Raw genomic sequence first — 57671 nt, 5'->3', positions numbered from 1 at the left:
AATAAGTTGGCATAAAGCAGGGATAATAAAAGCAAATAGCAAATTAATAATAGGTGCACTTTCAGAACGGGCAAGAAATGTTGTTTATCAAGTTGGGAAAGAACAAAATGCGCAAATCCTGGAATTTGAAAAAAACTTTTTTATACAAGAAAATACGTATACATTTGGAAAAGCTACATTCAAAGATTTGCATCCTCAAATGTTAGGAAAGCATCAATTATCCAATATGGCCCTAGCAATTACTGCACTAATAGAAAGTGGGGTTCCGTTAAAGGAAAGTATTGTTCAACATGCAGTAAGAAAAGCAAGTTTATTAGGTAGAATGGAAAAAGTGGATGATACTGTTTATTTTGATGGTGCTCATAATGAAGCAAGTATAGATGCGTTAGTAGAAACGATTAAAGATGTATTTCCGAACAAAAATATCCACTTTATCGTTGGCATATTAAAAGATAAAGATTATTTGTATATGTTAAGAAAATTAGAGGAAGTTGCATCCTCTTTTCGGTTTGTAAATTTTAATCATGAACGAGCCCTACCTGCTTCCATTTTATATAAACACTGTTTGCACAATGAAAAAAGCATTACTAAAGATATAAGTAAAATCCATTTTAAGAATAATGCTAATTCGGATATAACTATTGTCACAGGATCATTATATTTCATTACAGAATTAAGAACAAAAATAGTTAAATAGTAATTTAAATATTCTATAAATTCCGTGGTACAATTATATGTAATTAAAAGGTATGCTATTTGGATTAGTTAAAATATACTAACGAGGTGGAAAATAGTTCTATGAATATTTCGGATAAGGCGAAAAAGAATATTTATATATTATGGCTATTAGTGGTACCCCTTGGGACATATTTAGCTTACCAATACGCACCGATACGGCAAATCGATTGGGGTACTTTGTCTCTATTAATCGTTTTGGCGTTACTTACTACCATCTTTCCGTTTTATATTTCTGGAACTACGATGCTTCTTGTGCAGTGGGTTACATTAGTAATCTATTTGAATTATGGAATGTTTGCGGAATTACTAGTCATGCAATTATGTTTAATACCAATTGCTTATCATATGAAAACGAATCGTGAGAATGCGTACCGAATTGTTTATAGTTCCTTTATGTTTTTTTTAGTCTCTATTATATGTGGAACGGTTGTACATGTTCTTGGATTTGAATTAGGATCGTTAGTCGTGAAGGATGTATTAATTTACGGTTCTATTTATGCTCTTTTATACACTCTTTTTAATCATTTATTTTTATATTTTAGAGAAGTGCTCACGGGGCATATGCCAAAATTTTTTACGAAAGATTTTGGGTGGGATGTTTTAGGATTACTCATGACTTTACCTTTTGGTATAAGCTTATATTTTCTTCAAAGTTATGTTGGTACTATCGCTTTATGGCTGCTTGGGGTCCCCTTTATACTGATTACCTTACTAATAAGACTATATAGTGATTCTGAAAAAGTGAATAGTGATTTAAACAAAGCTAGTGAATTCGGACATGAATTGGCGGAGCGGATGACAAGCAAAGAGATTATCGATATGTTTATCGAAAGAATTGCCAACATGTTTCCGATGGATGCTGCTTATATAGTTGATGATTTATATGGAAGTTTCGAGATTTTACGTGCCATTGAAGACGGAGAAAACAAAGACCTACACTTTGCACATGAAGAGCTTGAACAGAGCCTAGCAGGAATTGTTTACGAAAAAGGAATTCCAACATTATACAATAAGCAAAGTGAATGGATTCATATAAGACCTCCTTTTCTAAGTTTAGAGATGCAAAGTGTCATGTGTGTACCAGTTTATCGTAACAAAAAAATAGAAGGTGTCTTAGTATTAGCATCTCGCAATAAATACTCTTTTGAAGCATATCAACTTAAAATCGTCCATTTACTATGTTCATATTTTGCGGTTTCCGTGGAAAAAGCAAAATATGTAAGAGATGCAGTCGCTAAAAGTGAACGATGTGAATTAACGAAATTGCATAATTATCGATACCTAGATCAGCAATTAGAATCGGATATGGAAAAATTATCACTTGGTCAATATAGTACCTTGTCATTAATTATGATGGATATCGATAAATTCAAGGAAGTCAATGATACGTTTGGACATCATAGCGGTAATCTTATCTTGCAAGAGTTTGCCCAAATTATTAAGAGGGAAATAGGAAGTAGCGGTACCGTTGCAAGATATGGTGGAGAAGAATTTGTCATCTTACTTCCAAATTATACGAAAACAGAAGCGCTCCATATCGCGGAACAACTTCGTCGAAAAATAGAGCAAACACCATTTATCGTCCAATCGGATTTGGAGCAATCTGCTAGCGAGAAGATCATTTTCATTACGGCAAGTATCGGTGTTTCCTCCGCACCTGAAGATAGTGATGAAGGGGTGGCGCTTCTTCGAAATGCGGATCGAGCGTTGTATACTGGAGCGAAGCAGGCAGGTAGGAATCGGGTTGCGGAGTATGTTAAATAACTTTAGATAGTGAATCAGTGCCAATTAGACTAAGTTCTAATTGGCATTTTTTTTATCTTTATTATTCGTTATTGAATGCTTTCCATGTATAATAAGACGTGTAGGGGGGATTTGTATGCTATTTACTATTTCAATCGTAGCCAGTCTAATCATTGTCATGTTACTCATTCTCCTAATACCAATCCCCTATGAAAAAAAACCTCTAATAATTGGGGTAGGTATTTCGGGATTAGCTCTTTTATTTTCATACATAACTACGCAAACATTATCTATTTGGCTAGGTATATTATTTTTCATCGGAATTCTTTTATCTACTGCTATTTTAGTAGGAAAAAAGCGAGAGTGGTTCATCAATGAAAAACAATTAGAACCAGTCCCAACTAGAAGTTTCCATAAAATCATTAAACAAATGGAAAATCCAAATGCACGAACGATATTTGAAGAAGAGAAGAGTCCATTGTACATAAAGCCTGCTCCTATATTACCGGAAACTATTATTCCTCAAATAGACGATACAAATGAAGAAATGCAATTATCACATCAATTAGAAGCTGAAGCAAAAGTTGATCCGAATACTAAATCGTTAAATGAAAAAGTAATAGAAGTGGTGGGATTAGATTTAGTTATCCCACCAATACAGAAAGTTGGAAACATGGAGCTGATCACTCCAGAATTTGAATATGATAATCTTTCAGGTGATGTAGCCGCTACGAATATGGATTATCCACACGAAACAATTGAAAAAATAGTAAAAGAAAAACCAAAACCAAAACCCATTCTATTAGATGATTCAGAGGAATTATCAGATGAATGGTTATCACGCAGGCTGGATGCATTGTTTGAAAATGAGAAATCGGAAGAACAAACAGCAATGCATATTGATGAAGAAGAACCAGAAAAATCAGACTTAGAAAATCTACCGATAACCTTTGATGAGCCAGGAAGAAAAGAGATAGATATGGAATTTGAAGATTTGTCTTCTATTTATTTCAATAAACAACGGAGTGATGTTAATGGAACAAAAGAATAGTCTTCAATTTATACTTCTTGTAACCATATCTAGTGTGTTGTTATTTATTTTGACATTTGGCGTCTACAAAGTGGCAAATGCAATCACAAATGGAGAAAATAATTCTAATTATTTTGATGCTAACACTTGGATTGGACCGATTGCAATTGATGGTTTATCGAAAGAACAAGCTGCGCAATTAGTTTCACAAAAAACTACAACTTGGGCACTCGAACAAAATACTTCTCTTCAGTTTATTTTCGAAGAAAGTACTTTCACTGGAGATATTATAGACTTTTTAATAGAGGAATCTATCCAACAAGCAATATCAGGTGAGCAAAATCCTTTGTTAGTAGAGTTAAATAAAGAAAAATGGGATGCAAGTTTTGCAAAGCTCGGATTACAAGGGTATACAGACTTAATAGATGAGATTCGTTTACAAGATGATATTTTAGGACAAGCATCTACATTACAGTCACTCGCGAATCCAATTCATATGACTCAATACTTCAAAGAACCCAATAATGATAGTAAATTGATTGCAAGTGAATCGTTTACTTTAGATGAAACATCCTTTGGTGCATTAAGTTGGATAAAGAAACATGACGATCTAGAAGTGGGTACAGATCTGCTCTTTTCACTGAACGAACTATTTCAAACAGATACAGAAGGCTTATATAATGCCCAATTTCAAAATGAAATAGCTTCTCTCTTATACAAGACCGCGTTGAATAGCCCATTTTCCATAGTGGAGCGACATGTTACTACGGGTAATCAGTATAAAAGAGAAGTTGGTTTTGAAGCATTTATAGACGGGAATCATGATCTCGTTTTGAAAAATGAATATGGACATTCCATTTCCATTCAATCCACAATGGAAGGAAATAAACTAACCATTTCTATTTATAGCCAAGCATCGCCTATAGAAGTTTTGGCGACTATCGATGAACAAAAGGAGCTTACTCCACGTGTAATTATTCGACCTATCGAGCTGGATCAGCAAGAAAGAAAGGTTCCAGGGAAAAATGGGACTCAAGCAAGAGTGAAGAGAGTTGTTTTATTGCACGACTCACCTTGGAAAACATATGACATTTCGTTAGATTCCTATTTACCTGTTCATGAAGTTTGGTATAAGTTTAATGAGAAACTACTAGACTCGAGCGAAGGTAATAATTCGGGTGGGAATAATTCCTCTGTGACTCTACCTACTACTGTGACGGAAGATAGGGGGTATGAGGAAGTGGATCCGGAGTATGGGGATGGATATGTAGGGAAATGAAAAAGAGGAAGTACAGGGATAAAACTTGTTACTTCCTCTTAAATATTTTAGTGGTATCTGATATCTTGTGTAAAGTCATCTACAGAAGGAGTAGGGGTAATAATATGCTCATAGACGGGTCCATTTGAACTAGAGCCTCCGGGAATTGTACAGACTTTTTCAAATTCATCTAAAGAAAGAAATATAGGTTCTTTCTTTGAATTCTGAAGTTTATAAGTTCCTATATTTCCTTTTAGTATATATAAATTACTAGATGAGTCAATTGCTACTTCTCCTAAAGAGTAAGTACTTCTTATACAAACTTTGGAAGAATCTTTCACTTCAAATGTCTGGTTTTGATTGATATGGCTATCAAAATAGGCTTGGGAATCTGAAAATTTTAATTGGCTTGCTGTAACTTCTCCTGTACTATGGATTTTACTGTTAATAAAAGAAGAAGCTTGTTTAAAATTTGTTATTCCAACTATTTCTAAAGTGCTGTTTTCAAGTTGATTTATACTCATGAAAGAAGCACCTTTTGCATATAAGATTAAGCCTTCTTTTTTATCTGGAATATTTTTATCTGAATCTATTGTACTGAATGTACCAAATCCATTTAAAAAGATACTGAGGTCTTTTTTTATTTTAATATTTGAGAAAGAACTATCAGCATTTGTTTGAATATAAACATCCCCGTTACTCTCTATAGTACCAAAACTCCCTGTTCCATTAATAAAGAAAGAAACGTCTTTCGATTTATTGAAGTTACCAATTTCAAAGTTACCTTTTGTATATATAAACGAGTTTTTAAAATTTTCATTATCAACTGGACTCGAGACTTTTGAGCCGGTGTAATAGACCGTTGTTTCCTGAAAACCATTAAAATCTGGTAAATAATTTGTATAACACTTCAATTTGTTTATTTTGTTCGATTGATCAGGACATAAAGAGACTCCTAATGGCGGGAAGGGGTTAGGAACTGTTTTAGTGAAGTCAGGTGGTTGTACTAAATGTCCATTTTTAGAACTGCCTGATCCATTATCATTTCCGTTACCTGTTCCATCACCTGTAATTGGTGAAGAGGTTACTAAATTCGTAGGAAAATTAAATTTAGCTGATATTGTTTTACTTTTATCTAAAAGATTACCTTTTACTTTAATGATTAATTCTGAAGAATCTGCCCCAGTAAATGCAGGTCCCTCTAATAGGTTAAAATATTTCGAGTTCTCTTTTTCCAATATTGTTTTATCCGTAGGTTCTGGAGTATGTAATCCAAGAACCATTGATCTTAGTTCTAAAATATTTTTTGCGTTAATTGCCAATATTTTATTGTGTTTTTCAGTATCAGTAAACTCATCATCTTCTTCAACTTGTTTTACTTCTTCTTCTGTTTTCTTTCTATAAAATTCAATTAAGTTCAATATCTCAGCCCGGTAATATTCTACACCCATTTCCGCTATTGCAACTACTTCATAGTTATCATCTGTTAATTCTACTTGTTTTTGCTGGGTTATAGCCGCAAATGCAAAAGTAGAAAAAAGTGAAACAATAATGAAAATAAGTATAAGTGTAAGCAAGAGAGTGTAGCCTTTTTCATTTCTTATTTTTCTCATATATTTTAATTCCACTCCTTATCGTAACTTACTAAATGTAGTCTCTGTTATAAAGTTTACAGAAGAATTTTGCGTTGAAGTAAGTGTTAAAAATAAATGATAATCTCCGTTTGGGAGAATTTCTGAACCATATAAATTATATTGAACGTTATTTTTATCGAAAGTAATCTCAGTTTGATTATTTGAAATTGTTAATGATGTCTCGGAAGTGTTGGTACTGATTGTGTACTTGCTAGACGTTGTGTGTACTTGTTGTATCGTATTCACAATCAAATTTGCCTCTTGCTGCAATTGATTCTTTGAAATTTCTACATCATTGAACTTTATTGATTGAAAGAAGAAACTCCATATTATTACTGCGAATATGGAAAATAGTACTAGGGTGGATAATAGTTCTAGAAGTGTAAATCCTCTTTCATTCGATTTTATTCTCATTAACTATCACCTCTAAGTTACTCTCTAATTTTTTATGTATCCATAAGTTGTTGTTAAAACAGTATTCTCTTGTAAGATTTCAATTTTAAATTTAAATAAAGTTTGTATAGGTCCTATAACATTGGGAGTTGTATATAAAGTTATTACTACATCATATGTGGTTTTTACATCAGCACTTTTATATTGTCCTATGTATATTTTGGTGTTCGGTTCTTGTCCTAATCCTTCAATAGTTGATAGTAAATGTTCAACTTGAGGTTTAAACTCATCATATTTATAATTCCTTAACTCTACAAGTAGTTCTTTTCCTACATTTGCAGCTTGGAGATTATCTTCTGTTTTAGTATTCATCAAGGTCATTTGCGGGAATATAGAAATAAACGAGATGATGACAATTGATAGAAGCACGATGGAAGCTAATACTTCAATTAATGTTAAACCTTCAGTATTTTTAATTTTTGTCAACATAAGCTAATCACCCTTTTATAATACATAAGATTCAACTACCTTTTTTTATCGTAATTCCATTATACTAAGTAGTATACTATATCTTAAATAGTAGAGGAGCGTGAAATCATGCCAACTCGTAAAAGACTCGGAGACTTATTAGTGGAAGCATCTATCATAACTCCCGAACAACTTCAAACAACATTGCAGAAAAAAGCTCCCGGGCAACGACTTGGGGATGCCTTAGTCGAGCGTGGATACCTCACAGATCGACAGCTTATTGAGGTACTAGAATTTCAACTAGGTATTGCCCATGTAGCTTTGAATCTATTTCCCATTGATACGAAACTTCTTCAATTAGTTGGTGCTGAATTTTCAAGACAGAACTTTGCACTGCCAATTGAAAAAGAAGACGATATTATTAAAGTAGCGATGGCAGATCCGTTAGATTATGTCGTGATTGATGATATTGAATTGATGACAGGTTTTACTGTTCAACCAGTCATTTCTGCAAGAAAAGACATTTTAGAAACAATAGATAAACTTACGAAAGAGGCTGCATCCATCGCTTTAAGTGAAAACTTATCGCAAGAAGGTGAAGATGAAGACGAGGCGCCTGCAATTCGGCTTGTGAACCAAATATTATCACGTGGTATTCAAATGCAGGCAAGTGATATACATATTGATGCACATGAAGATAAAGTGCTAGTACGTTATCGCGTTGACGGGCTTCTCTCTACGGATCGGGTGTTACAAATGAACCAATTCCCGTCCCTTGTTGCACGTATTAAAATTATGGCTAACTTGAACATTACAGAATCTCGTTTACCACAAGATGGGAGAGTTCGATTAACACAAGGGCAACAAACGATTGATATGCGTATTTCTATTTTGCCAACTGTGTATGGAGAAAAAGTTGTTATACGTTTGCTAGATTTAGCGAATGCAGTGAAGCCGATTTATCAGCTTGGTTTCAATAAACGCTATGTACAAACATTTATTGAATTAATTGAAAAGCCATCAGGCATCGTATTGCTAACGGGACCAACTGGTTCAGGGAAAACAACGACGCTTTACTCTGCACTTCAACACTTAAACGAAGAGTCGGTCAATATTATTACAGTTGAAGATCCAGTTGAGTACCAAATGGAAGGTGTCAATCAAGTTCAAGTAAATCCTCAAATCCATTTAACATTTGCGAGTGGGCTACGTGCTATATTAAGACAAGACCCTAACATTGTAATGGTCGGGGAAATTCGAGATGAAGAAACGGCTGAGATTGCTATACGTGCCGCTTTAACAGGTCATCTTGTGTTAAGTACATTACATACAAATGATGCGATTAGTACAATTCCTAGGTTATTAGATATGAATATTGAGCCTTACCTTGTTATTTCTGCGTTGAATGGAGCGGTTTCTCAACGACTAGTTCGTCGTATATGCGAATCTTGTAAAGAGGAATATATACCTTCCGCAATTGAGCAACAATTATTTGATAAACGTTTTATAAAACTGGATACATTGTATAAAGGGAAGGGCTGTAAAACTTGTAATGAGACAGGATTTAAAGGTCGTTTATCGATTCATGAAATATTCGTTGTAGATAATGAAATTAGGGAGTTATTATTTAATAATCGTAGTATGAGTGAAGTGAAACGTGCAGCGATGAAAAATGGTATGATTCCTTTATTAGATGATGGGTTGTTAAAAGTGAAAGCCGGGCTTACGACGGTAGAGGAAGTGTTACGTGTCGCAAAAGCCGATTAAGAAAGGAAGAGCATTGTATGAAAGAAAAATTGCATCAGTTATTACAAGCTGCGTTTGAGCTAGGAACATCTGATTTACATTTAACGGTAGGAATGCCGCCTATGATGCGATTACACGGGGAGTTAAAAAAATTTGGACAAGATATATTGAAGCCAGTCGAAACGGAAGGAATGGCGAAAGCGGTCATTGCACCGCAATTATGGGATTCTTTTATGGAACAGGGAGATTTAGATTTCTCATATAGTTTGCCTGGAATTTCTCGCTTTCGTGTAAATGCTTATCACCAACGAAATTGTGTAAGCCTTGCTTTTCGTGTTATCCCAACTAAAGTACCTAGTTTTGTTGATTTACATTTACCGCATATTTTACATGATATTTCTAAAAAACCACAAGGCCTTGTACTAGTCACTGGACCAACAGGATCTGGTAAATCGACTACACTCGCTTCGATGATTCAAGAAATGAACCGTACAGTAAAAAAACATATTATTACGCTGGAGGATCCAATCGAGTATTTACATTCACATGGCACTTGTATTATCAACCAGAGGGAAGTTGGATTTGATACAAAAACGTTTGCATCTGGTTTACGTGCATCCCTCAGGCAGGATCCGGATGTGATATTAGTAGGTGAGATGCGAGATTTGGAGACGATTTCTACTGCAATTACTGCCGCAGAAACAGGGCATCTAGTTTTGGCGACACTTCATACAACAGGTGCTTCTATGACGATTGATCGAATTATTGATGTATTTCCACCAAGTCAACAGCCGCAAGTTAGGATTCAACTAGCATCTGTTTTACAAGCGGTCATTTCACAAAGGCTTTTCCAGTCGATTGATGGAAAAGGCCGTATAGGAGCATTTGAAATATTATTAAATGTACCGGCAGTGAAAAACCTCATTCGAAACGAAAAGATTCATCAAATCCATTCGGTCATGCAGTCGAGTAGATCCATAGGCATGCAAACGATGGAAAGTGAATTGGAGCGACTAGTAAATGAAAAACTTGTATCACTTGAACAGCTGGAACCTTATTTAGCGGAGAAAATCGTCTAATGGCATATTTTCAATATAGAGGTCGAGATCGACAGGGCGAAATGACTTCCGGTGTCATGCGAGCGGCAACGGCAGAAGATGCTAAAACAAGGCTTCGAAAAAAAGGAATTGCAGCACGTGAAATAAATATGAAAACTGGTTTTTTATATCAAGATTTGAACTTAGGTAGTGGGAAAGTTCCTTTCAAAGATTTAGTTATTTTCATAAGACAGTTTTCAACTCTTATAAAAGCGGGTATAACGATATTAGATGCAACATCAATTCTAAAAGATCAGACATCTCAAAGACGATTGAAGCAAGTACTTGCAGAGATTGAAGAAGATTTACGAGAAGGTCATCCTTTTTCTGTTGCAGCGGAACAACATCCTCAAGTGTTTCCAGTTCTTTTTACAAATATGTTAAAAGCGGGGGAGGCTGGTGGACAATTTGATGAGATTTTAGATCAGTTGGCTATATATTATGAAAAGCAAAATGAAACAAAGCAGAAAGTGACTTCTGCAATGATGTATCCAGCAGTTCTTGGAGTAGTCGCAATTGCGGTTGTTATTTTTATGATTGGCTTTATCGTTCCAAGATTTGCAGGTATGTTTACTTCATTTGGAGCAGACTTACCTTTTATTACGCAGTTTCTATTGGATTTAAGCGAAGTGTTTCAATCTTGGTGGTTGATCATTTTACTCTTGCTCTTAGTAGTCATTGCAGGTGGAAGAATCTTAGTGAAACGAGATCCGTATCGTTTCTATTTTCATAGTTTTTTATTAAGACTTCCTGTTTTTGGACCAGTTATTCAAAAATCTATATTAGCAAGAATGACGAGAACCCTTAGTAGTTTATATGCAGCAAGTGTTCCAGTAACACATTCTTTAATGGTTGTAGGGAAAGTTGTGCAAAATGCAGTATTGGAAGAGATTATAGAGAAATCTAGCAAAAGTGTTCAGGAAGGTAATTCCTTAGCAGCTCCTATGGTTGGTCATTGGGCAATTCCATCATTCGTGTCACAAATGATTGTACTTGGAGAAAAATCGGGAACGCTCGATTTTATGCTAGCGAAAGTGGCCGATTTTTATGAACAAGAAGTGGATACAGCTGCGGAACGTTTGAAATCATTAATTGAACCTGCAATGATCTTATTCCTGGCAGTGGTCATAGGGGGAATTGTTGCGTCTATTATGATTCCTATGTTTTCAATTTTTACGGAAGTTCAATAAAAATTTATTAAAATTAACGAAAAATTATGCTTGATAATTTGGTAGATTTAACCGATATTATAAGAGAATAGAGTATTGGATGTGTTGATCAATTGTCGGAAATCTGGGCACTTAGACAATTAGGAGCAAGTAGTGCACCCACCCATGCAAAAATCAAATTTGTTAAGGGGAGAAGAAAATGAAAAAATGGTTAAAGACGGTTAAAAATGAAAAAGGTTTAACGCTAATCGAACTTTTAGCGGTAGTAGTTATTTTGGGGATTATTGCGGCGATTGCAGTGCCTGCTATCAGTAATATTATGGATAATACAAAAAAGGATGCACATGTTTCCAATGCATTAATGATTATTAGCACTGCAAAATTAGCTGTAGCCTCTAATGATTCAATCATGAGCGATAATACTGCAACTTTAACAGAGCTTGTAGAAGCTGGATTTTTAGAAGCAATTCCCAAAAATCCCGATGAAAATTCCGCTTACGCTGGAAATTCAAGTGTTACTAAAGTTGCTACTGGTGGATATCAAATTATATTAAGTAGCACTTCAAAAAATTATTTAAACAATGTTTCAGAACAAGAGTTAAACGAAAAAGGGAGAAAGTCAATTAATAAATAGGAACAAAAACTTTAATAAATAGCCCTATGCATCCGTGCACAGGGCTATTATACTTATATATAAGTCATCAAGAGAAAGGCAGGAAGATGAATGTTTAAATACTGGAAGTCACAACCTGCTGTTTTTATAACATATACACAGCGCTATATCCGCATTTTAGTTGGTGGACGCAAGCATAAGTATACGAAATATATTCAACAAGTGATCGAAGAAGGGACGATACAGTCGGGAGAAATCGTCAATGAGAAGCGACTGATTCAACAATTAACTAGTATTGTCAAAAAACATAAATTGCAAGGAATGCCTACATTTTTCTCTTTCTCTCATCATGATTTATTATTACGTTCTACGACCATTCCGCTTTCCGTTCCAGAAAATGAATGGAAAGGATATTTGTATTTGGAACTTGGGGAATCCTTTCATTTGCCGTTTGCTGATCCTATTATCGAAATTGTTGGGAATCATCGTGCGGGAGAAAAAGTAGATGTGATTGCACTTGCGGTTCCTGAAAAAAATGTAACATCAATTGAATCTATTTTAACGAAAAGTCGATTAAGACCAGTTATTATTGATGTGCCATTTCTTAGTTTATATCGTCTATTTGTGGAAATGAATGAGATTGAATCTAATTCACATGTGCTACTTATCCATTTGGAATACGATGTCATACAACTTAGTATGTTTCATAATCATCAGCCAGTATATGTACGTACAATGAGTTTACGACCTTTTGAAACGTTTTCTGCGTTTGAAACACGCACTGGATTTCAATACATGACGGTGGATGGAGACGAAATGATTTTACAAGACCACTTAGCAACTATTGAAAAAGAAATAGCTCGATTACAATCGTTCTATCAATACAATTTACAAAATGGAACACATTCGATTGATACGATTTGCATCGGAGGAAATCATCCACTTATTTCAGAAATTGCTTCTAATCTACGTAGAGATAATCAACTAGCAGTTTTCCATCTAACAGAGGACAAATGGGCAACAAAAGATAGTATCCATATTCCTGCATCCTTTGCAGAGCTTGTTGGACTGTCTTGGAAATAGGGGGATTCTACGATGTACGTTGATATAAATTTACTTCAGCATAAAAAGAAAAGATTAGAATGGATTGTCGTTGGTATTATTCTTTTTGTTCTTGCGATTATATGTTTTGTCATTCTTTTCTATTTACATAATCAAGAAAAAGTTATGGAACAACAGCTTGAGACTAACTTAGCAAATGAATTTTCATTACGCCAGGCAGAGCAACAAAACATCGATGTAAGTCTATCAGACAAAGAACAATTAGAAAGTTTGGTAGAATGGGCAGAAAAAAAGCCTGTACCTACTGTTTTTTTACTACTACATTTATCACAAAGCTTACCGGAAAAAGGATTTATCAAGTTGTTTACGTATTCTTCTAATGATTCAGTTGTAGCAATGACTACTCAGTTCGAGTCAAACGCAGAAGCTGCCTATTATTTAACGACATTAAAATCTTCTCCTTACATAGTGGAAGCTAAGTTACTAACTTTAGTTACGAATACAGAACTAGAAAATCCAGCAGTTAGCGAAACACAGCAATTTCAACCAAGAGTGGAAGCGAATTATGAAATTATTGTCGATATGGAAGGGTTGAGGAAAGCTGTAAAAGAGGAGGTGCCATCCTCATGATACATTTCCAAAAATCTCATTGGCTTACGATTCTTATCGGAATTATCCTTATACTTTTAGCTGGAGTTATTTATACATTTACTTCTTTATCTTCTATAAAGAATCACAATACTGTGCTTCAAAAACAAATAACGGAAGTTAAATCCGATCAAATGGCGGAAGTGGATACGACTAAATTACAAAATGATTTAGCTAATCTGGTTTTGAAAGTTCCGGTTGAAAAGTTAGTAGATGCAATCGTGTTAGATTTGGAAAATGCGGCAATTGGTGCAGATAGTATCATCTTAAATGCGTCATTTGCGGATGTTGAGAAAGAAGAACTAACCGAAGAAGAATTGAGTCCGGAAGAACAGCTTGTAGAGGAATTGCAATCAACTGAGGGAGACTTGCAACCTACTGAAGAAGACTTACAATCCTCCGAGGAGCAAGTCTTAGAAAAAATAAAAGTAACGGTGCCGGATGGGCTAGAAGCTATTACTATCTCTTTAACGGTACTATCAAAAGATTATGAGGCATTAACAACTTTTTTAGAAAATATAAGGATGAATACCCGTATATATGTTGTAGAGTCTTTTTCTTTTCAAGGTTTTGAAGAAGGAGAAGTACTGCCTGGACCACAGGAAGATCATTTAGAATACAATGTTGTTTTATTGACGTATTATGCTCCGATTATTACGGAAGTAGCAAATAAGTTCGGACTGGTCATTCCACCGGCATCCAACAAAGATAATCCAGTATATGACGTTTTGGAAGAAAAGGAAAAGTCGCAAGCGGACATGGAGCCTAAAGAAGAACATCAAGTGGACGGGGTAGAAGAAACGCAACCCGAGGAAGTCGAAAAGCATGCAAAGGAAAAAGTGGTTACACCGGCACAACCTAAATCTACCAAGTCTACAGTAAGAACTTATGTAGTACAGCCAAATGATACACTCTACTCGATTTCGATGAAATATTATCAATCTCGCAAAGGTGAATCTTTGATAAAAAAAGCAAATAAACGAAATACTGATATTGTCATTATTGGAGAAACATTAGTTATACCAGAATAAATGAATGTTGAGGTAACTATGGATATCGTTATAACAATTCTCTTTTTCATATATGGAATCGTATTCGGTTCCTTTTTCAATGTAGTTGGTCTCCGTGTGCCAAAAGGAGAATCGATTGTAAAACCTCCTTCGCATTGCACGGTTTGCGATCGAAACTTAACTGCAGTGGATTTAGTTCCTGTGTTTTCCTATCTATTTTTGAAAGGAAAATGTAGAGGGTGTGGTACGAAGATTCATTGGATGTATCCGGTAATGGAATTTGCGACAGGTTTATTATTTGCATTTTCTTATAGTCAACTAGGATTTTCTATAGAGCTAATTGCTGGGATATTATTTATTTCCATGCTTGTTATTATTACGGTTTCTGATATAGGGTATATGCTTATTCCAAATAAGATATTGCTTTTCTTTTTGGTTCCTATAATTATTGTAAGAGTTTTTTCGCCGTTAACTCCATGGTGGGATAGTTTACTGGGGGCTATTGTCGGTTTTGGACTATTGTTTTTAATAGCAGTACTGTCAAAAGGCGGTATGGGCGGCGGAGATATTAAATTATTTTTTGTTATTGGAATTGTGTTAGGGCTAGTTCCGACTTTATTGACATTATTTTTAGCTTCTATTATTGGAACTGTATTTGGTGTTATTGCTTTGAAAGAAGCAAAAAAAGGTAGGAAAACTCCGATTCCATTTGGACCATTTATTGCGATTGCAGCGATCATTTCTTATTTTTACGGAGAAGCGATTGTCGATTGGTATGTGAATTTGTTTTTTTAACTCGATAAATTTTTAGGACGAGCCGACATAGGTCTCGTCTTTTTTTACGTTGTTCATGATAAGGTTGTGAAAAAAGAGGTGATGTTATGCCGATTAGAAGGCGAAATCCAAGAAAGAAGATAATATTAGCAGGTATTCAAGGACTTGTCATTGGGGTAGTTGGCGTTTTACTATTTGGCTTTATTCTTAATTTAGCAAATGATAAAAAAGTAGAAGTTGCAAAGGAAGAAGATACGACACCAGCGGGGGAACAATCTACAGAAGAAAAAATAGAGGTTGCTGCAGATGGCGCATTATCATTCCATGTAAAACAATATGGGATGTTTTCTTCGAAAGATAGTGCAATCTCTTTTATGGCAACGCAGCCCTCTTTAGAAAGAGCTGGTATAGTGCAAGTAGAAAACCAGTTTTTTGTATGGAGTAATTTATTTTTAAATGATGTGCCTACTCCACAAACGGAGGCACTTCCTAGTTTTAATAAAACTGTGTTTGTTTCTACTAGTGGATGTGAGGATCCAAAAGTGAAGAAAATAATAAACCTTTTACATGAAGATAATATCTCCAAAAAATTTTTTGAGTCGATTGCCAAAAAAGAAGATTATCCAGATGATTTAATGACTATTGTACAAGCGGTATCAACGTTTTCAGATGTATCTTCTATTATGAGATTACATGTTTTTACACATTATTTAGAGAAGAACTCATGCGTAAAATTGAGTTTCTGAGCTAAATTCAATGCTAAAATGAAATAGTTCTGTTTTTAAAACAATTTTCCTTTTTTCGATTCTTTTGTATGCTATTGAAAAGGAGGAATTTACATTGAAATTAACTACTGATTATTCATTTATACTAGCGAGTGAGTCACCAAGAAGAAAGGAACTGTTTAGTAGATTAGCTATTCCATTCGAAGTTCAACCTGCAAAAATTGATGAAGCGGTGGAAGGTGAACTAACGCCAGAAGACATGGCAATTTCTATTGCATATAAAAAAACAGTGCCGATTGTTGAAAGAAATCCAAATGCTATTGTTATTGGAGCAGATACGATTGTCCATCTAGGGAAAGAAGTGTTAGGAAAACCGACTAGTAAGGAACAGGCAAAAGAATATTTAAAAAAACTATCTGGTCGCACACATCATGTAGTAACAGGAGTTTCCATTCACGGAGCAGGGACAAGTATCGGTTTTGCAGAATCCACGCTCGTGAAATTTTATGAACTAACAGATGAGCAAATAGATGCTTATGTAGCAACCGGAGATTCTTTGGACAAAGCAGGTGCGTATGGTATTCAAACAATGGGAGTTTTTTTAGTAGAGAAAATCGAAGGGGATTACAACAATGTCGTAGGTCTTCCGATTAGTCGTTTGTTTCAAACGTTACTGACGCTTGAAGTGATAGCGTTTGACAAGGAGTGGAGTAAATGACTATAGATTTACCACCTTCTTTAATGATTCGTGATGTCCATATAGCTGATCGACCTCGTGAAAGACTTGTAAGACAAGGTGCACAAAGTCTATCCAATCAAGAATTAATAGCAATCTTGCTTCGTACTGGTACGAAGCAAGAGTCTGTTCTCCACCTAGCCAATAGAGTCCTCAATTTTATCGAACAAATTCAAGAACTTAAAAACACCACATTAGAAGAAATAATGTCCGTAAAAGGAATCGGAGAAGCGAAAGCAGTACAGCTTCTCGCTGCAGTTGAATTAGGTAGAAGACTTGCTCAACAACAAACGGACGAAAAGTTTACGATACGCTCCCCGAAAGATGCCGCAAATTACTTAATGCCAGATATGACTTCCTTGAAACAAGAACATTTCGTTGTTCTTTTCCTAAATGTAAAAAACCAAATCCTTCACAAACAAACGATATTTATCGGTTCGCTTAATGCTTCTATCGTGCATCCGAGGGAAGTGTTCCGCGAAGCCGTAAAACGCTCTGCAGCCTCGATTATATGTGCGCATAACCACCCTAGTGGCAACGCTTCACCTTCTCCTGAAGACATCGATGTAACGAAACGATTAATAGAAGCAGGACTGATCATGGGCATAGAGTTGATCGATCATTTAATCATTGGTGATCATCAATTTATTAGTCTTAAAGAAAAGGGGTACATGTGACACTGTGCATTTTTCTTTCTATCCGTTATAATGAGAGTTATGACTTTAAGACAATTAAGTGAAACTTGCTTGTGATAGAAAGGGAGTAAATATTGTGTTTGGATTTGGAGCTAGAGATTTAGGAATTGATTTGGGAACAGCGAATACGCTTGTTTTTATTAAAGGAAAAGGAATTGTATTGAGAGAACCTTCTGTTGTTGCAAAAAATGTGCAAAATGGTTCTATTGTTGCGGTAGGGAATGACGCAAGAAATATGATTGGTCGTACACCTGGTTCTATCGTAGCGATTCGCCCTATGAAAGATGGGGTTATTGCTGACTTTGATACGACATCTGCTATGATTGAATATTATTTAAAAAATGCGATGAAAGCATCTGGTATGTCATGGAGTAAACCAAATGTCATGATTTGTGTACCTTTTGGCATTACTTCAGTAGAACAACGTGCCGTGATCGATGCAGCGAAACAAGCTGGAGCTCGTGATGCGGTAACGATTGAAGAACCTTTTGCTGCTGCAATCGGTGCTAATTTACCTGTTTGGGAACCTACAGGAAGTATGGTCGTTGATATAGGTGGAGGTACTACCGAAGTAGCTGTTATTTCACTTGGTGGTATCGTAACAAGCGAATCTGTCCGTGTAGGTGGAGACGCAATGGATCAAGCGATTACTAGTTATGTTCGTAAAACGTATAACTTAACAATCGGGGAACGTACTTCGGAAGCGATTAAAATGGAAATTGGTTCTGCTAGAGTAACGGGTGCGGAAGAAAAAATGGACATCCGTGGACGTGACTTAGTAACTGGATTACCAAAAACAATTGATATTACTTCAACTGAAATAGCAAGCGCATTGCGTGAATCTATTGCCTCTATTATTGATGGGGTAAAGAAAACGCTAGAGCAAACACCGCCAGAATTGTCTGCGGATGTAATGGAACGTGGAATTATGCTTACCGGTGGGGGAGCATTACTGAAAAACTTAGATAAAGTAATTAGTGATCAAACAAATATGCCAGTATTTATCGCAGAAGATCCATTAGATTGTGTTGCGATTGGTACAGGAAAAGCACTTGATCATATGGGCTTATTAAAGCGTCAACAAACTAGAAGTTAAGGAGAAGTGAGTTATGCCACAATTTTTTTCAAATAAGCGATTAGTTTTGCTGCTTGTAGGGATGATATTTCTTGTGGCACTCATCAGCTTTTCTTTGCGAGATCGAAATCATGCATCCTTGCCTGAGCAATTAATCAAAGATGTGGTCGGTTTTGGACAAACTATGTTTTCCAAGCCGACCCAGTATGTTACGGGGATTTTTAATAATGTTGAATCTTTACTTAATACATATGATGAAAATACACGGTTGAAAGCAAGATTAGAAGATTACGCCACCTTACAAGCTAGTGTAAATGATTTACAGTTAGAAAATGACGAATTACGAAAAATTATCGATAAAGAAGAAAATCTTCGCGCATTTAATCCAATCCAATCTACTGTAATTGCACGGAATCCGGATCAATGGGAAGAAAAGATTATTATTGATAAAGGGGAAATACACGGTGTAGCTGTCAATATGGCAGTGATGACATCCCAAGGGTTAATAGGAAAAGTCATTTTAACTACTCCATATACATCCACAGTGGAGCTTTTATCTACCCAAAACCCGAATTATCGTGTATCGGCAGTTATTGCAGGTGAACAAGAAGTATTTGGACTAATTGAAGGATATGATGTAGAGCGTAAAGAACTAGTACTAAAAAGAATAGATTCCGAGTTTGAAGTGAAAAAAGGGCAAAAAGTTACTACTTCTGGCTTAGGCGGAATTTTTCCCAAAGGTATCTTAATCGGTGAAGTTACTGAAGTAACAACAGATGATTATGGTTTAACCCAACTTGCGTATGTAAAACCTGCTGCAAGCTTTTCTATTTTAGATCATGTCATAATTTCCAAACGAACTATTAATCCTGTAGATGGGACAGATGGTGGAAATACGGAAGCTGATTTGACAGAAGGTGCAGGGGAAGAATCATGATTCGTTATGTAGTAATAATTATTTCGGTTCTATTGTTTTATATGGAACCGATTTTTGGACTTTTTTCGCCTATTGAATTGAACGAGGATTTTTATGTGTTAGTTCCTCGCTTTTTAATCATATATTTAATATTTATTGCTATTTATTATGACAGAAAACGGGCTATGCTTTATGGGTTGATTTTTGGGCTCTTGTATGATGTCTTTTTCATTGATATTATTGGATTATATTCTTTTATTTTTCCATTAATGTGTCTAGTAGCTAGCTTTATCGTAAAGTTTGTACATCATCATTTATTAGTTGCCACTATTTTGACGCTTCTATTAGTAGCTGCAGTGGAAATTATTTTATTTTTGTTTTATACATCCATTGGTATTAAATCGCTGACGTTTGCGAATTTTTATCAATATAATCTTATCCCAACGATGATTGCTAATGGTGTATTTATCTTAATGTTTGGATGGTTGTTTAAATATATTCTTCTAAATCGGTTTAATCAAAAATTATTGCTGCTTCAAAAATAATCGTTTTTGGTTAGACAGGTAGATCTGAGGTGACTTGATTGACGAAAAAGCAGTTAATATCGATTAAAGGTACAAAAGAAGGGCTTGTATTACGTCTAGATGATCAGTGTTCATATACAGAGCTTTTAGAAGAGTTGGCGAAAAAGGTATCTGATGAAGGATTTGAAGGTCAAGCAGAAGTGCTTTTACAACTAGGATATCGATATTGCAATGATGAACAAGCCAAAGAAATTATTAATTGTGTACAACAGACGGAGCATCTTCGCGTGACGAAAATACAGAGTGATGTAATGACCGTCGAAGAATGTAATAGAAGATTACTAGAAAATCAGTCCGAGACTTATGTTGGGATTGTGCGGTCAGGCCAAATAATTACTGCTGTCGGAGACTTAGTCGTCATAGGAGATGTAAATCCAAATGGACGCGTAATTGCTGGTGGTAATGTATTTGTACTAGGGCGGTTGAAAGGTATTGCGCATGCAGGAGCAAATGGAAACCGACATGCGGTTATTGCTGCCTCGTGGTTAGAAGCAACACATCTAATTATTGATAATGTCATTGAAACGATGACAGACGAGTTAACGGTTTTATCCGAGCAACCGGAGATGGAATGTGCTTATTTACATACAAATGGTACGATCGCAATTGATCGCCTACAAGAACTACGTTTATTAAGACCAAATCTATCAACATTTAAAGGAGGAAGCTAATGTGGGTGAAGCAATCGTAATAACTTCTGGGAAAGGTGGGGTCGGTAAAACGACAACAACTGCAAATCTTGGAACTGCATTGGCTCTACAAGGGAAAAAAGTTTGCTTAATGGATACAGATATCGGGTTACGAAACTTAGATGTTGTTCTTGGGCTTGAAAATAGAATTATTTATGATTTAGTAGATGTTGTGGAAGGTCGCTGTAAAATACATCAAGCACTTGTAAAAGACAAACGTTTTGAAGATAAATTATACTTATTACCAGCAGCCCAAACAACGGATAAAAATGCCGTAAATCCAGAGCAAATGAAAGAACTTGTAAATGAGCTAAAGCGAGATTATGATTACGTATTAATCGATTGTCCAGCAGGTATAGAGCAAGGCTATAAAAATGCAATTGCGGGTGCAGATAAAGCAATTGTCGTGACGACACCAGAAATTTCTGCTGTTCGTGATGCGGATCGTATTATTGGCTTATTAGAACAAGAAGAATCTATTGATCCACCCAAGTTAATCATCAATCGTATCCGCCAGCATTTAATGACAAAAGGCGAAGCGCTTGATATTAATGAGATTACGACGCATTTATCTATCGATCTATTAGGTATCGTAGCAGATGATGAAAATGTAATAACTTCCTCTAATAAAGGAGAGCCTGTTGTAATGGATCCATCCAATAGAGCGGCGCTCGGCTACCGAAATATCGCCCGCCGTATTTTAGGCGAATCTGTGCCATTAATGTCCATGGACACGCCTAAAAAAGGTGTAATGTCTAAACTGAAATCAATCTTTGCTAAATAACATCGCAAATGAAATTTAGTTAATATAGTAATATCTTTATTGAGAGATTTTTTATTACCAGGGTGTCGCTAGCTATGCTTATGCTAGTAACACCCTGGTATTTTATTTTAACAATATTTTTATATGCTACTTAATGTGCATATACGTTCTGTAAATGCTCGTATAAGGCAAATATATGCTCGGATACAACTCTTGAATGCTCGGATGTTTTATTTATGTGCCTATACGCTCTTTAAATGCTCGTATAATGAAGTCATATGCTCGGATACGGCGCTAGAATGCTCGGATGTTTTTTATGTGCGTATAAGCACTTTAAATGCTCGTATAATGAAGACATATGCTCGGATATAGCTCTGGTATGATCGCGTGCTTTTTAATGTGTGTATATGCTCTGTAAATGCTCTTATAGTGAAGATATATGTTCGGATACAGCCATTGAATGCTCGTACGCTTCTTTTTTAAAGGTAATGGTGTATCTATTTCCGTCCAGAGCATACGGAAGCATTCAAGTAAAAGCAAATGCCAAATTAATTTAGAGTTCACTTTTTTTGTTCATGAATTTGTACTTGCCATCATACATTCCTACTAGGGGGAATGATATGCTTTCAAAACGAAAATGGGTGCTTGCGTTACTATTTGTATTTGTCTTTTTTATAGTTGCATACCTAGAGGAAAATAATACGTTATCGACCAACTATACAACAACGCTATTAGAACCTCAGAAGCCAACTGAGGTGTATAAAAAAGTGATGGCATGGGTGGACCAATCAGATAAAAAAATAAAAGTTAGTGCACCCGTGACGAACCCTCCATTAATCGAATATAAATCGATACAACCTTTTGGTGAAGGGGTCATTTTAGCTGTTGAACAATCGCAGGATTTGTATGCATCCGAAAATGGATTGATTATCTTTACTGGATATAAAAAAAACACAAGTAAAACGATGTCAGTTTTATATGATACAGGGGAAACCGCAACTTTTGGGTTTGTAGCAGAGTTTCACCAACTACCATATACATCGGTAAGTCCTGGAGATATATTTGCGACGGTTGAGAACGAATTACTATATATTCAAGTAGAAAAAGATGGGAAAAACTTAGAAATGAGCGAACTTGTTGATTGGCTAGCAGCAACTTATGAATAAGCAAGTCTTTAAAGTGCATCCTATTATGATTCCGTTTTTCCTTTTTTTTTATTTGTCAGGGGAAATCGCTGTCTATTCGATTGTATTTGGTTCCTTGCTTATTCATGAATTTGGGCACTTAATCGCAGCAAAGTTAGTAGGGATAAAAGTGCAATCTTGCACGATTTTACCTTACGGCGGAGAGATTAAGATGGAGCAATTTTCGAAAGTGCAAAAAAGTGGTCAGCTTTTTGTTATTTTTGGAGGTCCATTTTGTACGCTTTTGTTAATGGCTTTTAGTTATTTCATTGATTTTCCGCAAGATCGACTTATATTTTTAACGCAATTAATTATTTTTTGTATAAATTTATTACCAATCTACCCTTTAGATGGTGGACGGGCTTTAGATGCGCTTTTTCCGGATAAGTATGAGATGCTAATCGGCTTTTCTCTTTGGAGTAGTAGCCTTGTTTTTTTCATTAGCTTAGCTTATTTTCCTAAGGCTGTATCGGTTTCGTTCATTTTTTTGTTTATCGTTTTGCAAAATTTTGCTTATTGGAGATTTCGAAAGTACAAGCTAGCATTTGATCGAATAACGAAAACCGCTTGACGCGAGATTCTATATGTGATAATATTCAAATGTTATTGTTTGTAGCAGCACCCGTTGCTACAACCGCTCTGAAAAGGTTTAAGCATTCAGTTAACTGAATCACCTTTTGGAAGGCGAGTCTTAGTCTAAGAGGAGGTGCAAGTATGTACGCAATTATTGAAACTGGTGGTAAACAAATCAAAGTTGAACAAGGGCAAGAAATCTACATTGAAAAATTAGATGCAAATGCTGATGAAGTTGTAACTTTCGACAAAGTTTTATTCGTAGGTGGAGATGATGTTAAAGTTGGTGCTCCATTCGTGGAAGGTGCTAAAGTTACAGCGAAAGTTGTAAAAAACGGCAAAGCTAAAAAAATCATCGTTTTCAAATACAAAGCGAAAAAGAATTACCGTAAAAAACAAGGTCACCGTCAACCATACACTAAATTAGTAGTAGAATCTATTAGTTTATAAGATGATTAAAGTGATAATAACGAGAGATCAATCAGGTCTGATTCATTCATTTGAAATGAAAGGACATGCTGATTTTGCAGAACATGGGAAAGATTTAGTATGTGCAGGAGCTTCTGCTGTATCATTTGGTGCGGTGAATGCGATCATTGCGCTTACAGAAATTACACCTATCATAAAGCAAAAAGGTGACGGCGGCTATTTATATGTCGAAGTACCTAGCATTTCAAATTCTGAAAAGAGCGCAAATATGCAACTCATTTTGGAATCGATGATTGTTTCTTTACAAACGATTGAGCAAGATTATAGTAAGTATATAAAAATAACCTTCAAAAAGTAGGAGGTGGAACATATGTTAAGATTAGATCTTCAGTTTTTCGCATCCAAAAAGGGAGTAGGTTCGACTCGTAACGGTCGTGACTCTCAATCGAAACGTCTAGGCGCTAAACGTGCTGACGGACAATTCGTATCAGGCGGATCAATTTTATACCGTCAACGCGGTACTAAAATTCACCCTGGTGAAAACGTTGGACGTGGTGGAGATGACACACTTTTTGCGAAAGTTGACGGTGTAGTGCGCTTTGAGCGTTTCGGCCGCGACAAGAAAAAAGTAAGTGTATATCCTGTAGCTCAAGAAGCTTGATGATAAGAAAAGGACTGCATTTATGCGGTCCTTTTTTTTAGTAGATAAGAAAGTATATATTTTTTTGTGCAGTATCCATCCAGAGCCTTGCTCCTGCGCAAAGCTCGTCGCAGAAAAGACGTTGCTCCTGCGCAAAGCTCGTCGCAGAAAAGACGTTGCTCCTGCGCAAAGCTCGTCGCAGAAAAAACGTTGCTCCTGCGCAAAGCTCGTCGCAGAAAAGACGTTGCTCCTGCGCAAAGCTCGTCGCAGAAAAGACGTTGCTCCTGCGCAAAGCTCGTCGCAGAAAAGACGTTGCTCCTGCGCAAAGCTCGTCGCAGAAAAGACGTTGCTCCTGCGCAAAGCTCGTCGCAGAAAAGACGTTGCTCCTGCGCAAAGCTCGTCGCAGAAAAGACGTTGCTCCTGCGCAAAGCTCGTCGCAGAAAAAACGTTGCTCCTGCGCAAAGCTCGTCGCAGAAAAAACGTTGCTCCTTGCGCAAAGCTCGTCGTAAACAAAATCGCTTATGGTGGTTGGGGAGCTATCTCCTGAGCCAGTATGATATCACGAACTTAGACTGCATCACTCTAACATTGGACCTTGCGCTTCTCATAGGTTAGAGCAATATCAAGTTATTCCTGTTATACTTGTAAGAACAAAAGCATAATAGGGAGCGTGGTAACTAATATGAACGATAAAGAGATAACGATAAACAATGTACTGCGCCATTCTATGCATGATTTTCTAAATAGTTTACATTTAATACAAATGAATTTAGATATGGGCAGGATTGAAGAGGCAAAAAAATTAATAAGTAATTATTCGTCAAAATGTAATCAGTTTTTTGATATCAATAATATTGGTTTATCTAAAACAAACGAATGGTTACAAACGTTTAATATGAGATATAATAAAATGACTTTAGTTGTTCAAACATCTCTTTTAAGTAGCGGAGCAGATAAATATGATGCTGCACTTCGGGAATACTTAGAATGTTTTCTTCAATCCATTTACCCGAATCTTAGAGGATATCAAGAGCAATTACTTAAAGTTCATATTAAGACGGATGAACAACTAGAAATCCAAATAAAAGTTCAAGGTGACTGGTCTTACCATTCTTGGATGGAAGAATCATTTACAAGTCTTTTTCATATAGAAAAACAGGTAAATACAGAAAACGAACTTAAAGTTAAGCTAATTGCAAGTGAAAGATTGGAGTGAAATAAATGTTTGTAGATCACGTGAAGGTTTATGTTAAAGGTGGAGACGGCGGAGATGGAATGGTTGGATTCCGTCGTGAAAAGTATGTTCCTATGGGCGGTCCTGCTGGTGGGGACGGAGGTAATGGTGGCGACGTGGTTTTTGTTGTGGATGAGGGTTTACGTACATTAATGGATTTTCGTTATAAGCGTATTTTCAAAGCAACTCGTGGAGACCATGGTGGAAGTAAAAATATGCATGGTGCAAATGCAGATAATTTATTCGTAAAAGTTCCACCTGGTACTGTTGTAACAGATGAAGAAACTGGAATTGTCATCGCAGATTTGGTCGAGCATGGTCAAAAAGCAATAATTGTTAGAGGTGGACGTGGCGGTCGAGGGAATTCCCGATTTGCAACTCCAGCTAACCCGGCACCGGAACTTTCTGAAAAAGGGGAGCCAGGTTTCGAGTTAAATGTTATATTAGAACTTAAAGTATTAGCAGATGTTGGATTAGTAGGTTTTCCAAGTGTTGGGAAATCAACTTTATTATCCGTTGTATCTGCAGCTAAACCTAAAATTGCTGAATATCACTTTACAACAATTGTGCCGAATTTAGGAATGGTAGAAACAGAAGATCATCGTAGTTTTGCGATGGCCGATTTACCAGGACTAATCGAAGGAGCGTCTGAAGGAGTAGGATTAGGACATCAATTCCTACGTCATATTGAACGTACGCGTGTAATCGTACACGTAATTGATATGTCGGGAATGGAAGGTCGAGATCCATACGAAGACTATTTAACGATCAATGAAGAGTTGAAGCAGTATAATCTACGCTTAACGGAAAGACCTCAAATAATTGTTGCTAATAAAATGGACATGCCTGATGCGGAAGAAAATTTAAAAGCTTTTAAAGAAAAAGTGGGAGCCGATATGAAAGTATTCCCAATTTCAGCAATTTCTCGTCAAGGATTGCAAGAGCTATTATTTGCTGTGGCAGACTTATTAGAAGTGGCACCGGAGTTCCCATTAGAACAATTAACAGAGGAAGAATCAGAAACATCTGTTATGTACAAGCATGAATCGAAAAAAGATGATTTCGAAATTTCAAGAGATGATGATGGGGCATTTGTATTATCTGGTGGATCAGTAGAACGATTATTTAAAATGACTGATTTCAGTCGGGAAGATTCAATCCGCAGGTTCGCTAGACAACTTCGTGGAATGGGGATTGATGATGCACTTCGCGAGCGCGGTGCAAAAGATGGCGATACAGTACGACTATTACAATTTGAATTTGAATTTATCGAGTAAGGAAAGAAGGGGAACCGCATGAAAGATGTAACTGGCCAGCGCTTTTATTTAGTACGGGAGGATGTCCTAACCGAAGCAATGCAAAAAACTTTGGAAGCAAAGCATCTTCTCCAATCTGGGAAAGTATCTTCTATATGGGATGCAGTAAAAGAAGTGGACTTATCCCGAAGTGCTTTTTACAAATATCGTGATGCGGTTTTTCCGTTCCATTCGATTGTTCAAGAACGAATATTAACGGTATTTTTACAATTAGAAGATCGGGAGGGGACCCTTGCAAGGTTGCTTCAACTTGTAGCAGGGGCATCCATTAATATACTAACGATTCATCAAACGATTCCGATACAAGGTAGAGCAAGTGTCACATTATCACTAGATGTAACGGCAATGACAAAAGAATTAGATGATTTTTTAAATGAAATGAAGCGACTAGATTTTGTAGAATCAGCAGAAGTGATTAGCTCTGGCGCTTTATAAGAAAAGCGCAAGCGCGCTTATGTCTGTGTTAAAAGGCAAATGTTCTTTCCCCAAAGAAGTCGTTCTTTAACTATATTGGGGGAGGTTATTTGACTCCGAGAGGTAAGGCGCTAGAGCTATACTAGTAAGGGGGATTTCGAATGGCAACTCAACAAGTGGCTTTCCTTGGACCGGAAGCTTCTTTTACACATTTAGCATCACAGGTTTTATTTCAACATGATAAATTAGTTCCGCTGCGGACGATACCAGAATGTATCGATGCCGTTTCAAGTGGAAAAGTCGATATTGCAGTCGTGCCAATCGAAAATGCTTTAGAAGGCACCGTACCACTTACGATCGATTATTTATATCATGAAGCAGATGTATCTGTAATTGCAGAAATACTAGCACCGATTCAACAACATTTAATGGTGCACCCATCTAATGCAAAGAACTGGGAAGACATTCAGACCATCTATTCCCATCCACATGCATTAGCGCAATGTCATAAATATTTGTCTTATCGATTTGGAAGAGTCCCACTTGAACAATCGACTTCAACTGCAGCTGCTGCAAAATATGTTTCTGAAAATGAACAGCATTGTATTGCAGCGATTGGAAATGCCTCCGCTGCAACTGAATATGGACTTCAAATTATGGAACATAATATTCATGATTTTCATTTTAATCATACTAGATTTTTTGTACTCTCTAAAAAGAATGATAGTATTGGGCAAGCAGGTCATACAGAACAAGTAAAAACGACGATAATGCTTACATTGCCAATAGATGATCGATCTGGATCATTACATCAAGTACTTTCCGTTTTTGCTTGGCGAAAGCTCAATTTAAGTAAAATTGAATCGAGACCTTTAAAAACAGGGCTAGGGCAATACTTTTTTATTATAGATATATTAGAAGATGATCAGGTACCAATGATGCGAGGTGCAATGGAAGAGTTAGCGGCTTTGGGATGTGAAGTGAAGTCACTTGGATCTTATTATACATATGAAACGAAAGAATCTGCAGATTAATATAAAATATATAAAACGCAAGGTAGAAAATAATCCGTTTTCTGCCTTGCGTTTTTTTTTGGTTGTTTTCGAAAGGTGATTTGTTGCTTCAAATGGTGATTCTGTTTCCCCTTAAGCCATTAATAAATATAAAAAACCTTTATTCTTCTATTAAATAACCTTTTTTTCTCAGTGCTTCGATACCGCGATTTAATATTTCATCCGTTGGGGCAGAAAGCAAGTGTAGGTGAATACCCGAAGTAAGTTCTAATAAGAAAGAGGCTTCTGTTTCACTTACTTTTTTTAAGAACATCTCTACATCATGACGATTGGATACCATAATAGAAGAGGTTATTTCCCCGTATACTGGATGTTCTATTGTTACATTTTCAACTGTAACTCCAACATCTACTAATGCCTGAAGCTCATCTTTTGAATCTTTTGATTGGTGATTACACGCAACTTTTTTTTGTATATATGCACCACCTTCTTTCTTTTGCATTAGAATATATCCTTGGCTTGTCGAAACAATTGGGATATTCGTTGCTTTCAATAGCGTAATATCATTTACGATTACTTGTCGACTAACATTTGCTAGTTTGGCAAGATCTGAACCGGTAACCGGTTGGTTCTGCTCTTCTAAATAGGAAAGTATCCAATTTCTTCGTTCTGCACCTTTTAATTTTTTCAATAATAACTCCTCCCAACTTGCATAACGACCTAGCTTCTATTCATAAGTTTATCATGAAGGGAAGTGCTTTTCTAAAAAATCTGTGTCCAATTTAGGTAGTTGCACATAGTTTAAAGAGAAGGGAAGGAGGAAGACTGTGCAAATTCATATTGTCGAAAAAGGTGACACTCTTTGGAAGATTTCAAGAAGCTACGGTGTTTCTTTTGAAGAATTAAAGAAATTAAATGCACATCTCGCAAATCCAGAATATATCGTTCCTGGTATGAAGATTTTTATTCCAGATACAAAAAAAATGGAATCCATCAATCATCCATATAGCGAGAATCGCCCAGTTAAACAAGAAATGATGAAGAAGGAGGAAATGAAAACACATCATGCTCCACAGCATCATGTTCACCTAGAGCATCATGTTCATCCGCATCCAAAAGCGCAACCAGCTCATCCAGCTCATCCGCATCCAAAAGCGCAACCAGCTCATCCAGTTCATCCGCATCCAAAAGCGCAACCGGCTCATCCAGTTCATCCGCATCCAAAAGCGCACCCAGTACCACCAAAAGCGCACCCAGTACCACCAAAAGCTCTGCCTGTTCCACCAGTACCACCGGTCAGTCCACAACCGATTTATAACATAATGCCTGCTCCACCAGTACCACCGGTCAGTCCGCAACCGATTTTTAATATAATGCCAGCTCCACACATAGATATGACACCATCTCCACAGGGCTGGAGACTAGTGGAGTCAACATCTATCCATATTCAAGCACATTTTAATGAGCGGGAAAAAGAAGTACCAGCACCACCACCGCCACCACCAGCACCAGCACCAGTTCAGCCTGTTCCACCAGTACAATATATACAACCTGTAGTGGAAGAACCATCCCCTATATTCGAAGAAATGTATCCATGCCCACCAGAACAAGAATTTCCATACATGCACCCATATATGCATCCGCAAATGCACCCACAAATGCACCCACACTATGGAGAGTGTCCATGTGTACAGATTTGTTATGTACCGGTATATCCATGCCCACCATATCCATACCACCACTTTTAAATAGTGAGTTACTATATTCGGCAAATAAAAAAGAACGTATGGAAATGGAAAAATGAAAACGGGGTATTTTCTGTAAAGAAATATCCTTCTGAAGAACAGGCGGAAAAAATTCGGTTTATACATGATAAGTTACAATATATTGAAAATCCATTTGTTTTGCCGGTAATGGAATCTCCTCAACTGGATTTCATTATTCAACCATGGTTTAAAGGTACTCATACCGTTAATTACAGTATTGAGGAAGATCGGAAAGCGGTATACTCACTTCTTACTCGTTTGCATCAAACGAAAGAAATAATTGCCTGGGAAGAAAGCAAAGTCCTATATGCATTTAATTTGATTTCCAAATGGAAAACTCGTTTATTAAAAATGAAAGAAATTTCTTTTTTTGTTGAATCATTGATAGGTGTTAACAACACGAAGATGCTATTGATGTATGGTGATATGGCATTAAAAGATATGAAACCATTTGATATGAGTGACCGGACATTATTGCATGGAGATGTTGTACATCATAACTTCTTATCAGACGGTTCCTCTTATAAAATTATTGATTTTGATCTTGCGGTAATTGGACCAAAAGAGATGGAAAGTATTTTGTGGATGCATCGTGTCTTATCGGAAATAGATTATGATATTCACTTTTTAATGAATGAATTTCCCATGCTTGAAAAAATTGTGCGCAAGCATAAAGAAGCGATGATGTATCCAAACGAATTATATAGAGAGTGGTTATATGCATTTGCGTTACCTGTAGAACGAAAACAAAAGTTTATCGAACAGTTAGTTCCATATACGAACAAAGCCTTAACGGAATGGCCTAATTTATGCTATAATTTAAGTCAGCTAAAGTAGTTCTAACCTTATTCAGCAAACCCTTGTTTGAACAACGTCATAGCCTCTGGCGGAAGCCACAGATTTATCGAGCAAGATCTGGGCTCAAATGCGCCAAGGCAAATTTAATATAGGAGTTGGTCGCTCGTTGACAGAGCGGCCTTCTTTGTTTTTACATCCAGACTCCAGCGCTTTTGATCGTTATGATATACTAGGTTTATTGATTGTGAGGGATTTTAGATATGTATGATTACATAAAAGGACAGGTTACACGAGTGACACCTGAGTATGTTGTGTTGGAGTTGCAGGGAATAGGATATCAGCTGTTTACGCCAAATCCATTTGCGTTTAGAAAGAGTGAAGAAATAATCCAAGTATTTACACATTTTCATGTTCGAGAAGATATGCAACAGTTAATGGGTTTTTCGACTTTAGCACAGCGAGAGTTGTTTCGAAAGCTTATTCTCGTTTCTGGAATTGGACCTAAAGGAGCACTTGCCATATTAGCAAGTGGTGAACCGACACATGTAATCCAAGCGATTGAACGAGAAGATGAAACATTTTTGGTGAAGTTTCCTGGGGTTGGAAAGAAAACAGCTCGTCAAATGATTTTAGACTTAAAAGGGAAATTACATGATCTAATGGATCTGGAACAGATAGAGATAGTGGATGACGAACCGAATTTATTTGTGGATAGCTCCGCCGACCATGAGCTTGAAGAAGCATTGCTTGCACTTACGGCACTCGGCTATTCAGAAAGAGAACTATCAAAAGTCCGACCAAAGTTAAAAGACAATAAGGAACTCCAAACAACGGATGAATTTATGAAAAAAGCATTACAATTATTATTTTCCGGGAAATAAGAAAAGCGCAGGCGCCTATATCAGAGGGTTACAGTCTAAGTTCGCGACATAGTGTCGCAACAACAGTAAGACCCATTTGGTGCGAGCCAAGGGGAAGCATCCTAGGTCACACAAACGGTTTTGATTGTTACGAGCTTGCGCTGGAGCTGGATCAATAATGAAAGGAGAATTTTGGCATGACGGAACGTGTGATTTCGAGCGAGATTTCTAATTATGATGAACCGTATGAACAATCACTTCGTCCACAGTTGTTAAAACAATATATTGGACAAGATAAGATTAAACATAACTTAGAGATTTTCATTGAAGCAGCAAAAATGAGAAGTGAAAGTTTGGATCATTGTCTTTTATACGGACCGCCAGGACTTGGTAAAACGACACTTGCCTCAGTAATTGCGAACGAAATGGACGTTCAAATTCGGATGACAAGTGGGCCAGCTATTGAGCGACCAGGTGATTTAGCAGCTATCGTTAGTTCGCTTGAACCAGGTGATGTATTATTTATCGATGAAATACATCGACTGAATCGTTCCATTGAAGAAGTGCTATACCCTGCAATGGAAGATTTTTGTTTAGATATAGTAGTAGGAAAAGGCCCCTCTGCAAGAAGTGTTCGGTTAGATTTACCACCATTTACGCTAATCGGTGCAACGACACGAGCTGGCGCACTATCAGCCCCACTTAGGGACCGTTTCGGTGTATTACTTCGATTGGATTATTATGATGAAAATGCACTTACATCAATTGTTGAAAGAAGTGCAGAATTATTTAATGCTTCAATTGATTATGAATCTGCTGGTGAAATTGCAAGACGTTCAAGAGGGACACCTCGTATTGCAAATCGCCTATTAAAACGTGTCCGTGATTATGCACAAGTGCGTGGGAATGGTCATATTTCATTAAATCTAGCAAGAGAAGCACTAGAGCTTCTTCAAGTGGATCCAAGAGGATTAGATCATATCGATCACAAGTTATTAATGGCCATGATTGAGAGGTTCAGAGGTGGTCCTGTGGGTCTTGATACGATTGCAGCAAGTATTGGAGAAGAATCGACAACGATAGAAGATGTGTACGAACCATATTTATTACAAATCGGGTTTATACAACGATCTCCTAGGGGTAGAATAGTAACGCCATCTGCTTATGAGCATTTAGGAATGCCGCTACCAATCGAAAGAAACGACTAATAAAGGATGTACGCCATATGAGAGTAGAAGATTTTGATTTTGAATTACCGGAAGAACTGATTGCGCAAACGCCATTACTGGATCGGACAAGCAGCAAGTTATTAGTAGCTGATTTTCCGAAGAAGACGTATACACACACTCATTTTTCTGCCATTCTAGATGACTTAAAAGCGGGGGATTGCCTCGTATTAAACGATACAAAAGTAATGCCTGCTCGTTTAATGGGAGTGAAAGAAGAGACTGGTGCAAACGTAGAAGTGCTATTATTGACACAAATTGAAGGGGATCATTGGGAGACACTTGTTAAACCGGCAAAGCGTGTCAAAATAGGAACAACGATTGTATTCGGTGACGGGCTACTGCGTGCTGTTTGTACCGAGATAAAAGAGCATGGCGGACGTATATTCCGCTTTGAATACGCTGGTGTGTTTTTTGAAGTGTTGGACCAACTTGGGGAGATGCCTTTACCACCATATATTCATGAAAAATTAGAAAACAAAGATCGTTATCAAACAGTTTATGCGAAAGAACAAGGTTCGGCCGCGGCCCCAACTGCTGGACTTCACTTTACAGAAAACTTATTAGATGAAATTAAAGCAAAAGGTGTTAAAATAGCGTTTGTGACACTTCATGTAGGACTTGGAACTTTCCGTCCAGTAAGCGTGGATTCTATCGATGATCACGAAATGCATTCGGAGTTTTATCGTCTATCGAAAGAAACAGCAAATACAATAAATGAAGTGAAGGCAACAGGCGGGAAAATAGTTGCGGTAGGTACTACTTCTACAAGAACACTTGAAACGGTTGCAACTAAGTTTGACGGGGTATTGCAAGAAGATAGTGGTTGGACATCTATTTTCATCTATCCGGGATACGAATTTAAATGTATTGACGGAATGATTACAAATTTCCATTTGCCGAAATCGACGCTCGTAATGCTTGTGAGTGCACTTACATCAAGGGACTTTATCTTGTCTGCGTATAAAGAAGCAATCGATTTGCGCTACCGTTTTTTTAGTTTTGGAGATGCAATGTTTATAAAAGGAAGGAATTTTTAAATGTCAGCAATAACGTATGAGTTAATAAAAAAAGATAAACAAACAGGAGCTCGACTAGGTATCGTGCACACACCGCATGGTTCGTTTGAAACACCAACTTTCATGCCAGTTGGAACACAAGCAACGGTAAAGACGATGGCACCTGAAGAAATAAAAGAAATGGATGCAGGTATTATTTTAAGTAATACGTATCATTTATGGCTTCGTCCAGGACATGATATTATTCGCGAAGCTGGTGGACTGCATAAATTTATGAACTGGGACCGTGCTATTTTAACCGATTCTGGCGGATTCCAAGTATTTAGTTTAAGCGATATGCGTAAAATTGAAGAAGAAGGAGTTCACTTCCGCAATCATTTAAATGGTGATAAATTATTTTTAAGCCCTGAAAAATCCATGGAAATTCAAAATGCACTGGGTTCCGATATTATGATGGCATTTGACGAATGTCCACCATATCCTGCTAGCTTTGAATATATGAAAGCATCTGTAGAGCGTACATCTCGCTGGGCAGAGCGTTGTTTGACTGCACATACAAACACGGATAAACAAGGCTTATTTGGGATAATTCAAGGTGGGGAATATGAGGAATTACGCCGCCAATCTGCAAAAGATTTAATTTCGATGGACTTTCCAGGTTATGCAATTGGAGGGCTGTCGGTTGGTGAACCAAAAGACGTGATGAATCGTGTACTTGACTATACAACGCCTCTAATGCCGGATAATAAGCCTCGTTACTTGATGGGGGTTGGATCTCCGGACTCATTAATCGATGGGGCTATTCGCGGTGTAGACATGTTTGACTGTGTGTTACCAACTCGAATAGCTCGTAATGGTACATTCATGACATCGAAAGGTCGTTTAGTTATTAAAGGAGCAGCATTTGCGCGTGATTTCGGACCGATTGATGAAAAATGTGATTGCTACACATGTAAAAATTACTCTAGAGCGTATATTCGTCATTTATTTAAGGCGGATGAAACATTTGGCCTTCGCTTGGCTTCGTATCATAATCTTCATTTCTTGATGAAGTTAATGGAAAATGTGCGTCAAGCAATTCGAGAAGATCGATTACTAGATTTTAAAGAAGAATTTTTTGAAGAATATGGATATAATAAACCGAATGCAAAAAACTTTTGATTCTTGTATACTATAAAGAGATAAAAGGGAGGGGAACAAAATATGGATACTTTGGTAGGATTATTACCGATAATTGCGATGTTTGCAGTGATGTGGTTTTTCATCATTCGCCCAGCGCAAAAACGTCAAAAAAATACATCACAAATGCAAAATAGTCTAAAACGTGGAGATCAAATCATTACTGTTGGTGGTTTACACGGGAAGATAGATGCAGTGGATGATCAAACAATTTTCGTAGTAGTTGCAGACGGCACTCGTTTACAATTCGAGCGCGTTGCAGTAGGACGAGTTGTTTCAGAGTCATAAGAAAAGCAAAAGAACTTACTCAAAATTTACGAGTAAGTTCTTTTTTTCTGGGCACAGTAAGGATGAGGTGATCATGTGCAAGATATACTTATCATTATGCTACGCACGATTATTTTATATTGGGTTATACTAGGTATCTTACGTATAATGGGAAAGCGAGAAGTCGGAGAGTTAAGTATTTTCGATTTGGTTGTATTTTTATTAATAGCAGAGGTCGCTGCCTTTGCTTTAGATGATCCACATAGTAACTTTATTCATGCGTTAGTACCAATGTTGATGTTATTGATTATCCAAATTGGTGTTTCTTATTTTTCGTTAAAAAGTAAAAATTTTCGAGATGCAATGGAAGGAAAGCCTTCGATTATTATGAAGGAAGGTATCATTATTGAGAAAGAAATGCGAAAACAGCGATATAACCTTGATGATTTATTGCAACAGTTACGTGAACAGCAAATTGGATCTATCCAATCCGTTTCTTATGCGTTTTTGGAGCCTTCTGGTAATTTGTCCGTTTTTAAAAAAGAATCAGAACAATACGTATTTCCAATCATTATCGATGGGGAAATTCAACAAGACCATCTGGAACGAATAGGAAAAAATGAAAAATGGTTACGGGAAGAACTAGAAAAGCAATCGATTACGAATGTAGAAAAGATATTCTATTGCAGTTATGAGGAAGATGCGCTTTATATACAACTTAAAACTTCCTTTTAGTTGTCCGAGCAATTTTAAGGATCACTGCTATTTCTTTTCGCTTTATTTGCCTAAATAAGACTAATCCGATAGTTAAAAACAGTAATGTATACAAGCAATCTACCATTAAAGATCGTTCACCTATAGTAATCAGTAGTGGTCTTGCAATAATAGTGATTAAAAAAACTGCATAAGGTAGCACAAAAAATGAGAATCCAATTTGTGCTTCTTTTTTTTCTTTTAAAGAAGCGATATGTAAAAACGACGTGATTAATACCCCAAAACCAATCGCAACAATGGCTCCTTTTTCCTGAATAGAAACTTGTGATGCAAGAAAAAACAATAACAATAATTTCCCAACACCACCATATAATGAATTTAAAAAGGCGGCTTTTGAATTGTTTAGTGCTTGTAAAATGGAAAATAAAGGACTCTGAATATAATAAAAGAAAAAAATAGGTGCAAGTATTTTCATGTAAACGGTAGAATCTTCTACATGAAAAAGAGCAGAAACTAATTCGCCACCATGTAAATAAAATAAAGTTGCAGCATAACAGCCGGTTAATGTAGAAAATTTTAGCGATAAGTGAATTCGTTCTTTTAAAAGCGAATGATCCTTTCTAGCAAACGCATCGCTTACTGCTGGGATTAATACAATTGAAAGTGCATAGGGAATAAAAGAAGGGAACAGTAATAATGGTATTAATACCCCAGAAATGACTCCATATAATGTAGTTGCAGCAATGCTTGTAACACCTGTTACAGCGAGAGCTTTGATGAAAATAATCGGTTCTAAAAACCAAGTGAAAGATCCGAATAATCGACTTCCTGAAGATGGTAGAGCAATCGAAAATATAGGAGATAATGGATAATGTTTTTTCTCCTTTTCGTAATGTTGTTTTGATTTCCATTTATTATACTTCCATTTCAAATAGAGTAAGGATGCAACTTCCGCAAGCAGTGTCATGCACATTGCATAGGCTGCTGCTTCTTGAGTTGTAGAGGAAGTGAGTAATAATGGTAACAAAAAGGTTATGAGTAAGATACGAATTATTTGTTCCAACAATTGCGCTACTGCTGTTTCTTCTAAACGAGCAATTCCTTGGAAAAATCCTTTAATGACGCCACTTGCTGCCGCAAAAGGGACAATTGCTATCGATACATACAAAGTCATCGTTATTGCATCGTTTTTCAATAAATTACCAGAAATATAAGGTGCGACAAATAAAAATAGTGGGGTAAAAATCAGAATAGAAATGACGGTAATAATTACAGAAGTCCGCATTACGGTGAAATACTTTGAAATTGCATTTCTCGTACGTAATTCAGCAATTATTTTAGCAATGGCAATTGGAATTCCTAGTTGAATGAGCGACAAGAAAAAGATAAAAGCTGGATAGGCAGTCATATAAATACCAACTGCCTCTTCGCCGGTTAACCGGACAAACTGCATTCGATAAATAAACCCTAAAAACTTAGACAAAAAAATGGAAAGCATTAACACAAGAGAACCTTTTAAAAATGTCGACAAATAAACACTTCCTTCTCAAATACAGGAACATAGTTTACAATAACAATATGCTTTCTAGTTAGTATATTATTCGTTAAAAGGAGTGCGGTATTTTGGAAAACGCATATGAAGACATTTTTAAGCACGTACTACCTGCTTTAGAAAGTAAAAAAACTGAATTTCAAGTGTATCAATACGCCACAGTAACGGAAAGTGATATTTGGAAATATTGTGTATCCAAAAAATGGCGCAAAAAAGACATTGCCACTCTGCCTTTATACCAAATTGTCAATGATGTACTTTCCGTTTCACCAGCAGAATATATGACGTATGAACAAATTGATCAATTTAAAACGGAAAATTGGTTTTCAGAGATCAATAAAGATGAACTACAACTTTTATTAAATCCCAAAAATATAGAAGTATAAGGTAACCGTTATTTGACAGTGAGCGCATCGTGTTTCATAATAAACATGTTGCTTTTTTTTGAGGAGGAAACATACATATGAAAACTAGAGGGCGCATAGTTGCGTTTTTATTGCTTATCGTTATTTTTGCAGGGACAATTAGCCCCACTGTTAGTGGAGTTCTAAACAATATTAAACTTGGTTTAGATTTACAAGGTGGATTTGAAGTACTTTACCAAGTAGAAGAGTTGAAAGAAGGGCAAGAGATTACGGATGAAGTGGTTTCGGCTACTGCATCAGCACTTTCGAACCGTATAGATGTATTAGGTGTAAGTGAGCCTAGTATACAAATCGAAGACGGTCATCGTATTCGCGTTCAGCTTGCTGGAGTGGATGATCAGAACTCGGCAAGGGAAATTCTTTCGACACAAGCGAATCTAACTTTCCGTGATTCAGATGATAACATTATGCTAGATGGGGCAGATCTAAAAGAAGGTGGAGCGAAGGATGCTTTTAATCAACAAGGGCAACCGATCGTAACATTAGAACTTAAAGATGCTAGTAAATTTGCAGATGTAACAGCTGAAATTGCGGCTAAACCAGCACCAGATAATGTATTAGTTATTTGGATGGATTTTGAAGAAGGTGTGGATTCATACGCAGCGGAAGTGATGAAGCCAGAACCGAAATTTACATCAAACCCACGAGTTTCTCAGCGTATTAATTCGGATAGCGTTGAAATCTCAGGTGCTTTCACTGTAGAAGAAACAAAGAATTTAGCAGGTGTTTTAAATGCAGGGGCATTACCTGTTAAGCTAACGGAAATTTATTCTACATCTGTAGGTGCTCAGTTCGGTGAAGAAGCATTAAATAGTACGATTTTTGCTAGTATTATCGGGGTTGCGGCTATTTTCATATTCATGATTTTCTATTACCGTTTACCTGGTGTAGTAGCTGTAATATCTTTAGTAGTTTATATTTTCTTAATTTTAGTCATTTTTGATTGGATAAATGGTGTATTAACACTTCCTGGTATAGCAGCGATTGTACTCGGCGTGGGTATGGCCGTGGATGCAAATATTTTGACATATGAACGAGTGAGGGAAGAATTACGAGTTGGTAAGTCTGTTAAAAAGGCATTTGATGCCGGAGCAAAAGAGTCTTTCTCTGCAATATTTGATGCGAATATTACAACTCTTTTAGCAGCAGCCGTATTGTTCTACTTTGGTACAAGTTCTGTTAAAGGATTCGCAACCCTATTAATCATCAGTATATTAGTTATTTTCATTACTGCGGTTTGGGCGTCACGTGTATTATTAGGATTGCTCGTTAACAGTGGTTATTTCGATAATAAACCAGGTTGGTTTGGTATTCCGAAGAAACGTATGCACGCTCCGGAAGATGAAGTGGATACGCTTGACTTAACGACGAAATTTGACCGTTTTGATTTTGTACACAGTCGTAAAATTTTCTATATTGCTTCGATTACTTTAACGATTGCCGGGATTATCATCTTAAGTGTCTTCAAGTTGAATCTTGGAATTGATTTCTCAAGTGGTACTCGCGTGGAGATTAAGTCAACTGAATCATTAACAAAAGAATTTGTCTCAGACAAACTAGATAATATTGGTTTATCTTCTGATGATATTGTACTTTCTGGAGAGAATAATGAAATTGCAGTAGTAAGCTATAATGAGGATTTTACTCAAGAAGAAGTTAAAACTTTAAAAACGTCAATGACCGAAGAGTTTGGTATCGATCCAGGTGTAAGTAGTGTATCTCCAGAGGTTGGAAAAGAACTTGCGGAAAATGCGGTAAAAGCACTGTCGTTAGCAGCACTTGGTATTGTTATTTACGTGGCATTCCGTTTCGAATGGAGAATGGGAGTTGCTTCAATTGTCTCCCTAATACATGATGCTTTTATAATCATTGCGATATTTAGTTTTTTACGATTAGAAGTGGATATAACCTTTATTGCAGCAGTCTTAACGATTATCGGTTACTCGATTAATGATACGATTGTAACGTTTGACCGTATTCGAGAAAATTTACTTCGTAGCAAGAAGATTACTTCCGAAGAAGAACTTGCTACAATTGTAAACAAATCATTACGCCAAACGCTTGGACGTTCCGTAAATACCGTGTTAACTGTTATTTTCGTAGTTGTTGCGCTTTTATTATTTGGAGCAGGTGGAATCCAAAACTTCTCCATTGCATTATTAATAGGTTTAATCGCAGGTACGTATTCTTCTATTTTTATCGCAGCTCAGTTGTGGTTTGATTTGAAAGTGAAAGAATTACGTAAAACAGGCGGAATTGATGTGAAGAAAGAAGAAAAGACATGGGGTTCTGATGAGCCAGTAGTATAAGGTTTAACTATTTTAGGGAACAGGGTATATATTACATATATTCTGTTCCCTTTTTCTGTAGTCCAGCTTCTGCGCCTTTTCCTGCGCACAGCTCGTCGCAAACAAAATCTCTTGTGGTGGCTGGGGAGCTGCCTCCTGGGCCCGCACGATCCGGGTTATGCATCTGTTGATGAACGGATGCCTTCTCCTTATTTAACTGTCGGAAGCCTGCACGAAGCAGGTCATACAGTCGTTGCGACATGACGTCGCGCACTTAGACTGTATTCCTATTAGATAGGCGCTAACGCTTTTATATGCTAAAATACAAAATAAATGGGGTGTCAAGTTGAGGTTTCAGTGGTCGTTATTATTTGGATTATTATTTGCAGTAATTATTGCATTATTTGCGGTATACAATGTTGACTCTGTACCAGTAAATTATGTTCTTGGTACAGCTGACTGGCCCCTTATTTTAGTAATACTTGGTTCTGCATTACTAGGAGCACTTTTAAGTGGTGCGGTTGCAATCTATCGTTCTTTTATTCTATCAAGAAAAGTGAAACATCTTGAAAAAGAACTAGGGAAGAAAGAGGCATCCATTAGTGCTTTGCAAAATGAAATTGTTGTTCAACAAGAAAAATCATTACAAGAAGTGGAAAAGCTAACAGAAGTAAAGGATGAAAATACACCGAATTAACTTCATTCAGCAGATGTTTTGTTGCGACGAGCCTGCGCAGGAGCAGATGTTTTGTTGCGACGAGCTTGCGCAGGAGTAATAACTTCTGTGGAGATGAATGAAGAGTAGTGGAAGCAAATACGCCTAGGCACATTTGATCTTGAATTTAGCGGAGGAGTTGTACCAAAATGTTCTTTTGGATACAACTCTTTTTTACGTTATAATAGAATATAAGGAAGTGAAGAAATGATTCAATCTCAAAAAAAGTGGAGTATTTCTAGACCAGACGAACAGCTAGTTTCTAAACTAGAAAAGGAACTTTCCATTCCTAGTGTGTGTGCGAAAGTATTAGTATCCAGAGGTTTTGAAAGCGTGGAAGATGCAAGAGCTTTTTTACATGTAACGGAAGCCCAAATACATAATCCTTTTTTACTAAATGGGATGGATGCATTAGTAGCCCGTGTCCAAAGGGCGATAGATGCTGGAGAACGAATTATGGTTTATGGTGATTATGACGCAGATGGTATAACTAGTACGACCATCATGATGAAAACCTTAGAGTCGATTGGTGGAGATGCTCTATTTAAAATACCCAATCGATTTATCGATGGATATGGTCCAAGTGAGCGGTTATTTCAAGAAGCATTCGATGAAGGGGTCTCCTTAATCATTACGGTTGATAATGGTATTTCCGGGCATGCAGCGATTCAATTTGCAAAGAATTTAGGAATGGATGTAATCGTAACGGATCATCATGAACCAGGAGAAACATTACCAGCGGCAGATATTATTATCCACCCAGGCTTACAAGAGTCAACGTATCCGTTTCCTCATTTGGCTGGTGTTGGGGTAGCTTTTAAAGTTGCACATGCGCTAATTGGAGAGATACCGAAAGAATTCTACTACTTAGTAGCAATTGGAACGATCGCGGATTTAGTTTCATTGACTGGAGAAAATCGTTATTTTGTCCAACAAGGTATAAAACAAATGCAACGAACTAATTCTATAGCAATAGAAGCGCTCGCAAATATAAGTGGCGTGGAGTTGTCCACGATCAATGAAGAAACAGTCGGATTTATGTTTGGCCCACGTATTAATGCGATTGGTCGATTAGGTGAGGCAGCACCTGGGGTTGAATTATTTTTAACAGAAGAGCCGAACTATGCATTATCGATTGCCAATATGTTAAACGATAAAAATAAAGAACGACAGGCAATAGTTAAGCAAATTACGGATGAAGCAGTTGAAATAATTGAGCAAACAAATATTGTAGATGGGCCAAGTGTTATCGTCGTTGGTAAAAAAGATTGGAATCCAGGCGTACTGGGAATTGTAGCTTCTAAACTGGTGGAAAAATATTACCGACCTGCAATTGTTCTTGGCTTTGATGAAGAAAAGCAAGTAGCAAAAGGGTCTGCTCGAAGTATAGAAGGGTTCCATATGTATAATGAGATTGCAAAAAATAGCGACATCGTATTACATTTCGGTGGTCATCCAATGGCTGCTGGTATGACCTTGCCTCTAGAGCATGTGGAATTGTTTAGAAACCGTTTAAATGAACAAGCTAAAACAGCTTTGACAGAAGAGCACCTAGTTCCAATTGTATCGATAGATGTTCCGCTTAAAATGGATGAAATTTCAACTGAGTCTATTGAATCGCTAAAACAGCTCGCTCCATTTGGAATGGATTTTACAAAACCGGTTTATTGTATAGAAAATGTAGAAGTTTCATCTATACGTAAAATTGGATCTGCACAAAACCATGTGAAAATGGAGTTGAAACAAGGAGTTACATCGTTAGATGCAATTGGATTTGGTAAAGGAGAGCTAGCAGATGAAATTGCTCCTTCCACCAAACTCTCATTTATCGGCGACTTACAAATTAATGAGTGGAACGGACGAAAAAAGCCGCAACTAATGATTCAAGACGCAAAAACCAATGATTGGCAGCTTTTTGATATTAGAGGAATACGCCAAGTGAACCGCTGGTTACCGATGATTCCGCCTGAACAAACTGTTTTTGTAGCGTTCCATGAACAAACTATTGCTCACTTTAGATCTGTGATACCAAAAGATATATGGCAAGTTGCTGAATTGATGGAGCAGCAAGTGCACGCTGACTTTCTGACTATTTTAGATTTGCCTTCTAATGAAAATGAGCTCACTCAATTGTTAGATTATCAACAGTGGCAAAGGATATATGCACATTTCTATGCAGATGAATCTACGTATTTTGAAGGATTACCGACGCGCGATCAATTTAAGTGGTACTTCTCCTTTTTAGCAAAACGTAAAACATTTGCATTAAAACAGCATATACATGAATTATCCAAGCATACTGGTTGGAGTCAAAAAACAATTAATTTTATGTCAAAGGTGTTTTTTGAGCTGAATTTTGTTAGAATAGAGGGTGGGTCGTTGGTTATGAATGATCATCTTGCCAAACAAGATTTATCAGAAGCACCAACGTATCAACAGCGTGCAAATGAAATCGAGCTTGAACAGAAGCTATTATATGCGCCATACATTGAACTGAAACAATGGTTTGAAGAGCGAAGAGCAGTGCAAACCGTTCCTGAGGAGGAGCAAAAATGGATTTAAAGCAATACGTAACAACTGTTGAAGACTGGCCAAAACCAGGTATTAGTTTTAAGGATATTACAACAATTATGGACAATGGGGAAGCATACAAGTATGCAACTGACCAAATTGTAGAATATGCGAAAAAAGTAAATGTTGATATTATAGTTGGACCAGAAGCACGTGGATTTATCATCGGATGCCCGGTAGCATATTCACTAGGAATAGGATTTGCTCCAGTCCGTAAAGAAGGTAAGCTTCCACGAGAAGTAATTCGTGCTGAGTACGGATTAGAATATGGCAAAGATATTTTAACAATGCACAAAGATGCTGTTAAACCTGGACAGCGTGTTCTAATTGTCGATGATTTACTAGCAACTGGCGGTACAATTGATGCGACAATTCGGTTAGTAGAAGAATTGGGCGGAGTCGTAGTGGGATGTGCTTTCTTAATCGAACTTACCTATCTTGAAGGGCGAAAGAAGCTAAAAGATTACGATATATGCACACTAATGCAGTACTAAATAAGGGCGGACTTTACAAGTCCCTCTTTTTTTTTATAGAATATAACCTATATACTATTTTATCTTCATTCAGCAAGCGACAGATTTTCAAGAGAGATTATTGAGCGAGCTCATACCTGCGAGATGTAGGTCAGTTAGCAGTTGTCGCAAGGATGCGACGTTTTTAGGATAACTTCCTTTCTTGGTCTTGGCGAACTAATTTCTGCGGAGCTGAACAAAGTGAAGCGGAAGCAATATTTTTTCTGCGGAGCTGAACAAAGTGAAGCGGAAGCAAATACGCCGAGGCTATTTAAATATAAACGAAATCAGGTGAGCTCAGCATGGCAAAAGATCAAGTGAAGACAGCAGAAGATGTTTTCGAAACACTTTCCACTTATATGAACGAAGAACATGTGAATTTTGTGAAAAAAGCATATGAACTTGCAGAGCATGCACATCGAGAACAGTTTCGTAATTCTGGTGAACCGTATATTTTACATCCCATCCAAGTAGCCGGAATTCTTGCTGATCTTCAGATGGATCCAGAGACCGTTGCAGCTGGTTTTCTACATGATGTGGTAGAAGATACTGAATATACACGAGAAGATATTGTTCGAGAGTTCAATGAAGAAGTTGCGCTTCTAGTAGACGGTGTCACAAAACTCGGCAAGATTAAATATATGTCCAAGGAAGAACAACAAGCAGAGAATCATCGTAAAATGTTTATCGCCATGGCTCAAGATATTCGAATAATTCTTATAAAGCTTGCGGACCGTTTACATAATATGCGTACTTTAAAACATTTACCAGAGGCGAAACAGCGTCGAATTTCCAATGAAACACTAGAAATTTTTGCACCACTAGCACATCGTCTAGGGATTTCTGCAGTGAAGTGGGAATTAGAAGATACGGCTTTACGTTACTTAAATCCTCAACAATATTATCGTATCGTTAACTTTATGAAGAAAAAACGTACGGAGCGTGAATCTTACTTAAAAGATGTGATGAATGATATTCGTGATCAACTGAATGAGATGGAAGTAGTCGCAGATGTATCAGGTCGACCAAAACATATCTACAGTATTTATCGTAAAATGGTTGTCCAAAACAAACAATTTAATGAAATTTACGATTTACTCGCAATGCGAATTATTGTCAAAAGCATTAAAGATTGCTACGCGGTTTTAGGTGTAATCCATACATTATGGAAACCTATGCCAGGACGATTCAAAGATTATATCGCAATGCCAAAGCAAAATCTGTATCAGTCTCTCCATACTACCGTAATAGGGCCTAATGGAGATCCGCTAGAAGTGCAAATTCGAACGGAAGAGATGCATAATATTGCTGAATACGGGGTTGCAGCACACTGGGCATATAAAGAAGGAAGAAAAGTAGAAGCAAGTAATCAAACGATAGATTCCAAATTATCTTGGTTTAGGGAAATACTTGAATTTCAGCAAGAATCGTCGAACGCAGAAGAATTTATGGAGTCTTTAAAATTCGATCTATTTTCAGATATGGTGTATGTTTTTACACCAAAAGGGGATGTTGTCGAGCTTCCCGCTGGTTCAGTACCTATTGACTTCGCATATCGAGTACATTCCGAAGTTGGCAATAAAACGATTGGTACGAAAGTAAATGGAAAGATGGTTCCTCTGGATACAAAGTTAAAAACAGGCGATATTATCGAAGTATTAACTTCTAAGCAATCATTTGGTCCTAGTAAAGATTGGTTGAAAATTGCACAATCCTCCCAAGCAAAAAATAAAATCAAACAGTTCTTTAAAAAACAACTGAGAGATGAAAATATTTTGAAAGGGAAAGAACAAGTAGAAAAAGAAATTAAATCGCAAGAATTTGAGATAAAAGAAGTACTGACCTCTGAAAATATTAAGCGTGTTTGTGAAAAATATGCTTTTGCAGGGGAAGAAGATTTGTATGCAGCAGTTGGTTTTAATGGTATAACAGCACAGCAAGTAGTGAACCGTTTGGCTGAAAAAATGCGTAAAATTCGAGATCAAGAAGAAGCACTCGAAAAAATTACAACGGAAATGAAAGCACCCGCTATTAAGAAAACGACCGAATCAGGTGTTATTGTAAAAGGGATCGAGAATCTACTAATTCGTCTTTCCCGTTGTTGTAGTCCTGTCCCAGGAGATGAAATTGTAGGGTTTATCACGAAAGGTAGAGGTGTGTCTGTTCATCGTGCAGATTGCCCGAACGTACAAAATGATGATGCGCACTCCAGAATTATTGAAGTCGAGTGGGAACAATCGGATATACCGATGAAAAAAGATTATCAAGTAGATATTGAAGTTTCTGGATTTGATCGACCGGGCTTACTAAATGAGGTTTTACAAGTTGTAAATGAATCAAAAACAATTATTGCAGCTGTAAATGGTAAAACAGACAATGACATTGCAAATATCCATTTAACAATACTTATCTCAAATATCACCCATTTAAACAAAGTAGCAGAGCGGATCAAACAGTTGCCAGATGTTTATTCAGTTCAACGGATTATTAACTAAAGGGAGTCACCGTATCATGAAAGTGTTGCTTCAACGTTGTCAAAATGCCAGTGTCACAGTAGATGGACAAGTGACAGGGAAAATTGATTATGGATATGTATTATTAGTAGGCATTACATCAACAGATAGTGAAAAAGAAATAAATTATTTAGTAGAGAAAATCGCTGGTTTGCGATTATACGAAGATGATGAAGGTAAGATGAATCATTCAATCGTAGAAGTAGGAGGCTCCATTCTTTCTGTTTCCCAGTTTACATTATATGCGGATACACGAAAAGGTAGAAGACCGAGTTTTATAGAAGCAGCTCGACCAGAAATAGCGAAACCATTATGGGAGTTGTTTAATACAAAGCTTCGTGATAAGGGTTTCACCGTGGAAACTGGGGTTTTTGGAGCAATGATGGATGTAACACTCACAAACGATGGTCCAGTGACCATTATGTTAGAAGCTTAAATAAAAAATAGGGCACTTCTTGTTTTTATTCTAAACAGGAAGTGCCTTTTTTTATAACCTAGTGTTCCAGATACAATAAAAAATATGGCTCTGATAACCGATACCGCTGATTTCCGTTACAGGCGGACGCTTTGCGCGGGGTGAGCGATGAGCCATCACCGCCGCTTGCTCGTACGTTGTGATGTCTCATCTGATAAGATCTCTGAAATTGCATCTTCAGTCCCGCACGATGTGGGTCAGGCAGTCGTTGCGAAATGTTCTTTATTTTGCGACGAGCTTTGCTCAGGAGCACCACGAATTCACGAACTTAGACTGTCCTCATTTGAAGCTTTATGAGTTGGAAAGCATCTTTTCACTCATTATCCAAAAAGATCTTAACTTTATTCGTACTGTTGAAGGAGGGCGACGGTAAGGCAAGTGCAATAAAATTACCGAAAAAAAGAGAGGTTGATCGTGACTAATGTCACGAACAACCTTTTTAAAAAAACAAACGGTAATGATATAGTAATAAGCCTGTCCAAATACCTCCGAAAACGATACAAAACAGGTTTAGTACTAAGAGGGTACTTGCACTGTTCTTAATCTAACTGATTATCAAAATAGTTAATAATTCCGTTGTATATACCATGTGTTGCTTGATCTCTAAATTGTCTAGTTGTGACATTTCGTTCTTCGGAAGGATTGCTCAAATACCCCAACTCTATTAAAATTGCATTTTGTTTATTTTCCCGTAAAACTAAATAGTTTCCTGGCTGTGTTCCTCGATCTCTAAGCGAAATCATACTACCTAGTCCAGCGTGTACATATTCCGCTAGTTTCTTTTGATAGCTGTGCATATAATATGTCGTATATCCTCGCACAGTACTATTTTCTACCGCATCATAATGTAAACTAATAAATGCATCCGCTGCTGCTTGGTGACCGATTGAAACACGTTTACGAAGATCAACATAAACATCCGATTGCCTCGTCATAATGACGTTAGCACCAGCAGCTTGTAACTTGGAAGAAAGCAGCTCTGCAGTTAATAATGTAATATCTTTTTCATCTGTTCCAAGAGCTCCTGTAGTGCCACGGTCATTACCACCATGGCCGGCATCAATCACAATGGATAAGCCTTTCAATGTCCCTTTTTTTCTAGGTTGCTTTTTTTCTTGAATTGGTAAATCAGTAGTGACAACAGAATTTGATGCCGAGACTAACCAACTTGCTACATAAGCTATTGATTGGTTTTCCATAATGACTTTATACCAGTCATTCACTTTGTCGGTTACTTCAAACGTTTCTCCGGCATCTGCTCGCTTTACCACAGCACTATTTGTCGTGCTATCTGAACGTAAATTAGTGCCATTGTATAAAATGGTTATCGTATTAACTGATTCGGAAGATGGAGTGGAATTCTGTTCATTTAAGAATGTACCGTAAAAACTGTATATCCATCCAATTTTCCCATTATCCAATTGAACCTTTACCCAATTATGATCCGTATCAAGTACTTCAAATTGCTCTCCTTTTGTCACTTGTCCAATTTGTTTAGAGGAAAGATCGGCTTTAGCACGAATATTTAGTACATCTACAGATACAACAAATAATTTCTCTGAAGTATGAGTTTCAGAGCTCTTCATTTCGTTTGCAGTCTGCTCCGCAATCGTAATATATGCTGTGTTTACCCATCCTTTTCTACCTTGAAAATCGATTTCTATCCATTCACCCTCTGATTTGTAGGCAGGTGTTTGGTCTCCTTCGCTTAGCTGACCGATAACAGCAGAAGAGGTAGATGGTTCTGTTCGTACATTTAAGCGATTTACTTTAGAAACGATTTGTTTATTCGTCATTTCAATCGCTTCACTTGATGTATACCAACTGGCAACCCAACCAGTTGTGGATCCGTATTTAATCTGGAGCCAATCATTTGCTTTATCGATAACAACTAGTTTGTCACTTTTTGTAACTGCACCAATTGTATCGTATGTAAGTCCAGGGCCTGTTCGAACTTTCAACGAAGAAACATTTACGGTTACCTCGTTTTCCTGTGCATCTACTGGAATAGTTGGGATTAGTAGAATGACAGCAAGGAATAAAATGGTCATTTTTTGCACTATTTTATCTTTCATTGAATCACTCCTACTACCATTGTAAGTATTCTTATATAAAATTTCTACCTTTTATTCAAAAGGGTTGACTTATTTCCCTTACGTTATTAAGATAAAGTATAATTAAAAACTAAAACAAACCAATGACCGAAAAAGTAACTGTTTTAAACGGATGGTAAGAGAAGGAAAGACGTGGCTGAAATCTTTCCTACAGACGAACTCAGTGAACAACATTCGAGAGGATTTTTGTCGAAAAAGATTTTCTTTAGTAGGCAAAAACGGAGCTGGCCGTTATCCAGAGTCGAGAGGGTCAGTTTTTTTGACCAACTAGGGTGGAACCGCGGAAGCTTATATAAGCTCTCGTCCCTTGCTATATGCAAGGGATGAGGGCTTTTTTATATTTATTCAGCGGATGTCCAAACACCCGTTGAATAAATATAAAGCCTCCGGCGGATGTCACAGAGTTTGAAAGGAGTTAATCGAGCATGCTCGATTAAAAATCTGGACGCAATTACGCCTTAGCGTAATTGATAAACAAAAGAAAGGGGCAATAGCCATGGATATTAAAGTGCCAAGAGGAACACAAGACATTTTGCCTTCAGAAACTGCAAAATGGCAAGTTGTTGAAGAGTTAATAAGAGATACTTGTCGTATGTATCAATATAAAGAGATTAGAACGCCTATTTTCGAACATACAGAGCTATTTACGAGAAGTGTTGGAGATACAACCGATATCGTTCAAAAAGAAATGTATACGTTCCAAGATAGAGGGGACCGTTCACTTACTCTTCGCCCAGAAGGAACAGCTTCTACAGTTCGTGCATTCGTAGAGCATAAAATGTTCGGATATCCGGACCAACCAGTGAAATTATATTATATGGGTCCTATGTTCCGCTATGAAAGACAACAAGCGGGACGTTATCGTCAATTTGTTCAATTTGGAATCGAAGCAATTGGTAGTGCAGACCCGGCAATCGACGCAGAAGTAATTTCGCTTGCGATGTCTGTGTATCAAAAAGCTGGCTTGAAAAAGCTGAAGCTCGTTATCAATTCGCTCGGAGATACCGAAAGTCGAGTGGCGCACAAAGAAGCTTTAGTAAATCATTTTGAACCGCATATTTCTGAGTTTTGTTCGGATTGTCAAAATAGATTGCAAAAAAATCCACTTCGTATTTTAGATTGTAAAGTAGATCGTAATCACCCATTAATGGCGACAGCTCCTTCTTTAACCGATTATTTAAACGAAGAATCCGCTGCCTATTTTGAAAAAGTAAAAGAATATTTAACACTTTTAAATATTCCGTTTGAGGTAGACCCAAACTTGGTTCGTGGACTTGATTATTATAATCATACTGCTTTTGAAATTATGAGTACTGCAGAAGGTTTTGGAGCAATTACAACACTTGCTGGTGGCGGAAGATATAATGGACTTGTAGAAGAGCTTGGAGGACCAGATTCGCCGGGTATTGGGTTTGCGATGAGTATTGAAAGATTATTACTTGCGATTAATGCAGAAAACAATAAATGGGCGGAACTGTCATCTTTAGATGTATATGTAATTGGAATGGGGGAAGCTGCAAAGAAAAAAGCAGTGGAGCTTACGTATGATTTACGTCAAAATAATATCACTGCAGAGATGGATTATTTAGATCGAAAAATAAAAACACAAATAAAATCAGCGGATCGTTTAAAAGCAAAGTTAGCAGTTGTTATTGGGGACGATGAACTTGAAAAACAAAGTGCAATGTTAAAAGTTCTGTCTACAGGAAATCAGTATCTAGTACCGTTTAGCGATTTGATTGAACAAGTAAAAAGTAATATATTTACACTAGTGGAGGCAGAAGAACAATGAAAAGAACGCATACAAGTGGACAATTAAATGAACAACATATTGGAGATTCCGTTCAGTTAATCGGATGGGTACAAAAACGAAGAGATTTGGGAGGGTTAATATTTGTAGATGTTCGTGACCGCTCAGGACTAGTGCAAGTTGTATTTAATCCAGAAATTTCGGAAGCAGCAATCCAAGTTGCAGACAAACTTCGCAATGAATACATTATTCAAGTGAATGGGACGGTTATTGCACGAGCTGCAAATCAAGTAAATCCCAATATCCCATCTGGTGCGATTGAAATACATGCGAATGAACTTAAAATTATCAATGAAGCGAAAACTCCTCCATTTGCAATTGAAAACAATACAGATGCTGGGGAAGATATTCGTTTAAAATATCGTTATTTAGATTTAAGAAGACCAGTTATGTATGACACATTTAAAATGCGTTCGGATATTACAAAAACAGTAAGACGTTTCTTGGATGATGAAGGGTTTTTGGAAGTGGAAACGCCAATTTTAACGAAATCTACACCAGAAGGAGCACGGGACTACTTAGTTCCAAGCCGTGTGCATAATGGCGAATTTTATGCATTACCCCAATCTCCTCAATTGTTTAAGCAATTGTTAATGGTAGGTGGATTCGAAAGATATTATCAAATAGCAAGATGTTTCCGTGATGAAGATTTACGTGCGGACCGCCAGCCAGAATTTACACAAATCGACATGGAAATGAGTTTCTTATCGATGGATGAGATTTTAGAGATGAACGAGCGCATGATGAAAAAAATCATGAAAGATGTGAAAGGTATTGATGTGACAATTCCTTTTAATCGTATGAATTACGATGAAGCAATGGCTCGCTACGGATCAGATAAACCAGATGTACGTTTTGGTTTAGAGTTAGTAGATTTATCGGAACTTGTTAAAGATAGTGCATTTAAAGTTTTCGCTTCTGCAGTAGAGTCAGGTGGTCAAGTAAAAGCGATTAATGTTAAAGGAGCAGCAGTTAATTATTCCCGTAAAGATATCGATGCTTTAGGTGAGTTTGCAGGAGTTTATGGGGCAAAAGGTCTTGCTTGGTTGAAAGTAGACGAAGAAGGACTTAAAGGACCTATTGCTAAGTTTTTCGAAGGGGAAGCAGCAACTAGTCTAATTCAAGCATTAGAAGCGGCGGCAGGAGATTTATTATTATTTGTAGCAGATAAAAAATCAGTCGTGGCAGATTCGTTAGGTGCACTCCGTTTAAAATTAGGGAAAGATTTAGAATTGATCGATGAAAATCGTTTTGAATTTTTATGGGTTGTGAACTGGCCGTTGTTTGAATACGATGAAAAAGAGGGTCGTTACTACGCCGCACATCATCCATTCACTCGACCGTTTGAAGAAGATCTTCTATTAATGGATACCAATCCAAGTAAAGTGCGTGCGCAAGCATATGACTTAGTATTAAATGGCTACGAGCTTGGTGGTGGATCTTTACGTATTTATTCGAGAGATGTTCAAGAGAAAATGTTTAAAGTTCTTGGATTCTCTGATGAAGAAGCAAAAGAACAATTCGGCTTCTTAATGGAAGCTTTTGAGTATGGAACACCTCCTCATGGTGGAGTCGCATTTGGTTTAGACCGTATAGTTATGCTACTTTCAGGTAGTACAAACTTACGTGATACGATAGCTTTCCCGAAAACAGCAAGTGCTAGTGATTTATTGACGCAAGCACCAAGTCCAGTAGCACAAGCACAGCTGGAAGAGTTAAGTTTAAAACTAAATAAAACGCAATGATTTCATTTAGAAATATGAATATAGTCATGAAGTGTAACGTTCAGAATAGTTAGAAAATAATGCGATAAAATGATTGATGTTTCATAAATCGTATGCTATTATACAAGTAATACGAATCCTGATGTGTTCGCAACATGCAATCAGTTTTGACCGAACAATTTCTATCGTCGGGAGTCTAACTTTTATTATGTATGACATGCCCTATATTAAGGGACGTCAAAATTAATAAAGAGGACACCCACCTGCTGAGTGCGGGTTCAAAACGATAAGCTTCTATATTGTCGGCACGATTGGGATTCGTCCTAGATTACTAATGTCCCTCTAGCAATTAATTGTTGCTGGAGGGTTTTTGTTGGGCTTAAACCAACTAATATGATACAGATGGAGTGTTTATATGTTACATCAATTTTCTAGAAACGAATTATCCGTAGGAAAAGAAGGCGTAGACTTAATCAAAAATACGACAGTCGCTATTTTGGGTGTTGGAGGGGTTGGCTCTTTTGCAGCAGAAGCATGTGCTAGAAGCGGAGTCGGTCGAATTATTTTAGTGGACAAGGATAATGTGGATATTACGAATATTAACCGACAATTAGTAGCGTACATTTCTACAATCGGTCGATCTAAATCAGAAGTGATGAAAGAGAGAATTGCCGATATTAATCCAGATTGTGAAGTAATTGATATGCATATGTTTTATACAGAAGAAACTTATGAGCAATTTTTTGCGATGGATATAGATTATGTAATTGATGCATCCGATACAATCATTTATAAAGTACATTTGATGAAAGAATGTTTAAAACGTGGTATTAAAATTATTTCGAGTATGGGAGCAGCAAATAAAACAGATCCTACTCGCTTTCAAATTGCTGATATTTCTAAAACGCATACAGATCCAATTGCGAGAGTTATTCGTACGAAATTACGTAAAGAAGATCATATTACAAAAGGCATTCCAGTCGTGTTTTCCGATGAAAGCCCAATTGTCGTACGTGAGGATGTCGTTGGAACAGTAGGAAAACCAGATGCAGCGATTCGTAAAGCAAAAATGCCACCATCTTCCAATGCTTTCGTCCCATCTACAGTAGGTTTAATATGCGCTAGTTGGGTGATTAATGATATTACGAAAGAAATTCATATTAATCGAGTGAAGTAATTAGTTGCAGTTTCTTCCTTTTCCCTTATACTAAAATTAATACATCGAGGAATGAGAGGGATAGACAATGACAGAATCGACCAATCAAGAAGCACCTAAAAAGAAAATGACATTGCAAGAAGCAGTGAAACAAAAGCTAGAAGAAAAGAAAAACCAAGCGAATGGCGGCAAAGCCCAAGCGAATGGACCGGCAGCTAACCAAAAAGCAAAAAGCCAAATGACGAAGAAAGTAAGTAATACACGTCGTAAAATGGGTGTGTAATCGACCACTTTGAGCTCCGCATGAGAAAGATCTCCTGCGAAGCTTTTTTTGTTCCTAATAAAAACCCATATTAGCCAAGATAAACTGGGTTTAGGGATTATTTTTCTTTTTTAAACTTTTCCAAACGATTATAAATCGCGGCAAGTCGTTTCTCTTCACCAGCCTCAACCGGTTCATAAAATCTGGTGCCGACCAAATTATCGGGTAAATATGTTTGATTTACCCAACCACCGAAAGTGCCAATTTTATGATCATGGGGGTATATATATCCGCCGTGCCCAAGCTCCGCTGCCCCTGCGTAATGTGTATCCTTCAAATGTTTCGGAATATCTCCAGTTTTACCTGCATGAATGCTCGCGATTGCAGAATCCAGGGCTGAATAAGCTGAATTGGATTTCTCTGATAAACACATAAGTACAACAGCATTAGCCAGTGGAATACGAGCTTCCGGTAATCCAAGTCTTTCTGCTGACTGAATTGCAGCAAGTACTTGTGGACCAACGGAAGGATTTGCAAGCCCAATATCTTCATAGCTCATAACGAGTAACCGTCTAGACACTGCGACCAAATCTCCGTTTTCAAGTAAATGCGCTAAATAATAGAGTGCTGCATCCGTATCACTCCCACGAACTGACTTTTGCAGAGCGGATAATAAATTATAGAAATGAGATCCTTTTTTATCACCAAAAACTCCGACTCGGTCAATTAAACTGTTCAGTATACTATCTTGTACTTTTGTCACACCATCTTCTTCAAAGCTTGCAAAAATCGTCGATTCCAATAAAGTTAATGCTTTTCTCGCATCCCCATTAGCGGCGTCTGCTATTTTTTTTCGCTGTTCTTCGGCAATGGCAATAACCATTTTCCCTAGCCCTTTTTCTTTATCTAGCAATGCCCGTTCTAGCAGCATGTCCACATCTTCGGATGTAAGTCTATTTAATTGTTTTATTTCCCCACAACGTGAGCGAATTGCCGGATTCACATCATGAAATGGGTTTTCTGTCGTAGCACCGATTAATATAATCGAGCCATTTTCCACATGTGGAAGGAGTGTATCTTGTTGTAACTTATTGAATCTGTGAATTTCATCTAAAAATAATATCACCTTCCCGCTTATCCGTGCATCTGCTACAACTTCTTCTACATCTTTTTTTCCTGCTTTCGTTGCATTGAGGGCGACAAAAGGAAGTTTTGTCGTTCCTGCAATTGCAAAGGCGAGAGAAGTTTTTCCTACCCCAGGATCCCCGTATAAAAGCATAGAAGGGACATGCCCGTTTTTAATCATTTTATATAAAGCGGTATCTTTTCCTATAACATGCTGCTGTCCTGCAATTTCGTCTATCGTTTGAGGTCTCATTCGATATGCTAAAGGTTCGTTGCTCAAAACAATCTCTCCTTATTCAAACGTCTGTTCTTTAATTATAGCGAAGTTTCTAGGAAAAGTCATTTTGAATTCGCTCTAGCCCCTCTATATGCTATACTTATAAAAGTATTTCTTAAATTTAATGAGGTGGAATATATTGAAATTTTCAACAAAAGGACGATATGGATTAACAATCATGGTCGCTTTAGGAAAACAGTACGGAGAGGGTCCTATCGCGCTTCGACAAATTGCAGCGGAGTATAATTTATCAGAAGCGTATTTAGAACAAATTGTTTCTCCTTTGCGAAATGCAGGACTTGTTAAAAGTGTGCGAGGTGCCTACGGAGGATATATGCTATCAAGTAAGCCAAACGATATCACAGCTGGTGATGTTATTCGTGTTTTGGAAGGACCGATTCAAATAGTAGAAGGTATTGAAGAGGAAGAACCACCACAGCGTGAATTATGGATGCGTATACGTGACGCAGTAAAAAATGTACTTGATACAACTACAATTGAAGATTTGGCAAAATATACAGAAGATAATCCAGACGACAATGGATATATGTTTTATATTTAAGGAGTCGTACAAATGACTAGAATCTATTTAGATCATGCTGCCACTACCCCGATGGCGGAAGAAGTTATACAAATATTTACAGCAGAGATAATCGATGAATTCGGAAATGCATCTAGCATTCACCAAACTGGTAGAAATGCGAGAAAAAAACTAGACCAAGCACGTAACGTCTTTGCGGCTAGTATCGGTGCTCATGAAACAGAAATTACGATAACAAGTGGTGGAACTGAAGCGGATAACTACGCTATTTTTGGTACTGCTTACGCTCGAAAAAGCGAAGGAAAGCATATTATTACAACGCAAATTGAACATCACGCAGTGCTGCATGCTTGCGAGCAATTAGAACGTGAAGGATTTGACGTTACGTATTTACCGGTAAATAAAAAAGGGGTCATCGATATCAATGACTTGAAAAATTCGCTGCGAGACGATACTATTTTAGTTTCTGTTATGTATGCAAATAATGAAGTCGGAGCGATTCAACCAATTCAAGCAATTGGAGATTTATTAAAAGATCATCCTGCTTATTTCCATACAGATGCAGTACAAGCATATGGTAGCATTGAAATAAACGTGCATGCATTACATGTTGATTTGCTAAGTGTGTCTAGTCATAAGATTAATGGACCAAAAGGTATTGGCTTTTTATTCGTAGGAAAAGGAATTGCTTTAAAACCTTTGTTTTATGGAGGGCAACAAGAACGTAAAAAACGAGCTGGTACTGAAAATATTCCAGCCGTAGTTGCTTTTGCAAAAGCAGTGGAACTAAAGCAATCAAAACTACAAGAAAGCATTACCCGAAATATTCAATTGAAACAAGTTTTCGTACAGCAACTAGAAAGTAATGGCGTTCAATTCACGGTAAACGGTCCGAAAGAAGATGTTCTTTCGCATATATTGAATATTAGCATCCCTAAAACGGATGTAGAAACTTTTTTAGTACAACTTGATTTAGCTGGAATTGATGCTTCGAGTGGTTCTGCATGTACTGCTGGTTCCATCGATCCTTCTCATGTGCTAGTTGCTATGTATGGGGAGAATTCACCGGAACTACGCAACTCTGTCCGCTTTAGTTTTGGGATAAATAATACAGAGCAGCAAGTAATAGAAGCTGCAAATAAAATAAGTAAAATTATTCTTTAATTTGAATGATTGAAATGAGTGATTAAAAGTGAAAAAAATAGAAGATACACGAGTAGTTATCGGAATGTCAGGTGGGGTGGATTCATCCGTTGCGGCTTATTTATTGAAAGAACAAGGTTATGACGTCATCGGTATTTTCATGAAAAACTGGGATGATACTGACGAGTTTGGCGTTTGTACCGCTACCGACGACTATGAAGATGTTATTAAAGTGTGTAACCAAATTGGTATCCCATACTACGCAGTAAA

At 37.1% G+C, this 57671-nt stretch carries 58 protein-coding genes, 1 other RNA gene, 1 riboswitch and 2 other annotated features (2 of these 62 only partly in view); of the genes, 52 read left to right on the top strand and 7 right to left on the bottom strand.

Annotated features, from left to right (window positions below; genetic code table 11):
• The 4 genes from BMZ04_RS05290 to BMZ04_RS05275 form a co-directional block, all read left to right on the top strand.
• Positions 1–697 carry the 3' portion of a bifunctional folylpolyglutamate synthase/dihydrofolate synthase gene (locus BMZ04_RS05290; RefSeq protein ID WP_255367804.1) on the top strand. 527 nt of this gene lie to the left of the window's left edge, so the window shows 697 of its 1224 coding nt (coding positions 528–1224); its start codon lies off the left edge, out of view; its stop codon occupies positions 695–697.
• Positions 698–798: 101 nt separating this feature from the next.
• Complete coding sequence (locus tag BMZ04_RS05285; RefSeq protein WP_093266329.1) at positions 799–2502, top strand: sensor domain-containing diguanylate cyclase; 1704 nt, start codon at positions 799–801, stop codon at positions 2500–2502.
• 115 nt (positions 2503–2617) lie between these two features.
• A complete protein-coding gene (locus BMZ04_RS05280) occupies positions 2618–3532 on the top strand; it encodes a hypothetical protein (RefSeq protein WP_093266326.1) in 915 nt (304 codons plus the stop codon).
• Entirely contained in the window at positions 3516–4790 is a 1275-nt protein-coding gene (locus tag BMZ04_RS05275) for a VanW family protein (protein WP_177184328.1), read from the top strand. The genes BMZ04_RS05280 and BMZ04_RS05275 overlap by 17 nt, the downstream gene beginning before the upstream one ends.
• 47 nt (positions 4791–4837) lie before the next feature.
• Here BMZ04_RS05275 and BMZ04_RS05270 read toward each other — a convergent pair whose 3' ends face one another.
• The 3 genes from BMZ04_RS05270 to BMZ04_RS05260 are packed head-to-tail and all read right to left on the bottom strand — an operon-like array spanning position 4838 to position 7285.
• Positions 4838–6382, bottom strand: coding sequence for a hypothetical protein (locus BMZ04_RS05270; protein ID WP_093266320.1), 1545 nt, complete (start codon positions 6380–6382; stop codon positions 4838–4840).
• Positions 6383–6400: 18 nt separating this feature from the next.
• A complete protein-coding gene (locus BMZ04_RS23110; protein ID WP_093266317.1) occupies positions 6401–6817 on the bottom strand; it encodes a prepilin-type N-terminal cleavage/methylation domain-containing protein in 417 nt (138 codons plus the stop codon).
• Between the two features lie 24 nt (positions 6818–6841).
• Positions 6842–7285 carry a prepilin-type N-terminal cleavage/methylation domain-containing protein gene (locus BMZ04_RS05260; RefSeq protein ID WP_093266314.1) on the bottom strand — a complete coding sequence of 148 codons (444 nt, stop codon included), beginning with the start codon at positions 7283–7285 and terminating at the stop codon, positions 6842–6844.
• 108 nt (positions 7286–7393) lie between these two features.
• Between BMZ04_RS05260 and BMZ04_RS05255 the strand changes: the two genes are divergently transcribed.
• From BMZ04_RS05255 to pheA, 25 genes are all read left to right on the top strand, one after another.
• On the top strand, positions 7394–9031 hold the full coding sequence (locus tag BMZ04_RS05255; protein ID WP_093266311.1) for a GspE/PulE family protein: 1638 nt from the start codon (positions 7394–7396) through the stop codon (positions 9029–9031).
• Between the two features lie 17 nt (positions 9032–9048).
• On the top strand, positions 9049–10089 hold the full coding sequence (locus tag BMZ04_RS05250; protein ID WP_093266308.1) for a type IV pilus twitching motility protein PilT: 1041 nt from the start codon (positions 9049–9051) through the stop codon (positions 10087–10089).
• Positions 10089–11297: a type II secretion system F family protein gene (locus BMZ04_RS05245; protein ID WP_093266306.1), complete on the top strand. Its 1209-nt coding sequence runs from the start codon at positions 10089–10091 to the stop codon at positions 11295–11297. The genes BMZ04_RS05250 and BMZ04_RS05245 overlap by 1 nt, the downstream gene beginning before the upstream one ends.
• Before the next feature lie 68 nt (positions 11298–11365).
• Positions 11366–11449: riboswitch (cyclic di-GMP riboswitch) on the top strand.
• Positions 11450–11475: 26 nt separating this feature from the next.
• Positions 11476–11910, top strand: coding sequence for a prepilin-type N-terminal cleavage/methylation domain-containing protein (locus tag BMZ04_RS05240; protein ID WP_093266303.1), 435 nt, complete (start codon positions 11476–11478; stop codon positions 11908–11910).
• A gap of 90 nt (positions 11911–12000) precedes the next feature.
• Positions 12001–12972: a type IV pilus biogenesis protein PilM gene (gene pilM, locus BMZ04_RS05235; protein ID WP_093266301.1), complete on the top strand. Its 972-nt coding sequence runs from the start codon at positions 12001–12003 to the stop codon at positions 12970–12972.
• A gap of 12 nt (positions 12973–12984) precedes the next feature.
• Positions 12985–13581 (top strand): PilN domain-containing protein, encoded by a 597-nt coding sequence (locus BMZ04_RS05230; RefSeq protein ID WP_093266298.1) that lies wholly within the window; start codon positions 12985–12987, stop codon positions 13579–13581.
• Positions 13578–14630, top strand: coding sequence for a LysM peptidoglycan-binding domain-containing protein (locus BMZ04_RS05225; protein WP_093266295.1), 1053 nt, complete (start codon positions 13578–13580; stop codon positions 14628–14630). The genes BMZ04_RS05230 and BMZ04_RS05225 overlap by 4 nt, the downstream gene beginning before the upstream one ends.
• An 18-nt stretch (positions 14631–14648) precedes the next feature.
• Positions 14649–15404, top strand: a complete 756-nt coding sequence (locus tag BMZ04_RS05220; protein ID WP_093267159.1) for a prepilin peptidase — start codon at positions 14649–14651, stop codon at positions 15402–15404.
• 86 nt (positions 15405–15490) lie between these two features.
• Positions 15491–16129, top strand: a complete 639-nt coding sequence (locus tag BMZ04_RS05215; protein ID WP_093266292.1) for a hypothetical protein — start codon at positions 15491–15493, stop codon at positions 16127–16129.
• Between the two features lie 94 nt (positions 16130–16223).
• The gene (locus BMZ04_RS05210) at positions 16224–16826 is read left to right on the top strand and encodes a Maf family protein (protein WP_093266289.1); all 603 of its coding nucleotides are present in this window, start codon (positions 16224–16226) and stop codon (positions 16824–16826) included.
• Positions 16823–17521 carry a RadC family protein gene (radC, locus tag BMZ04_RS05205; RefSeq protein ID WP_093266286.1) on the top strand — a complete coding sequence of 233 codons (699 nt, stop codon included), beginning with the start codon at positions 16823–16825 and terminating at the stop codon, positions 17519–17521. The genes BMZ04_RS05210 and radC overlap by 4 nt, the downstream gene beginning before the upstream one ends.
• A 94-nt stretch (positions 17522–17615) precedes the next feature.
• Positions 17616–18635 (top strand): rod shape-determining protein, encoded by a 1020-nt coding sequence (locus tag BMZ04_RS05200; RefSeq protein WP_093266283.1) that lies wholly within the window; start codon positions 17616–17618, stop codon positions 18633–18635.
• A 13-nt stretch (positions 18636–18648) separates the two neighbouring features.
• Positions 18649–19551, top strand: a complete 903-nt coding sequence (mreC, locus tag BMZ04_RS05195; protein WP_093266280.1) for a rod shape-determining protein MreC — start codon at positions 18649–18651, stop codon at positions 19549–19551.
• Positions 19548–20075, top strand: coding sequence for a rod shape-determining protein MreD (gene mreD / locus BMZ04_RS05190; RefSeq protein ID WP_093266277.1), 528 nt, complete (start codon positions 19548–19550; stop codon positions 20073–20075). Before mreC ends, mreD begins: the two co-directional genes overlap by 4 nt.
• Positions 20076–20113: 38 nt before the next feature.
• Positions 20114–20785 carry a septum site-determining protein MinC gene (gene minC / locus BMZ04_RS05185; protein WP_093266274.1) on the top strand — a complete coding sequence of 224 codons (672 nt, stop codon included), beginning with the start codon at positions 20114–20116 and terminating at the stop codon, positions 20783–20785.
• A gap of 1 nt (position 20786) precedes the next feature.
• Positions 20787–21587, top strand: coding sequence for a septum site-determining protein MinD (gene minD, locus BMZ04_RS05180; protein WP_093266271.1), 801 nt, complete (start codon positions 20787–20789; stop codon positions 21585–21587).
• 599 nt (positions 21588–22186) lie between these two features.
• On the top strand, positions 22187–22732 hold the full coding sequence (locus BMZ04_RS05175) for a hypothetical protein (protein WP_093266268.1): 546 nt from the start codon (positions 22187–22189) through the stop codon (positions 22730–22732).
• Positions 22725–23321: a M50 family metallopeptidase gene (locus BMZ04_RS05170; protein ID WP_093266265.1), complete on the top strand. Its 597-nt coding sequence runs from the start codon at positions 22725–22727 to the stop codon at positions 23319–23321. The genes BMZ04_RS05175 and BMZ04_RS05170 overlap by 8 nt, the downstream gene beginning before the upstream one ends.
• A 51-nt stretch (positions 23322–23372) precedes the next feature.
• Positions 23373–23452: a sequence feature (ribosomal protein L21 leader region), on the top strand.
• A gap of 12 nt (positions 23453–23464) precedes the next feature.
• Positions 23465–23773 carry a 50S ribosomal protein L21 gene (gene rplU, locus BMZ04_RS05165; protein ID WP_093266260.1) on the top strand — a complete coding sequence of 103 codons (309 nt, stop codon included), beginning with the start codon at positions 23465–23467 and terminating at the stop codon, positions 23771–23773.
• 1 nt (position 23774) lies between these two features.
• Entirely contained in the window at positions 23775–24110 is a 336-nt protein-coding gene (locus BMZ04_RS05160; protein ID WP_093266257.1) for a ribosomal-processing cysteine protease Prp, read from the top strand.
• Between the two features lie 12 nt (positions 24111–24122).
• Positions 24123–24413, top strand: a complete 291-nt coding sequence (rpmA, locus tag BMZ04_RS05155) for a 50S ribosomal protein L27 (protein WP_093266255.1) — start codon at positions 24123–24125, stop codon at positions 24411–24413.
• Between the two features lie 661 nt (positions 24414–25074).
• Complete coding sequence (locus BMZ04_RS05145) at positions 25075–25608, top strand: Spo0B domain-containing protein (RefSeq protein WP_093266249.1); 534 nt, start codon at positions 25075–25077, stop codon at positions 25606–25608.
• Between the two features lie 5 nt (positions 25609–25613).
• Positions 25614–26903, top strand: coding sequence for a GTPase ObgE (gene obgE / locus BMZ04_RS05140; protein ID WP_093266246.1), 1290 nt, complete (start codon positions 25614–25616; stop codon positions 26901–26903).
• Positions 26904–26921: 18 nt separating this feature from the next.
• Complete coding sequence (locus BMZ04_RS05135) at positions 26922–27377, top strand: ACT domain-containing protein (protein WP_093266243.1); 456 nt, start codon at positions 26922–26924, stop codon at positions 27375–27377.
• Positions 27378–27517: 140 nt separating this feature from the next.
• Positions 27518–28390, top strand: a complete 873-nt coding sequence (gene pheA / locus BMZ04_RS05130; protein WP_093266240.1) for a prephenate dehydratase — start codon at positions 27518–27520, stop codon at positions 28388–28390.
• A gap of 139 nt (positions 28391–28529) precedes the next feature.
• On the opposite strand, the gene BMZ04_RS05125 is transcribed toward pheA, so the two are convergent.
• On the bottom strand, positions 28530–29060 hold the full coding sequence (locus BMZ04_RS05125) for a transcription repressor NadR (protein ID WP_093266237.1): 531 nt from the start codon (positions 29058–29060) through the stop codon (positions 28530–28532).
• Between the two features lie 136 nt (positions 29061–29196).
• On the opposite strand from BMZ04_RS05125, the gene BMZ04_RS23050 reads away from it, so the two are divergent.
• The 8 genes from BMZ04_RS23050 to BMZ04_RS05085 all read left to right on the top strand — a co-directional run bounded on the left by BMZ04_RS23050 (position 29197) and on the right by BMZ04_RS05085 (position 36219).
• Complete coding sequence (locus BMZ04_RS23050) at positions 29197–30117, top strand: LysM peptidoglycan-binding domain-containing protein (RefSeq protein ID WP_093266234.1); 921 nt, start codon at positions 29197–29199, stop codon at positions 30115–30117.
• Positions 30118–30120: 3 nt separating this feature from the next.
• Positions 30121–30972, top strand: coding sequence for an aminoglycoside phosphotransferase family protein (locus BMZ04_RS05115; protein ID WP_093266231.1), 852 nt, complete (start codon positions 30121–30123; stop codon positions 30970–30972).
• A gap of 221 nt (positions 30973–31193) precedes the next feature.
• Positions 31194–31814 (top strand): Holliday junction branch migration protein RuvA, encoded by a 621-nt coding sequence (gene ruvA, locus BMZ04_RS05110; RefSeq protein WP_093266228.1) that lies wholly within the window; start codon positions 31194–31196, stop codon positions 31812–31814.
• 176 nt (positions 31815–31990) lie between these two features.
• The gene (gene ruvB / locus BMZ04_RS05105) at positions 31991–33001 is read left to right on the top strand and encodes a Holliday junction branch migration DNA helicase RuvB (RefSeq protein ID WP_093266225.1); all 1011 of its coding nucleotides are present in this window, start codon (positions 31991–31993) and stop codon (positions 32999–33001) included.
• 17 nt (positions 33002–33018) lie between these two features.
• Complete coding sequence (gene queA, locus BMZ04_RS05100) at positions 33019–34059, top strand: tRNA preQ1(34) S-adenosylmethionine ribosyltransferase-isomerase QueA (RefSeq protein WP_093266222.1); 1041 nt, start codon at positions 33019–33021, stop codon at positions 34057–34059.
• Positions 34060–35199: a tRNA guanosine(34) transglycosylase Tgt gene (gene tgt, locus BMZ04_RS05095; protein ID WP_093266219.1), complete on the top strand. Its 1140-nt coding sequence runs from the start codon at positions 34060–34062 to the stop codon at positions 35197–35199.
• 42 nt (positions 35200–35241) lie between these two features.
• Complete coding sequence (gene yajC, locus BMZ04_RS05090; protein ID WP_093266216.1) at positions 35242–35505, top strand: preprotein translocase subunit YajC; 264 nt, start codon at positions 35242–35244, stop codon at positions 35503–35505.
• Between the two features lie 75 nt (positions 35506–35580).
• A complete protein-coding gene (locus BMZ04_RS05085) occupies positions 35581–36219 on the top strand; it encodes a DUF421 domain-containing protein (RefSeq protein ID WP_093266214.1) in 639 nt (212 codons plus the stop codon).
• Here BMZ04_RS05085 and BMZ04_RS05080 read toward each other — a convergent pair.
• Positions 36203–37729 carry an oligosaccharide flippase family protein gene (locus BMZ04_RS05080; protein ID WP_093266212.1) on the bottom strand — a complete coding sequence of 509 codons (1527 nt, stop codon included), beginning with the start codon at positions 37727–37729 and terminating at the stop codon, positions 36203–36205. The genes BMZ04_RS05085 and BMZ04_RS05080 overlap by 17 nt on opposite strands.
• Positions 37730–37821: 92 nt before the next feature.
• Between BMZ04_RS05080 and BMZ04_RS05075 the strand changes: the two genes are divergently transcribed.
• From BMZ04_RS05075 to dtd, 7 genes are all read left to right on the top strand, one after another.
• Entirely contained in the window at positions 37822–38136 is a 315-nt protein-coding gene (locus BMZ04_RS05075) for a post-transcriptional regulator (protein ID WP_093266210.1), read from the top strand.
• 77 nt (positions 38137–38213) lie between these two features.
• The gene (secDF, locus tag BMZ04_RS05070; RefSeq protein ID WP_093266208.1) at positions 38214–40484 is read left to right on the top strand and encodes a protein translocase subunit SecDF; all 2271 of its coding nucleotides are present in this window, start codon (positions 38214–38216) and stop codon (positions 40482–40484) included.
• 325 nt (positions 40485–40809) lie between these two features.
• Positions 40810–41160: a LapA family protein gene (locus BMZ04_RS05060; protein WP_093266204.1), complete on the top strand. Its 351-nt coding sequence runs from the start codon at positions 40810–40812 to the stop codon at positions 41158–41160.
• A 225-nt stretch (positions 41161–41385) separates the two neighbouring features.
• Positions 41386–43740: a single-stranded-DNA-specific exonuclease RecJ gene (recJ, locus tag BMZ04_RS05055; protein WP_093266202.1), complete on the top strand. Its 2355-nt coding sequence runs from the start codon at positions 41386–41388 to the stop codon at positions 43738–43740.
• Positions 43731–44243 (top strand): adenine phosphoribosyltransferase, encoded by a 513-nt coding sequence (locus BMZ04_RS05050; protein ID WP_093266200.1) that lies wholly within the window; start codon positions 43731–43733, stop codon positions 44241–44243. The genes recJ and BMZ04_RS05050 overlap by 10 nt, the downstream gene beginning before the upstream one ends.
• A 320-nt stretch (positions 44244–44563) precedes the next feature.
• Positions 44564–46756, top strand: a complete 2193-nt coding sequence (locus BMZ04_RS05045; protein ID WP_093266198.1) for a RelA/SpoT family protein — start codon at positions 44564–44566, stop codon at positions 46754–46756.
• A gap of 16 nt (positions 46757–46772) precedes the next feature.
• Entirely contained in the window at positions 46773–47210 is a 438-nt protein-coding gene (gene dtd / locus BMZ04_RS05040; protein WP_093266196.1) for a D-aminoacyl-tRNA deacylase, read from the top strand.
• Between the two features lie 578 nt (positions 47211–47788).
• Here the strand turns inward: dtd and BMZ04_RS05035 are convergent.
• Complete coding sequence (locus BMZ04_RS05035; RefSeq protein ID WP_093266193.1) at positions 47789–49324, bottom strand: SH3 domain-containing protein; 1536 nt, start codon at positions 49322–49324, stop codon at positions 47789–47791.
• Between the two features lie 113 nt (positions 49325–49437).
• Positions 49438–49674 (top strand) — a binding site (T-box leader).
• Positions 49675–49859: 185 nt separating this feature from the next.
• Here BMZ04_RS05035 and hisS point away from each other — a divergent pair.
• The 5 genes from hisS (at position 49860) to BMZ04_RS05010 (ending at position 54336) form a co-directional block, all read left to right on the top strand.
• Positions 49860–51155, top strand: coding sequence for a histidine--tRNA ligase (gene hisS / locus BMZ04_RS05030; RefSeq protein ID WP_093266191.1), 1296 nt, complete (start codon positions 49860–49862; stop codon positions 51153–51155).
• On the top strand, positions 51152–52918 hold the full coding sequence (gene aspS, locus BMZ04_RS05025) for an aspartate--tRNA ligase (protein ID WP_093266189.1): 1767 nt from the start codon (positions 51152–51154) through the stop codon (positions 52916–52918). Before hisS ends, aspS begins: the two co-directional genes overlap by 4 nt.
• 112 nt (positions 52919–53030) lie before the next feature.
• A non-coding RNA gene (gene ssrS / locus BMZ04_RS05020) (6S RNA) lies at positions 53031–53219 on the top strand.
• A 93-nt stretch (positions 53220–53312) separates the two neighbouring features.
• Positions 53313–54074, top strand: coding sequence for a tRNA threonylcarbamoyladenosine dehydratase (locus BMZ04_RS05015; RefSeq protein WP_093266187.1), 762 nt, complete (start codon positions 53313–53315; stop codon positions 54072–54074).
• Between the two features lie 67 nt (positions 54075–54141).
• Positions 54142–54336, top strand: a complete 195-nt coding sequence (locus tag BMZ04_RS05010; RefSeq protein WP_093266185.1) for a hypothetical protein — start codon at positions 54142–54144, stop codon at positions 54334–54336.
• Between the two features lie 97 nt (positions 54337–54433).
• Here BMZ04_RS05010 and BMZ04_RS05005 read toward each other — a convergent pair whose 3' ends face one another.
• Positions 54434–55720: a replication-associated recombination protein A gene (locus BMZ04_RS05005; protein WP_093266184.1), complete on the bottom strand. Its 1287-nt coding sequence runs from the start codon at positions 55718–55720 to the stop codon at positions 54434–54436.
• A 136-nt stretch (positions 55721–55856) separates the two neighbouring features.
• Here BMZ04_RS05005 and cymR point away from each other — a divergent pair, with 136 nt between their 5' ends.
• The 3 genes in view from cymR to mnmA are tightly spaced (at most 28 nt apart) and all read left to right on the top strand, a layout consistent with a single transcriptional unit that may run on beyond the window.
• Positions 55857–56279, top strand: a complete 423-nt coding sequence (gene cymR, locus BMZ04_RS05000; protein ID WP_093266182.1) for a cysteine metabolism transcriptional regulator CymR — start codon at positions 55857–55859, stop codon at positions 56277–56279.
• A 12-nt stretch (positions 56280–56291) separates the two neighbouring features.
• The gene (locus tag BMZ04_RS04995; protein WP_093266180.1) at positions 56292–57422 is read left to right on the top strand and encodes a cysteine desulfurase family protein; all 1131 of its coding nucleotides are present in this window, start codon (positions 56292–56294) and stop codon (positions 57420–57422) included.
• A gap of 28 nt (positions 57423–57450) precedes the next feature.
• Positions 57451–57671 carry the start of a tRNA 2-thiouridine(34) synthase MnmA gene (gene mnmA, locus BMZ04_RS04990; RefSeq protein WP_143128273.1) on the top strand. It continues 892 nt past the right edge of the window, so 221 of the gene's 1113 nt are visible here — the first part of the coding sequence; the start codon lies at positions 57451–57453; its stop codon lies off the right edge, out of view.

The sequence above is a fragment of the Psychrobacillus sp. OK032 genome (genome assembly GCF_900111345.1).
Taxonomy (GTDB): Bacteria; Bacillota; Bacilli; order Bacillales_A; family Planococcaceae; genus Psychrobacillus.
Note: the sequence above shows the minus strand (reverse complement) of the source record. Positions and strands in the feature narration are given on the sequence as shown.

What these genes read in the sequence shown, in the direction of transcription:
- BMZ04_RS05285 (WP_093266329.1), top strand. Translation starts at nt 799, where the DNA reads ATGAATATTTCGGATAAGGCGAAAAAGAATATTTATATATTATGGCTA.
- BMZ04_RS05280 (WP_093266326.1), top strand. Translation starts at nt 2,618, where the DNA reads ATGCTATTTACTATTTCAATCGTAGCCAGTCTAATCATTGTCATGTTA.
- BMZ04_RS05275 (WP_177184328.1), top strand. Translation starts at nt 3,516, where the DNA reads ATGGAACAAAAGAATAGTCTTCAATTTATACTTCTTGTAACCATATCT.
- BMZ04_RS05270 (WP_093266320.1), bottom strand. Translation starts at nt 6,382, where the DNA reads ATGAGAAAAATAAGAAATGAAAAAGGCTACACTCTCTTGCTTACACTT.
- BMZ04_RS23110 (WP_093266317.1), bottom strand. Translation starts at nt 6,817, where the DNA reads ATGAGAATAAAATCGAATGAAAGAGGATTTACACTTCTAGAACTATTA.
- BMZ04_RS05260 (WP_093266314.1), bottom strand. Translation starts at nt 7,285, where the DNA reads ATGTTGACAAAAATTAAAAATACTGAAGGTTTAACATTAATTGAAGTA.
- BMZ04_RS05255 (WP_093266311.1), top strand. Translation starts at nt 7,394, where the DNA reads ATGCCAACTCGTAAAAGACTCGGAGACTTATTAGTGGAAGCATCTATC.
- BMZ04_RS05250 (WP_093266308.1), top strand. Translation starts at nt 9,049, where the DNA reads ATGAAAGAAAAATTGCATCAGTTATTACAAGCTGCGTTTGAGCTAGGA.
- BMZ04_RS05245 (WP_093266306.1), top strand. Translation starts at nt 10,089, where the DNA reads ATGGCATATTTTCAATATAGAGGTCGAGATCGACAGGGCGAAATGACT.
- BMZ04_RS05240 (WP_093266303.1), top strand. Translation starts at nt 11,476, where the DNA reads ATGAAAAAATGGTTAAAGACGGTTAAAAATGAAAAAGGTTTAACGCTA.
- pilM (WP_093266301.1), top strand. Translation starts at nt 12,001, where the DNA reads ATGTTTAAATACTGGAAGTCACAACCTGCTGTTTTTATAACATATACA.
- BMZ04_RS05230 (WP_093266298.1), top strand. Translation starts at nt 12,985, where the DNA reads ATGTACGTTGATATAAATTTACTTCAGCATAAAAAGAAAAGATTAGAA.
- BMZ04_RS05225 (WP_093266295.1), top strand. Translation starts at nt 13,578, where the DNA reads ATGATACATTTCCAAAAATCTCATTGGCTTACGATTCTTATCGGAATT.
- BMZ04_RS05220 (WP_093267159.1), top strand. Translation starts at nt 14,649, where the DNA reads ATGGATATCGTTATAACAATTCTCTTTTTCATATATGGAATCGTATTC.
- BMZ04_RS05215 (WP_093266292.1), top strand. Translation starts at nt 15,491, where the DNA reads ATGCCGATTAGAAGGCGAAATCCAAGAAAGAAGATAATATTAGCAGGT.
- radC (WP_093266286.1), top strand. Translation starts at nt 16,823, where the DNA reads ATGACTATAGATTTACCACCTTCTTTAATGATTCGTGATGTCCATATA.
- mreC (WP_093266280.1), top strand. Translation starts at nt 18,649, where the DNA reads ATGCCACAATTTTTTTCAAATAAGCGATTAGTTTTGCTGCTTGTAGGG.
- mreD (WP_093266277.1), top strand. Translation starts at nt 19,548, where the DNA reads ATGATTCGTTATGTAGTAATAATTATTTCGGTTCTATTGTTTTATATG.
- BMZ04_RS05175 (WP_093266268.1), top strand. Translation starts at nt 22,187, where the DNA reads ATGCTTTCAAAACGAAAATGGGTGCTTGCGTTACTATTTGTATTTGTC.
- BMZ04_RS05170 (WP_093266265.1), top strand. Translation starts at nt 22,725, where the DNA reads ATGAATAAGCAAGTCTTTAAAGTGCATCCTATTATGATTCCGTTTTTC.
- rplU (WP_093266260.1), top strand. Translation starts at nt 23,465, where the DNA reads ATGTACGCAATTATTGAAACTGGTGGTAAACAAATCAAAGTTGAACAA.
- BMZ04_RS05160 (WP_093266257.1), top strand. Translation starts at nt 23,775, where the DNA reads ATGATTAAAGTGATAATAACGAGAGATCAATCAGGTCTGATTCATTCA.
- rpmA (WP_093266255.1), top strand. Translation starts at nt 24,123, where the DNA reads ATGTTAAGATTAGATCTTCAGTTTTTCGCATCCAAAAAGGGAGTAGGT.
- BMZ04_RS05145 (WP_093266249.1), top strand. Translation starts at nt 25,075, where the DNA reads ATGAACGATAAAGAGATAACGATAAACAATGTACTGCGCCATTCTATG.
- obgE (WP_093266246.1), top strand. Translation starts at nt 25,614, where the DNA reads ATGTTTGTAGATCACGTGAAGGTTTATGTTAAAGGTGGAGACGGCGGA.
- BMZ04_RS05135 (WP_093266243.1), top strand. Translation starts at nt 26,922, where the DNA reads ATGAAAGATGTAACTGGCCAGCGCTTTTATTTAGTACGGGAGGATGTC.
- pheA (WP_093266240.1), top strand. Translation starts at nt 27,518, where the DNA reads ATGGCAACTCAACAAGTGGCTTTCCTTGGACCGGAAGCTTCTTTTACA.
- ruvA (WP_093266228.1), top strand. Translation starts at nt 31,194, where the DNA reads ATGTATGATTACATAAAAGGACAGGTTACACGAGTGACACCTGAGTAT.
- ruvB (WP_093266225.1), top strand. Translation starts at nt 31,991, where the DNA reads ATGACGGAACGTGTGATTTCGAGCGAGATTTCTAATTATGATGAACCG.
- queA (WP_093266222.1), top strand. Translation starts at nt 33,019, where the DNA reads ATGAGAGTAGAAGATTTTGATTTTGAATTACCGGAAGAACTGATTGCG.
- tgt (WP_093266219.1), top strand. Translation starts at nt 34,060, where the DNA reads ATGTCAGCAATAACGTATGAGTTAATAAAAAAAGATAAACAAACAGGA.
- yajC (WP_093266216.1), top strand. Translation starts at nt 35,242, where the DNA reads ATGGATACTTTGGTAGGATTATTACCGATAATTGCGATGTTTGCAGTG.
- secDF (WP_093266208.1), top strand. Translation starts at nt 38,214, where the DNA reads ATGAAAACTAGAGGGCGCATAGTTGCGTTTTTATTGCTTATCGTTATT.
- recJ (WP_093266202.1), top strand. Translation starts at nt 41,386, where the DNA reads ATGATTCAATCTCAAAAAAAGTGGAGTATTTCTAGACCAGACGAACAG.
- BMZ04_RS05050 (WP_093266200.1), top strand. Translation starts at nt 43,731, where the DNA reads ATGGATTTAAAGCAATACGTAACAACTGTTGAAGACTGGCCAAAACCA.
- BMZ04_RS05045 (WP_093266198.1), top strand. Translation starts at nt 44,564, where the DNA reads ATGGCAAAAGATCAAGTGAAGACAGCAGAAGATGTTTTCGAAACACTT.
- dtd (WP_093266196.1), top strand. Translation starts at nt 46,773, where the DNA reads ATGAAAGTGTTGCTTCAACGTTGTCAAAATGCCAGTGTCACAGTAGAT.
- BMZ04_RS05035 (WP_093266193.1), bottom strand. Translation starts at nt 49,324, where the DNA reads ATGAAAGATAAAATAGTGCAAAAAATGACCATTTTATTCCTTGCTGTC.
- hisS (WP_093266191.1), top strand. Translation starts at nt 49,860, where the DNA reads ATGGATATTAAAGTGCCAAGAGGAACACAAGACATTTTGCCTTCAGAA.
- aspS (WP_093266189.1), top strand. Translation starts at nt 51,152, where the DNA reads ATGAAAAGAACGCATACAAGTGGACAATTAAATGAACAACATATTGGA.
- BMZ04_RS05015 (WP_093266187.1), top strand. Translation starts at nt 53,313, where the DNA reads ATGTTACATCAATTTTCTAGAAACGAATTATCCGTAGGAAAAGAAGGC.
- BMZ04_RS05010 (WP_093266185.1), top strand. Translation starts at nt 54,142, where the DNA reads ATGACAGAATCGACCAATCAAGAAGCACCTAAAAAGAAAATGACATTG.
- BMZ04_RS04995 (WP_093266180.1), top strand. Translation starts at nt 56,292, where the DNA reads ATGACTAGAATCTATTTAGATCATGCTGCCACTACCCCGATGGCGGAA.